The sequence below is a fragment of the Asaia krungthepensis NRIC 0535 genome (assembly GCF_025995175.1).
Lineage (GTDB): Bacteria > Pseudomonadota > Alphaproteobacteria > Acetobacterales > Acetobacteraceae > Asaia > Asaia krungthepensis.
The window spans coordinates 55,682-113,352 of the sequence record NZ_BAPV01000009.1 but is presented as its reverse complement, the minus strand read 5'-3'; the positions used below and the strand labels follow the sequence as shown (position 1 = coordinate 113,352).

The window sequence follows — 57,671 nt, the reverse complement described above, 5'->3', positions numbered from 1 at the left end:
GCCGGAAAGCGACCTGGTGATCGTGATCGGGTCCCCCAACTCCTCGAATTCGCAGCGTCTGCGTGAAGTGGCCGAACGTTCCGGCGCCAAGCGGGCCCTGCTCGTGCCGAAGCTTGCGGCACTGGACTGGAGCGTGCTCGAGGGCGTTTCCACAGTCGGGATCACGGCTGGTGCCTCGGCGCCGGAATCGCTGGTTCAGGAAATGGTCGATGCGCTTTCGACGCGGTACAAGCTCGCGATTGAGGAGCGTATCGTGAAGAAGGAAAACGTGGCCTTCCGCCTGCCGAGCCCGCTCGGCGAGCCGGTCTGAGGGCTGGCGGCATTTCCATGAACGCTTCGTCCGCCGCCTGACTCCATGGCGGTCTATACAAACATCCCGCCGGAAGAGCTCGAAGCCTTTCTGGCGGAATACGATCTTGGCCCCCTCAAACGGGTGGACGGGATTGCCGAGGGTGTCGAGAACACCAATTATCTGATCGAGACCGAGGCCGGTCGCGCCATTCTCACGCTTTATGAGAAGCGGGTGCGTGAGGAAGAGCTCCCCTGGTTCCTTGGTCTCATGCAGCATCTCGCGCGCCGAGGGCTGAAATGCCCGACACCGGTGATCGCGCGCGACGGTGTCGCCTTGCGCCGTCTGATGGACAGACCAGCTGCGATCACGACGTTCCTTACCGGTCGTCCAATCGAGACAATCACGGCTTCGGCCTGCTTCAGCCTGGGGCAGTCGCTCGCGCGCATGCATCTTCTGGGTGACGGATTCAGGGCGCATCGCCCGAACAGTCTCGGTCCGGATGCCTGGCGCCCTCTGCTGAACTCCTGCCACGGTGCCGCAGACACGGTGCAGCCCGGTCTGACCGCAGAACTCGAGAACGCTATCAGCGAGGTTCTGGCCGCCTGGCCCGCGTCGGGTAGCCTGCCCGTGGGGCAGATTCATGCCGACCTTTTTCCCGATAATGCGTTTTTCGAGCGGGGAAATGTCTCAGGCCTGATCGATTTCTACTTCGCCTGTACCGATCTTCTGGCCTATGACCTCGCCATCTGCCTCAATGCCTGGTGTTTTCCCGATGAGCGTACACCCGATGCAGCTCTGATGGCGGGGCTGATGGGCGGATACCAGTCCATTCGCCCGCTGGCGGCGGAAGAGAAAGCTGCACTCCCCGCGCTGGTACAGGGAGCGTCTATACGCTTTCTCCTGACCCGTCTCTATGACTGGGTGAACACACCGGTCGATGCCATCGTCACGCGCAAGGACCCGCTGGCCTATCACCATCGTCTGGTCGCATGGCGAGCGGATGCAAGAGGGTTGCTCCATGTCTGAGGAAGCAAAGGCGGAACTGCCCGAGGATGCGCCCGTCGTGGAAATCTGGACCGATGGAGGGTGCAAACCCAATCCGGGACCGGGTGGCTGGGGCGCGCTTTTATGTTCCAAGGGGCATGAGCGCGAACTCTCGGGTGGTGAGAGCGAGACCACCAATAACCGTATGGAACTGACCGCTGCCGCCGAGGCTCTGGAAGCGCTCAAGCGTCCCTGCAAGGTGACCCTGCACACCGACAGCGAATATCTGCGCAATGGCATCACGCGCTGGCATACAGGCTGGGTGAGACGCAACTGGCGCAATGCTGCGGGAGATCCGGTAAAGAATCTCGACCTGTGGCAGCGCATCCTGGCTGCGGAAAAACAGCATCAGGTGACCTGGCTCTGGGTGCGCGGTCACAGTGGCGACGTGAATAACGAACGCGTCGACCAGCTTGCCACTGCGGCACGCCAGGCCCGCGAGAACGGCTGATCGAGATTCCTGCGGACAGGCTGCCTGGCCGCAGGGAAAACGGGTTCAGACCGACAGGCAGATACGATGCGCAATGTCGGTTGCGTTATCTGCATCCTGCATCAGACCCAGAAGCTTCAGCTCATCCACATATTGTTCCACCTGGATGCGCAGTGGGTGACCGGTCACGGGATGGCTGGCGATCTCGCGCTCGAGCATGCCCCTTGCATCTTCAGGCGCGTCCTTGTCCTTCAGCCATAGCTGCGCGAGTTCATCCTTGTGGACGGGGAACTCATGCTGCGCATCGCTGAGAGCGGCGGTCAATGCGGCGGCAAGTCCCGGATCCTGTGTCAGGGCCTTGGTGGCGATGCCAAGCGTCAGGTCAATGCGCTCACGCTCCGCGCCCGTCATGCTGTCGAGCATGTTCCAGCTCACCCCGCGTGTTTCCTGCAGGATTCGCCATCCCATGGGGTCATGGACGGCGACGGCATCGAGTTCCCCCGCTCGCAGGGAATCCGCCATATCATCTGCGGCAATGGCGACCCAATGTACCGAATCGGTAGGATGCAGACCGCGCCGCCGAAGCTGGATACTGACGAATCGTCGATCGGCGCCTTCGAGACTCACGACACCAATTTTCCGGCCTGCCAGATCGGCCACCTTGTGCAGATGCAGATCGCGCCTCACCAGCAAGCGATAACTGCCCCCCCGGATTCCACAAGCCAGACGAGTGGGAAGTTCGTCGGCATCGTCCTGATAGAGAACCGGAAGCCAGTCCAGCAGGGGGCTTAGGGCGGCATCGGCGCGGCCATTCACCACGGCATCGATGGCGCTGTTGCCTCCGCTCGTCTCGACGATATCCACGGTCAGATCATAGCGCCCGAAGAGGCCCTGCTGGCAGAGCCAGAGCAGCGGATCGTAGTCCGGGTCAGGCCAGGCCAGCCGGATATGGCGCTTCTTCCCGTCTGTCGCGATCTGCTTGCGATGATGAAAAACATGGCGCGATTGCAAGGCGGTAGCGAGAATGATGCCGCCTGCACCCATGAGGAGAAGACGACGGGAAGGCGCTGCCATCAGAAGAAAAACTCCATATGCAAAAAAAATGACAAAGGGGGGTTTACCCCAGGAAAAGCTTTCGCTAGATAGTGCCTCGCCGGTCCCGAATAGCTCAGTTGGTAGAGCAAGCGACTGTTAATCGCTGGGTCGTAGGTTCGAGTCCTACTTCGGGAGCCAGGCATTTTCCCTTCACATTACTGTTCATCAGGCCTGATCGTATCGAGGCGATCCAGCGTCCATAGACGCGGGAACATCCTGATCCAGAGCCCGGCCACGATCAGCGTGCCGATACCGCCCGCGACAACGGCCGCCTCTGTGCCGATCGCTGTCGCGAGCATACCGCTCTCGAATTCCCCAAGCTGATTGCTCGACCCGATAAACAGCATGTTCACGGCCGAAACACGCCCGCGCATGCCGTCGGGCGTGGCGAGTTGGGTGAGCGCACCGCGTACAACCACGCTCACCACATCGGCCGCACCCAGCACAGCAAGGGAGAGCACAGACAGCGCCAAAGAGTGCGAAACCCCAAACACGATCGTTGCAATGCCGAAAATCCCGACCGAGGCAAACATGATCGGGCCTGCATGCGACTTCAGCGGATAACGTGCCAGAACAAGCGACCCCAGGAGCGCTCCGACGGCAGGTGAGGCCCTGAGAATGCCCAGACCGATAGGGCCGAGATGCAGGATATCATCGGCGTATACGGGAAGCATGGCCGTTGCCCCTCCGAGCAGCACCGCGAAGAGATCGAGTGAGATGGCCCCCAGCAGGTCACGGCGCCGACGCAGAAACGCGATGCCGCCAAAAAGCGATTCGAGGCTCATGGGGGAGCGGTTGCCTGCGTAGGGCTTGAGCTTGAGCAGTGAGGTCGAAATGAGCGCGATGCTGAAGCCGCAGGCGCAGGTCAGGTAGCAGAAATCCGCGCCAAGGCCGTAAAGAAGGCCGCCAAGAGACGGCCCGATGATGGAGGCTGTCTGGAACAACGATGCCGAAAGCGCCGCCGCTCGTGGGAACTGGGCGGGTGTGGCAATGGAGGGCAGGAAGGTCTGCTGGCAGGGGCCTTCAAACGAGCGCAGGGCACCAAAACATGCGACCAGCACATACAGCGCCCAGGGGGCGAGCTGACCCAACATTGTCGCAATGGCCATGACCAGCGCCCCGAAGATCTCGATGGCCTGGCAGATCTGCACGATGCGCTTGCGATTATACCGGTCGGCCACATGCCCCGAGATGAAAACCAGAGCCAACATGGGCAGAAATTGTGCAAGGCCAATCAGGCCGAGTGCGGTGACGCTGTGGGTGAGGGCGTAGGTCTGCCATGCGACGGCAACCGCCAGAACCTGCGCTGAAAGTGCGGAGAGTGTCCGTCCGGCGAGGAAAGGACGTAACCCGATGATGGCATTCAGCGCATCGGATTGTTGGGCGGAAGAGGAGGGGGGAGATGAAGGCTCGGGCATCGTCTCTACTATAAGCAGAGCGCCTTCCCCTGCGCCACGGGCTGATCGGATAACAATGAGCAGGACGATACGCCCGTTGAGCGAAATCCCGCCTGCGTGTTGCCTCCGGAATGGGACGGGATGCGTCATTCTTCCGGCGCGAGGAAAACAATGGACCTTCGGACTAAGGTTGCGAGGTCCGACCAAGCTCCAGCCAGTTGGATGATTGCATTTCACAAGGCGCGCAGGCAGGGTCCGCGGGATGAATGCAGATCCTGACCTGTCCACCGAATCGCCCGTTTTGTCGGGCGTGGCGGAGCCGACCCAGCCCGATATCCGCGTCGGAACGATCGCCTCAGCGATCGAGGAAGGGGAGAAAACGCTCCTCTGGATCGATTTCGGGGCGCATCTGGGTGTCCGTCGGGCCATAATGACCCTGGCGAAACGCTATCGTGCCCCCCAACTGGTTGGCAGGCAGGTTTGTGCTGTGGTTAATCCGCAGCTGAATAACACTACCGTGAATCAAGTGCTGGCCCTCGGCATGCCGGATCGCTCCGGTGATATGGTCCTGATCTGTCCGGACCACCGTGTGCCAGATGGAGGAAAACTGTTCTGATGGCTACCAACTACGCAACCGTCACCTGGGACCAGCTGCATCGCGACGCACGCACCCTCGCTTCGGCCCTGATGGCGCGTGGCGCTTTCAAGGGAATTGTGGCCGTGACGCGTGGGGGGCTCATTCCCGCTGCCATCATCGCGCGCGAGCTCGATTGTCGTCTGGTCGAGTCTATCTCGGTTATCTCCTACTCAGGCGAGAGCGCTCAGGACCAGAAGGAACCCCGCGTGGTCAAGGCGCCGATCGCTGCAGGCGATGGTGAGGGTTTCCTGGTGATCGACGATCTGGTCGATTCCGGCGAGACGGCCAAGGTCGTGCGCGACGTGCTCCCCAAGGCGCATTTCGCATGTCTTTACGCCAAGCCCAACGGCAAGCCGCATACGGACCAGTATGTGATGGAAGTGGCGCAGGACACCTGGGTTCTGTTCCCCTGGGATACGGCTCCGCTCTTCGTGCCGCCGCTTGCACGTAACCTCGGATAATTCTTCAGTTTTTTTGTTGCGCTGCCCTTTCACCCTGCCGCGAGTTGCGGTAGGGTCCGCGCGTTCGGGGCGTGGCGCAGCCTGGTAGCGCGCTTGTTTTGGGTACAAGAGGCCCCCGGTTCGAGTCCGGGCGCCCCGACCACCACCAGGGGTATCGCGATACGCGCCCTTAGCTCAGTTGGATAGAGCAACAGCCTTCTAAGCTGTGGGTCGCTGGTTCGAATCCAGCAGGGCGCGCCATTTTCCCAGGTTTTTCGCCCCTCACGGTTTGCAGGACTTCCAGATAATTCGTCCGCCCTATCGGTAGGTACGCGTAAGGCTGGCACGAAATTCCCAAGAGCGGCTACAGCCGGGACGATGATAAGCTCATCTCATGGAATATAGTCTCCCCGCATCTTTATGCCGAAGGTCAGGATCTGAACATTCGGCAGCGCGAGAGGAGAGACGAAGGCTTCGACCCGCGGTCTCTCAAGCCTGTTTCTAACTGCACCCCAACGTCGCCTCTCGAACTTTCGGATCACCTCCGTCTGCCTCGCGCATCCTTCCGGGCTATGTGCTTTTTAGCTCGGTCAGGGCGCTCAACGACGTAACACGGCGTCAGCGACATCGATCAGGCGTGGCGACCCGGTACATGGTTGGCGCGTGTCCCCGTTACACGCCTCGTCACGAAAAGACGGTGGGTATCGGTCAGGATGCTTCCATGAGGTATGTCGTGGCGATATAAAAATCTCAGCTCTGCCCGCATGATGAATTTGCCCAATGGAAATGCCTGCTGACGGAACAATGAATAGCTTCGCGGCGCCCTGTGCAGGGCTCCTTCTGTTGTCTGGGACAGGGGGGTATCGTGCCTGACACGTGCGCTCGGCCCGGCGCGAGCGCCATGAAAACCTCGCGTCATCGATTGCGCACGGGTCTGGCCGGTCTTTGCGGGGTGGCGTCTCTATGGTCGGCCGATGTCAGTCAGGCGGCCCTTGCGCAGGACCCTCTTGTGCAGGACACGCTGCCTTCGCTGGGCAATTACGCCATCAAGCACTGGACCACACAGGACGGACTGCCGCAGAATTCGATACGCGATATCTCGCAGGGGCCTGACGGGCGTATGTGGTTCGCCACATGGGAGGGCCTTGTTTCCTATGACGGACTGAATTTTCATATCCAGAACCGTGGCAGCGATCCGCCTCTTCCGGATAACGGCATCGGCGCGCTTGTGACCGATGCGGCTGGTGATATGTGGTTCAGCGATGCGCGAGGCGATATCGGCCGCCACGATATCGACGGGTCATGGCATTTCTGGCCCCATGAATCGAGCGCTCCGGCAACGTTGATCCAGTCGATGAAGATCGACCGCAAGGGCGATGTCTGGCTGCTTTATGAGAATCACGGCCTGGGGACCATGTCTCATTCCGGTGTGTTTCACTACAACGCGCCGGGACCGAACCAGCCTCTCTCAACCGTGTATCGCAACATGGCGTTCGATTCTTCTGACGCGCTATGGGTAGGGACCTATAGCGGTATCGTCATTCGCGAGGCCAATGGGCATGTGCATCAGCCTCCGGCATCCTGGAACCTGCCTCACGGCCTTTCGTGGCCGTATCATGCCCCGGATGGAACATTCTGGGTTGTTTCCGACAGCCGTATCTTCTCGATTGTCGATAACAGACCGGAGCTCGCCTATGACCTGCGCAACCATGGTCGTGTCACGGCACTGCTGCAGGACCGACACAAGGCACTCTGGGTCGGCACCGAGGACCATGGGCTGATACGCCTGAGCGGCGACCGCATCGAAACCATGCCCGATACGCTCGATCCGGCGGCGGGGCGTATTCTCTCGCTCGCGGAAGACCGTGAAGGATCGATCTGGGTCGGGACGAGCGCAGGACTGTTCCGTCTTCAGGAGACGCCCTTCAGCGCCATACGTCGCCATAACGGTCTGGCAGGCGATTTTGTCCGTACGGTCATGGAAGACCATGCGAATAATCTCTGGGTCGGCACCGATGGAGGATTGTCAGAGATCATCGGTGACGGGCCGCCCCAGACCTGGCCTCTCCCTACGCGTTCCGGTCATCAGCCGGAAGTACTTGCAAGTGTCGAGGCCCGTGACGGCACGGTCTGGCTGGGAACTTACGCCGATGGCCTGTTCGGGATTCTCGCCGATGGAACGATACGGCATCTCGATGCAGGCAATGGTCTGCCACCGGGGAATATACGGGCGCTCGCTTTCGATGCTGCAGGTCAATTGCTGATCGGAACACAGCATGGGCTCTATACCCTCGATGATACGGGGCAGGTGCACCACGTCGCAGTACGGAATCCGCCGTCCGGTCTGATCACTGCTTTATATGTTGAAGGAGACAGGATCTGGGTCGGGACACTGGACGGCGTCAGGATCATCCATGAGGGGAATACGCAGGCGCTCAAATTCCATGGTCTCGATGGTGCCCATACGATATTCGGCTTTCTGCCGATCGGGACAGATCTCTGGTTTACCTCGGATCGTGGCCTGTATCGCTACCGTCATGGCAAAACAGCTCATGTGGGGCGTGCTGCGGGGCTGCCGGTGGATTCCGTGTTTGCCCTTGCGCAAGATCATGATGGCTATGTCTGGGCGACAAGCAATCGGGGTATCTTTCGCATTCTCCTGACCGATCTTGAGAAGGCTGCAGACGGCGCTCAGCACCATCTGTCCCTTATCCAGCTCGATGAGAGCAATGGTCTGAGCAGCAGCCAGGCCAGTGGCAGCGCCCAGCCGAGCATTGCCTTGCGTCGTGACGGTTCGCTCTGGATCGCCACGGCGATCGGTATCGCCAGAACCGAGCCCGCACGGTTCAATGACTTCCTCATCAAGCCGCCGCCGCCGCCCGTGGCGCTCGATGGAATCGCAGTGGATGGGCGTGACATACGCTATGTGCGCCGTGGCGGCGTCCTGCATGTGCCGTCACGGCACAATCTGACGATACGCTATACCGCACCGAGCTATATTGCCCCGGCCGAGATCATCTTCCGGACGACGATCAAAGGCTCTGGCGCAAGCTGGACGACAACAGGTAAGGCGAGAACGCTTGAGCTCACCTCTCTTCCGCCCGGCCGATATACTTTGAGTACCGCGGCGGCGCATCCCGGACAGGCCTGGCCGCAGCCCGTCACCCTGGTGGATTTCGTCATCGACCCGAAATGGTGGCAGAGAAGGCGCTTCTGGGTGTTCTGTACCCTGATGCTCGGGGGGCTGATCGGTCTCTCATACGGCGCCATTGTATGGCGGTACCGTGTCGAGGCGCGAAAACTCTCCAGAATCATCGAGCGACGTACCCGGGATCTCCAAGCGCAAACGACGAGGCTGGAGCAGGCCGATATGGAGAAAGACGCCCTTTTGGCGCGTCTGAACATACAGATGGAGCTGACGGCGAAACAGGCGCGAGAGGATGCTCTCACCGGGGTCTATAATCGCCGCGCTTTCGATGAAGCTGTAGAAACCATGCTCAGCGGGGTCCGGGATGGTGGGCCGGAATTCTGCCTGGCGATCATCGATATCGACCATTTCAAGGCAATCAACGACAATCACTCCCATCAGAGCGGCGATCAGGTGCTGCGTGAGGTGGCCTCGCTGCTCAAGGCAGGGACCCATGCCGCCGACATGGTTGCGCGTATCGGAGGCGAAGAATTCGGCGTGCTCCTGCCTGCACAGAGTCTTCAGGCAGCACAGGCGCGGCTTGAGAGCCTGCGCGAGGATTTCCATGGAAAATCGGAGTGGGAAATTCCGGCCCTGGAAGGTGGCGTGACCTTCAGCGCAGGGCTGACCCGCTTCGAGCCGGGCGATACGGTGAAGTCGCTCCTCAAACGCGCAGACAAGCTCCTTTATGGCGCGAAACATGCAGGTCGGGATCGTATTCACGTAGCATGATTGGACGGTAACATTTCGATCCCGCATCGACCAGCCGCAGCCGAGATGCCCTTTCGCGGCGGGAGCGGGATAACTCTGGTGCGCGGATGACGAAACTCCCCGAGAGGCATGACGGAGGACGATCGGACATCCCATCGACCCGATCGGGACGAAAAGGGAGGGTTTGCCCGGAAGGCGCGTCATTATTTTTTAACCCATTGCGGGCGCGTCAGGCATGTTTGGACTTTTGTAACGAATCATAAAATCGTAGGAACAAAAGGAGGTGCCCGGACGCGTGATCTGGCGTTGTGGTCCATATGGAGCAAGCTTCCGGCAATGGTCGATAAGATGGCGGCGTGGAACGGCCTGGAGGCCTACGACATACTCGATACGCCGCCGGAGCGCGGCTATGACGATCTCGTTGCGCTTGCGAGCCAGATCTGCGCCACGCAATCTGGCGTGGTCAGTCTGATCGACAGCGATCGCCAGTGGTTCAAGGCCCGCATCGGCACGACGCTTTGCCAGACAGCACTCGATGACGCCATTTGCATGATGGTTGTCAGGCAGAACAGGGTCATCGAGATCGAGGATCTGAGTCTGGACGACCGCACGGCTGCAAACGCGCTGGTGGTGGGCGAACCCCGACTGCGCTTTTATGCGGGTGTCCCGCTTCGTACCCCTTTCGGCACGATCGGGGCGCTTGCCGTGTTCGACCCTGTGCCCCGACCCGGGGGGCTTACACCGATGCAGCGTGCCTCTCTTGAGAAGCTCGCGGGCCTCGCAGTGGATCTGCTCGAACTCCGGCGTCAGAGCATGGCGCAGGAGAAAGCCCGGACACGCTGGCGCAGTCTGTTTCAGACCATGCAGGACGGCTTCATCATAGCGCGGGTGGAACGCGACGAGACGGGCCGCGTCATCGACTGGTGCTATAACGAGATCAATCCCGCCGCCGAAGCGCAGACAGGGATTCTGGCGTCTGAGGCCATCGGTCGCACGACGTGCGATGTGTTCAAGGCGCTCGAACCGTACTGGATCGAGTTTGCAGGTCGTGCGGTCGATGAGAGCCGGCCCATTCCTTTTCTCAAGGAAGCACGGGATCTCGGGCGGATCTACGAGGGAATGTTCTATCCGCTCGAGCAGGATTTCTTTTCCATCACCTTTCGAGATGTGACCGAGAGAATGGCGGCTGAGAAGCGCCAGAGCGGCCTTGTGGCGCTGGCGGATGTGCTTCGTGACGGGCGCGATATTGCGGCCATGATCACACAGGCCATGGCCGTCATCGGCAAAGCGTTCGGGGCGGACCGGGCGACCTACGGTGAACTCGACCACGAGATCGAAACCCTGACCGTGGCGGAAGGGTGGTCTCTGCCCGGCATGCCTGCCATCATGGGAACGTATCGCTTCGATGATTATGGTAATCTGCGTCAGACGCTTCTGGCTGGCGAGGCGCTCGTCATTACCGATGTCGTCACCGATCCAAGAACTTGCGACGAGAGCGAGGGATGGCTCGCCCTGAAAGCGCGCGGCGTGATCAATATTCCCGTTCGGGAGGATGGGCGCAATGTCGCCCTCATGCTGGTGCATTTCTCCACGCCCCATGAATGGACGCGCGATGAAATCCACTGGCTGCATAATGCAGCGGACCGGCTCGAAGTCGCCATTGCCCGCCGGAGAGCGGATGAAATGCAGGCCGTCGTCAACGGGGAGATTGCGCATCGTCTGCGCAATACTCTGGCCATGGTGCAGGCTGTCGCACGCATGACCCTGCGTGACGCCCTGTCCAAGGAGGAAGCCAATCGTTTTTACGAGCGGCTTCAGTCATTGGGGCGTGCTCATGACCTGTTGCACGGAGATGATCAGCGTGCCGCGCATCTGGGCGATCTGGTGGCCAACATCCTGCGCGATGCCAGCATGCTCGAGCGTTGTCGGTTGAACGGGCCAGTCATCCGCCTTGGATCGCGCGCAGCGATGTCGACTGCCTTGCTTATTCACGAAATGACGACGAATGCCTGCAAGCATGGGGCTTTGCGCGTGCCGGAAGGCGAGATCGATATCCACTGGGAAATCATGTGCGCCAATGGCAATCAGGAACTCGTCCTGCACTGGGAGGAACGGAATGGACCGCCCGCTGTCACCCCCGTGCGTGGCGGGTTTGGCTCCCGTCTTATTTCATTTGGTCTCATTGGAACGGGAGGCGTTGTGCTGCGCTATGAGCCAGAAGGTCTGTCAGCCAGTTTCAGGGCTGATGCAGAAAAGATCATGAGGACATGATGGCGTACAGCACGGCGTGCTTCCAGTCCACGACACTCACCGTTCTGGTGGTGGAGGACGAGCCTTTGCAGCGCATGAGCCTGATGGATCTGGTCGAGGAGGCGGGATATGATGTCGCCGAGGCCTCGGACGCCGATCAGGCCCTGATTGTTCTGGAAAGCCGCCCCGATATCCGTATCATCCTCGCCGATGTCGACATGCCCGGAAGCATGGATGGACTGCGTCTTGCTGCAACAGTGCGCGACCGCTGGCCCCCTATCGAGATCATCGTGACAAGCGGCAGGGGAATTCCGCAATTATCGAGTATTCCGGCCCGCGCCATGTTCCTGCCCAAGCCCCTGAACGAGCAACGCGTCAAGGAAGCCCTGACCCTCTTTGCCTGAACCATGCTTGCGCGGTCTGGATAGATCGACGAGGACGGCGGTCCGGATGAGGCGAGGCGACAGGGGTCAGTCCGAGGGCAGCGAGACAGCGTCGACCGATGGCTTGCGGTGTGCGGCAACACAGCTCAACACGCTGAGCACGATGAAGCAGAACGCCCCGATTTCAAGCGGGTGTGGCAGTCGCCAGTCCCAGAGAAAACCATAGAGCAAGGCGAACAGCGTCTCGAACAGGATCATCTGACCTGTCAGGGTGAGAGGAAGCAACCGGCTCATGCGGTTCCACAGGGCGTTGCCGCAGAGTGATGCGATAACAGCAACACCCGCTGAGACGGACGCAAATTTCATCCATGCTGCGTGCGGATGCGCGGTGTCGTCCATCAGCAGAGCGACGACGAGCAGGATGACGGCCTGGGCGCCGGTCACGAGCCCGGTCAGCAGGTTCCATTCATGGGATGAGACACGGTGCAACCGTCCGAGCGCGCGGCTGTTGCCCACTGCAAAACCGGTCCATGAGACGAGCGCAGCGCAGGCACAGAGCAATCCAAGCACTGAAGAGTGGCCGGCCTCTGCACCTGAGCCACCCTGAAACACCGCCTGCCATCCGACGCAGAGAGCACCTGTCATACAGAAAAACAGGGAAGGAGCCAGCTTGATGAAAGCCGGGGCATCGTCATCGCGGCTGCCAATGATTGTGACAGCGACGGGCATGAAACCGATCACGAGTGAAGTGAGGGCGATTCCGCCTTGCTGTACCGCCATGGAGAGCATGACATAATAAAAACTATTGCCGAAAAACGAGAGCCAGAAGAGGGATTTCCAGTCGCGCTTTTCCAGAATGCGGCACAGGGCAGGTAATCTGGCCCCAAGAAGCAGTATTGAGATGAGCCCGTAAGCCAGATAGCGGCCCGCGGCGAGATCGAGCGGGCTGAAATCCCGAATAAGCTCGGGGGCCAGAAACACCAGCCCCCAAAGCGCGCCCGCCCCCGCCCCGCAGATCAGGCCGAGCGGAATATTACGATGGGGCTCTTGTGACGTCATGAATGCTTCTTATCCCCGGCCGGTGGTGTTGTCGCCTTGCGGTTATGGCGTGTTCCCGATGGCCCCCTGCGGCGTATCAGACGCCTCAACCCGATCACACCCCCGGCGAGTGAGACCAGCGTGACACTCAGGAGCACCGGAAAAACAAGGATGAGCCGCGTCAGGGGAAGACGAAGCCAGGGAAAGAAATCGAAGTCATGCGGACCATAGATGATCCAGCGTGATCCGCGCGCTGCACCGTCGACGACAAGCAGAGGCAAGCCTGACTGCCCGTCGAGATAAAGCTGTACGCCGTCGGATCCCGTCACGCGGTAAACCGGGAAAGAGCGGGTAACGTGGCGTGTGGAAAAATAGAAGCGATCATCTCGTTCGAGTTTCGTTACAACGCCCTGCAGCCCTGTTTCGCGAACGGCAGCCTCGACAGCATTCTGTGTCAAGGGAAACGGATCGAGGTGGCTATTCAGGCGCTGCGTCGTTCCGTCGGCATTCGTCCCTACAAGAAAAGGATGGCCACCCAGCGAAGCCGCCCGCAAATCCCGGAAATGCCGATCGGGATGGGCGCTCAGACTGGCCATCACGGTGTCAGGCATGTCGTCCGGGAGAGCTGTATAGAGTTTTGTGGTCCAGTCCGGTGCGTCGCGACGTGCGAGAAACCCGCCCGGATTCATGGTCAGAAAGCCGGTCACGATCCAGGAGAGCAATAACGGGCCAAACGCCAGACCCGCGATATGATGCAGGTAATGGATATGGCGGTAGGGTGAGATGTGTCGGCCGGTATTCAGACGGCGCCACCCGATCCACAATCCGAGCAATGTCAGAACAATTCCCGCACCGGAAAGAACGATCAGGACATTGGACCAGAGTTGGGCATGGCGTCGCAAGAGTGATGGGTAGAGCCAGTGCGGTATGGCACCGACCCATGCCCAGAAGCGCGATTGCCGTGTCGTTGCCTGCACGACATCGCCGGTAAGGGGGGAGAGATAAAGAATACTGCCAGAGGTGCTATCGCTGTCATAACGATAGAAACCTGTTTCACGCCCTTTCGTGTTCATGATCCACTGATCATCCCTTTTGATCCCGCGGAAAGTCAGCACGCCCTGATCCCCGGTTGCGAGGGCGTATCGACGGGCGTCGTCAAGAACATCATCGGGGGAAAGGAGGGACGACGAGCCCGTATCCCTGGCGTCAGAACCCGCCCCGGAAGACGCCATGACGATCCGCCCGTCACGCAGATCATGACTCGTTGTCAGGCCCTGAAGGGTCACGGTCTGCAGGAGCGGGACACGGCCGGCCATGGTCAGACGAAAACTGCGATAAGCCTCGTGCAATCGCGGGAAAACGGGAGCGATCCTTAAGTCGATAACCCCATGCGCCATGCGTGATGCAGCAGGATCCGGGACAGGCCATGCCTGCCACAGCATCACCATGCCCGAGAGGCACCACAGGATCATCATTGTTCCCACCGTGATACCGAGCCAGCGATGCATGAGGAAGGCCAGACGAACGATCCTCTTGCGTCGTTTTAACGAGGATGAGGGGGCGGCCATCAAGTACCGCCTTCTGCAGAGCCGCTGACTGGATCGGTCCTATCCGGTACGGTGACCAGGCCATCCGCGACCACGGTATCGAGGCGTGCGCTCTGACAGGGGGTGCTCAAAGGAGAAGTCTGACGCCGCGCTTTCTCTGCGAGGAGCGTTTGCGCCGTCTGATGGGCAATCACAGGTAACTGAAGAGATGCGACGTATGCCATGTCATCACTGTCGGAAGACCCCGGATCGAATGGCAATGTCCCGATCGATTTGTGGTGCGTACGGTGACGGGAAACAAGGAAATACGCGTGCAATGGGCGGAGCATTTCAGGTCAGGCTCTTTCCCGCGGTGTCGGTGCCTGAAGATCGGCGTCCCCTCTCTCGGGGCTGGAAGGGTAAAGCACGACCATTAAACCGGGGGGCAGATATCAGGGGGCGATGGTCACGCCACTGTCGCGCAGAGCGCTCAGGCAAGGTCCGTCATCCGGAGCAATGCCCCGGCAGGCGGAGCGGATGAGCGTCGTGGTAAAGCCCAGTTTCAGTGCGTCGCGGGCTGTGGCGTTGACGCAGAAATCGAGGGCCAGACCGCAGAGCACCACATGCTCGATACTCAGACCGCGCAATAACGCATTCAGTCCTGTCGAATGGCGGCGCTCATTGTCAAAAAAGCCGGAATAGGAGTCACAGGCGGGATCGAGGCCCTTATGGATGATGTGACTTATGCGGCTCCGATCAAGCTCGCTTGGAAAATCTGCCCCCGCGGTGCCCGCCACACAATGGACCGGCCATGGTCCCCCCTCAGAAATGAAAGAGACATGTGCGGCCGGATGCCAGTCCCGTGTCGCGATGATCGCGGCAAAGTCCTGTCGAACGAGCTGGTTTACCGGTGGCAGGATCAGATCCCCCTTCGGTACGGCCAAGGCGCCGCCCGGCAGGAAATCATTCTGAACATCAACGATGATCAGGGCCGTTCTGGCCGGGTTCTGCAAGGTGGGCACCATTCACAGGCTCCATGAGGTGCGTCACGCGGGCACCGGGACAATTCCCGACCATCAGTGACCGATAACGTGGCGCATGTCATCGCCGAAATGATGCAAAGCGTCCTTGGCCGACATGTGGCGCCTGTGCCCATTCTCGGTGACGATGGTCACGGTTGCCGTCATGCCAGCCGCCAGATGCAGGTCGGGTGGTAACTGGTCGATATGTACGCGCACCGGAATGCGTTGGGCGAGACGCACCCAGGTATAAACCGGATCGACGGAGGGCAGGCCCTGTGTGGCCGTGCTGGCGTTCATGCTGGAAATACCGCGCGTGATGCTCTCCACATGGCCGAATACCGGATGATGCGCTCCCATAAGATCCATGCGCACCGGATCGCCTATCTCGATGTTATGGACCTTGGTTTCCTCGAAATATCCGTCCACCCAATAGGAGGCGGAATCGATGATCTGGATATTCACATGGCCAGCCGTGGCAAAATCACCGGGGCGCATCAGGAGATTGGTGACGTAGCCGTCGATCGAACTATGAACGATGGTGCGCTCGAGATCGATGCGCGCCTGTCGTAACGCAGCTTGCGCTGCGTCATATTGCGCGTGGGCCTGCGCGGCCGCCGCGGCATATTGCTGCTTTTCCTCTCCCGATACGGCAACGCCCGGAATGATCCGCCGCCGCTGGAACTGCGATAGTCGGAAATCGAGATCGGCCTTGCGTTCGGCCAGATTGGCTTCTGCGGTTGCGACCCGCACCTTGAAGTCGAAAGGGTCGATGACATAGAGCACGTCCCCCTTGTGAACGAATTCGTTGTCCTGAACGCGTACCTCTAGGATCTCGCCCGAGACACGGGGGGCCATGTTCACCACCTGCGCGCGTACCTGCCCGTTCCGGGTCCAAGGGGCTGCGGTGTAATAGTCCCACAGGATCACGATGACGACCCCGGCAACGACGAGGATCGACAGGGTGATGAGCCATCTGATCAGGCGTGAGGCGCGAGCGAGCACGGGCAGGGTTCTTTCACAGGAGCCAGGTATAGAGGCCGAGCAGACAGACCAGCAGGCCGAACTGGGCGAGGGGCGGATTCCAGAAAAACCGCCAGAGATTGAGCCTGCCGAAACACCACCGTATGAGTGCGAGCGTCAGCAGGGCGAGAAAGAGATTGGCGATGAACGCCGAGACCAGCACGCCCTCGAGATCGACAACTTCACTCATCGACAGGCTCCCTCGAGGCAGGTCTTGACAGATCTCACCATCGGGCGCGTCCGAGGCCGAAATGGAGCAGGGTCGAACGGTTATCCTGCAAGGTGGACCGCACTGCCTCAAGGCTTCCTGCGCAGAGGATGGCGACTGCCCGCTCCCGCGGCGTGGCCTCCTGCGCAATCTGCAGGAACCGGGCGCTCAGTTTGGGCAGTGCATGGGCGAGGGTAGGAAAACTGGCCGAATTGACCAGGCAATGCGCCTCTGCCGAAAGCGCGCCGAGGCAGGGGGCCTGTCTCGCCTCGTCCAGATAGTGTCGCACACGGGCGAGTGTCGTTGCGAGATCCTCGAGCATGACCAGACGATTGAACACGTGGCGATTGATCGGGCGTCCGGCATCCATGCGTTTCGTCCAGGTGAGGAGCTGCGCCAGACGATCATATTTCAGGCTGAGCAATGCTGCGCCTGCGGGTCTTCCATTGCCCCGGAGTTGCGCCTCAAGATCCTGACCAATGGTCGCGGCAATACGAAAGCGGCGGCTCCTGGGTGTCGGGGGGAAAAGGAGCACCAGGATGACGAAGGCGATGACGCCCGAGACGAGATAGAAGATATTGCGCGAAATAAACGCCAGAGGATCGTAATCCTGATGATTGCTGAGCCCGAGAATAACCGGGAAGAACGCGCCGTAATTGAAGCCAATGGCGCTTGTCCGGCCATTCATGAGCATCAGGCAGGCAAATATCGTGTGAGGCAGGAACACCAGCGCCAGAGCGCCGAAGGCCGCGACATGCGGCAGAATGAAGTAATTCATGATGACGGCGACGAGCACGGCGAGAGACAGGCCAAGTATCGCCCCCATACCGAATTGCGACGTATCGGCCGCCGTTGAGGCAAGCGTCAGAATGAGCGCCGCCTGGGATAGCGCGGCCATGGAGGCGGGTTGATCGCTCGCTATGCACAGCCCCGCCATGATGGAAAAGCCAAGCAGCACACGCAGGGCGTTGACCAATGCGGCAACATAATCCGGGTGTTGCGCGATCTGCGCCAGTTTCAGCGCTTCTCCGGCTGGCGTTGCATGCTGCAGGGTGTCGATCCCGGTGCTGATATGCAGCCGATTGCTCAGCATCACGGCGCTGCGCTCGAGAAAATGGGCATCGCTGGCATCGGGATGGTAGTCGGGCTCCTCCTTGCGCATCGCCTCGATCAGGGAGCTGACGGTCTCGTAGCGGTCGCTGTGATCCTCCCGCAATTCATGCCAGGCCAGTACGTGGCGGCGAGCAAGGGGGGTGATGGTCTTGTGGCGCAGGATATGGGCGATGGCCCGGCCCGAGCCGAGCACGGTCAGCATGCCGATGATGGCAAGACGCGCGCCCGCGCTGCGTCGCGTCGAGCGATCGATTTCCGTTCTCGCATAGGTGATCTGGGCCGAAAGGGAGAGGATATCGCCCGCCAGAGCCGTTGTTTCCATGGCATCCGGCACGGTTTCACCCTGCATCGCCCGACGACCGAAATCGCGTATCTCGCGCGCTCTGGCTTCCAGACTATCGGCCAGTTTCTGCCAGGCTTTGGGTGAGCCTGTCAGCATATTGACGAAGGCGACCGAGGCGATGCCGATTGCAACACAGCTCGCTCGCGAAAGGGCAACATCGAAAACGTTCTGGGGCGTGTCGATGACGTTGATTGCGACCAGCGCAATCGTATAGCCAGCCAGCAGGGCGCCATAGGAGCGAAAGTTACGCTCAAGCGAGCCGATATAGGTGCAGCCAGCCAGCCAGAGCGCACAGCCGCCCAGCAACATGCCACGGTCCTGACTGAAGCAGGCAATCAGGAGAATGGAGGCCGCCACGCCGAGCGCGGTGCCGATCAGGCGATAGAGTGCCTTGGACAGGGCCTGCCCGCGCAAAGGCTGGGTAATGATCATGACCGTGACCGCAGCTCCGGCCGGTGCGTCCAGCTGCGCCCAGAAAGCTGTTGCGAGAGCGAGGCAGATAGCCGCCCAGCTGCGCAGAGAAAAACCGATCCAGCCAGGTGGAAAAGGCGGATTGGGCAGATCGCTTGGCAGAGGCCACCAGCGTATGCGCGTCTGCGCCCCGTCGCTCATCATGCTCCATCCGGAAAACTGACTCCGGGATGAAGAACGCCTCGTGGGCTGTGCAGGTCAAGCACGCATCGCCCGGAGACGGGCTTGGAAATCCTTTGTCAGATACGCTTCAGAAACCACCCGATTCAGGGGGCGCCATACGTGAGACCAGAAGCTGATTGATCCGGAACCCGTCGACATCGACGACCTCGAACCGATAGCCTGCGGCCTCGACACGGTCAGCCTTGCGCGCCATGCGACGCAACCGGTGCATGACGAAACCGCCAATGGTATGAAACAGGTCGCGTTCGGCATCGAGATCGATGTCCAGCTCGCGAAAGACATCGCCGATCGGGGCCGCACCGTCGATCAGCCACGAATTGGCATCGCGCCGAACGATTGCCTGTTCTTCGAAGGGGCTGGCCAGACCATCCATGAGCGCGCCCATGATGTCCTTGAAGGTAATCAGCCCGACAACAAGACCATACTCGTTGACGATAAGCGCAAACCCGGCGCCATGGGTGTCGAACTGGGCGAGCGTGTCCCACAGATTCAGCGTGTCCGGCAGAGAAAGCGTATCGCGCCTCATGCGGAATATCTGGCTGCTGATCGGCTGGCTCGGATCAGCATGGGGCGGCACCTCATCGACCACGGCGACGAGTACGTCCTCTGCGCGTATCGATCCGATGACGTGATCGAGGCCGCCATCGCAGAGCGGATAGCGCGAATAGGGACGGATGCGCACCTTGTCACGCTGAGATTCGAGTGATTCCTGAACGTCGAGGAACACGATCTCGTCGCGTGGCGTCATAGCGGAGGTGACGGAACGATCCTGGAGGGCCAGCACGTTCTGGATCAGCTGATGCTCTTTTTCCTGCAACACGCCCGATGCCGTGCCCGCTGCAAGCATGGCATTCAGATCTTCGGGGGTCACGGGCTCCACGGCGGAGGCGGCAGGAATGCGGAGCAGGCTCAGGAGCCAGTCCGAGATGATCGAGAAGATCCAGACCGCCGGGTAAAGCACCCGGAGTGCGCCGGTGAGAAACCAGCCTACGCGCAGCGCTACGCGGTCAGGATTATTGAGCGCGATCCGCTTGGGCAGCAGATCGGCAAAAAGCACGAACAGGCCGGTCACGATCACGAAGGCAAGGGTTGCAGCGGTCTTGGTCGCCACGCCCTGCGTCAAGCCAGCTTCAATCAGGGCCGTGCTGAAAGCAGGAGTCAGGAGTTCACTGGAAATCACGCCGCCCAGAACGCCTACCGCATTGAGGCAGATCTGCAATACCGTGATGACCTGGCCGCTGTTGCGGCGCAACTTCAGAAAGGCCGAGGCCCGTGCATCGCCCTGATCGGCCAGCGCGCGCAGCCGGATATCGCGCGCTGCAGCGAAGGAGATTTCAGAAAGGGAAATCAAGATGGAGACGGCAATAGCTGCCACCATGGCCGCAAGGCCCAGAAGCAGCAACGTCATGCGCGTGGCTCCTCATAAACAGGGACGAAGGATAGCGAGAGCCCGTATTTAGGCCTTTTCTGCCTCCCTTGCCAGTATTCGTCCGTCACGGAGCGGGGGGCAGCCCGGCAATTTCCCGCCAGCCCGCCTCATCGCAGGTTTCGAGACCCAGATCCGCCGCTTTTTTGGCTTTCGATCCTGCTTTTTCGCCCAGCACCACAAGCCCGGTTTTCTTGGAAACTGAGTCACTCACCTGTGCCCCGAGCCGCTCTGCAATGGCCTTTGCTTCCGGTCGAGTCATGCTGTGCAGCGTGCCGGTAAAGACGATGGTCTTGCCCGAGAGCGGTCCCGATTCCGGGCGGGCTTCTTGTTCGATGGTGAGTTGCCCGCGCAGGTCTGCCAATGTCTCGACATTATGCGGCTCGGCGAAAAACGCGAGGAGGTCAGCCACGATGCTCTCGCCGATCCCCATGATGCTGCCAAGCGCGAGTCGCTCGTCCGATCCGATCACGCGGGCAGCGTGCATGGCCTCAACCCAGGCTTCGTAGCTCTGATAATGGCGCGCCAGAAGCTGCGCGGTGCGCTCTCCGATCCGGCGAATTCCGAGCCCGAAGAGAAAGCGGCTGAAACTGATGCTGCGGCGCTGCTCGATGGCCTGCAGCAGATTACGTGTCGAGACCTCGCCCCAGCCCTCGCGGCTGCGTATCAGATCGGCTTTTTCATGGAGGCGGAAGATATCGCCCGGTTTGTCGATCAGGCCGATCTCATGAAACTCACGGATGGAACGCTCACCGAGCCCGTCGATATCGAAGGCAGGGCGGGAGACGAAATGAATGAGACGCTCGACCACCTGCGCCTCACAGGTCAGTCCGCCCGTGCAACGGCGCACGGCTTCGCCCTCAGGTCGCTCTGTCAGGGAGTTGCATACCGGGCAGCGTGTAGGGAAGACGAAAGCCGGGCTCCGGGGCGCGTCCTCGGGTACAGGGCCAAGTATTTGCGGAATGACGTCGCCAGCGCGCTGGACGCGTACGAGATCACCGGGGCGCACGTCCTTCCGGGCGATTTCGTCCTCGTTATGCAGCGTCGCTCTCGAGACGATCACCCCACCGACATTGACCGGTTGCAGATGAGCCGTCGGTGTCAGAGCGCCGGTACGCCCCACCTGTATCTCGATCTTCTCAAGGCGAGTGATGGCTTGTTCCGACGGGAATTTCCATGCGATGGCCCAGCGCGGTGCACGGCCCACGAAACCGAGACGAGTCTGCAGGGCGATCGCGTCGAGCTTGAAGACCACGCCATCTATATCATAGGGCAGGGCAGCACGATCGCGCGCCAACGTGTCGATATAAGCGGCGATATCGCTCGCATGGGCGATGCGGTGGGACAGTGGATTGACGGGGAAACCCCAGGCGCGCAACTGCTCGAGATAAGCCCAATGCGTATCGGCGCATGCGGCGCTGGCATAGCCCTGCGCGTAGGCGAAAAGCGAAAGCGGGCGGCGGGCGGTTACCGTAGGGTCGAGCTGACGCAACGAGCCCGCAGCCGCATTACGGGGATTGGCAAAGCTCTTTTGCCCCTGCGCCTGCATCGTCTCGTTCAGCGCCAGGAAGTCGGCCTTGGCCATGAAGATTTCGCCGCGTATCTCGATTTCATCCGGGAATTTTCCCGTGAGCTTGCGGGGGATATCGGCAATGGTCAGCAGATTGGCGGTCACATCTTCCCCGACCATGCCATCGCCGCGCGTGGTCCCACGTACGAGCGCACCCCCGACATAGGTGAGATTGATCGAAAGCCCGTCGATTTTGGGCTCTGCAACAAAAGCGAGCGCATCCGCTGCAGCCGCATCAAGCCCGAGGAAGCGCGCAGCCTTTGCCACGAAGGCGTCGAATTCCTCGGTGGTGAACACGTTATCAAGCGAGAGCATGGGCACGCGATGCGCCTGCTTGCCGAAGGCTGAATCGGGGGCAGCCCCGACGCTGTCCGTCACCCCATCTTTGGCCTTGAGCTCGGGATAGGTTTCCTCCAGCGTAACGAGGTTGCGCCGCGTGGAGTCATATTCCGCATCCGAGACTTCTGGCGCGTCGTTCTGATAATAGGCCGCATTCCAGCGCGCGATGAGCGCCGCGAGCCGGGCGTGTTCTCTGGCGTGGATGTCGTCCATTATTCTTGTTCCAGAAGGCTGTCTGCTGCCGTGCGGGCGGCATCCGTGATGGTTTCTCCGGCGAGCATGCGGGCAATTTCCTCGCGTCGCTCCTCCGCCGAGAGCTTCTCCGCCAGCGTCTCGGTGCGCTCCTTGCGGATGCGCTTGCTGATGCGCAGATGCTGATCGCCCCGTGCTGCAACCTGTGGGCTGTGGGTGACCACGAGCACCTGAACATCCTGCGCCACGCGATGCAGACGATCACCGATGGAGGAGGCCGTGGCGCCGCCCACGCCGGAATCCACCTCGTCGAATACGAGAGTGGGGATGGCGGAACGCTCGGCCAGAACCACCTTGAGCGCGAGCATGAGCCGCGAGAGTTCACCGCCCGAGGCGACCTTGGCCAGAGGGCCCGGAGGCTGGCCCGGGTTGGCGGCGATCAGGAAAGAGGCCTGCTCCTTGCCCCGCAGATTCCAGGCCTCCGGTTCAAGTGGGGTCAGCGCAACGATGAAACGCGCCCGTTCGAGGCGGACGGGTTTGAGTTCGGCCATGACAGCCGTTTCCAGACGGCGCGCGGCGCGCGTCCGGATCTGGCTCAGAGCTTCGGCCTCGGTCGCAAAAACCTCGCGTGCCGCCTTTGTCTCGGCCTGAAGCTGCTCGATGCGCGCATTGCCGGAATCAAGCGCCTCAAGCCGCGCTTGCAGGTTGGCCAGCAACGCCGCGAGCTCATTGACCGCCACACCATGCTTGCGTCCGGCGGCACGCAGGGCAAAGAGCCGCTCTTCGGTCTCCTCGAGCAGTTTGGGGTCCGTGTCCGCGTCGGCGGCAAGGCGCGAGAGCAGGGTCTCGGCTTCGGCCAGCGCCTCCTCCGCTTTTTCCAGCGCCCCCAGAGCTTCCTGCGCCTGATGCTGCTGGGCCGAACTGGGCGCGTTATCGTCTCCCGGCGCCGGAAGGAGACGCGCCAGCGTGCGGCTGGCATTGCGCAGGGCGGCAGCCGGGGTGGCGGAGCGACGATCGCGAGGGGTAAGTTCGGAGAGAGCGGCGGCTATGGCCTCGCCCCGGCGCTCATTCTGCTGCAAGCCGATACGGAGTGCCGCAAGCTGCTCTTCCTCATCTTCCTGCGGGGCGAGGGCGGCGAGGTCCTCAACCGATTGCCTCAGCCAGTCCTCCTCGCGGCGCGTGGCCTCCATTTCCGATTGGGCGGCGGCCAGGGCTGCGGTGGCTTCGATCCAACGCCGATAGCTGCGGGCGACAGCGTCCCGCGCGCGGCGGTCGACGCCGAACGCATCGAGCAAATCGAGATGGGTGCTTTGATCGGCAAGACCCATCTGATCGTGCTGACCCTGAATCTCGACCAGCAGCGCGGCAATGCGGCGCAGCAACCCGACCCCGATAGGCTGGTCGTTCACATAAGCCCTCGAGCGGGCATCCGCGGTGACGGTCCGACGCAGCACGAGAGGCTCGTGCGGGTCGTCGAGCGCGATCCCCTGCTCTGCGAGGAGTTGATGAACGGGATGGCTTTCGGAAATTTCGAAACAGGCGGAAACCGCAGCCTGATCCGCCCCTGCGCGAACGAGCCCTCCGCTGGCGCGGTCGCCCAGGGTCAGACCGAGTGAGTCGAGCAGGATGGATTTGCCAGCCCCCGTTTCACCCGTCAGCACTGTCAGCCCGGGGTGGAAGGGCAGATCGAGCCTCTCGATCAGGACAACGTCGCGTATCGAGAGGTGAGTCAGCATGACATGGAGCCCTGATTAGTCAGCGTGGAAACCGCACCGCCGGGTGAACGCCCCGGCGGGGTAAGTGTCTCGGCCGGATCAGAAAACCGAGTGCCACACGCGACCGAAAAAGCCGCGCTGTGTCGAGCCGGGAACCACGCTGTGTTCGGCCAGAAGGTTGCGGTTGCGCAGCAGGTTGTAGCTGTAACGATACCACTGGCTGTTGGGATAGTTATATCCGAGCACCGACGCGGCCTTGCGGGCATCGTCCACGAGGCCGAGCTCGAGATTGACTTCGACAATACGCTCAAGGGCTTCCGCGACATGGTTGGTCGTCTGGAAATCGGCCACGACGCGCTGGTAACGACCGAGAGCAGCCTCGTAATTATGCTGCTGCTGGTAGTAACGCCCGACGAGCATTTCCTTGCCTGCCAGATGGTCGCGGCAGAGGTCGATCTTGAGCTGGGCATCGCGTGCATAAGCCGTCTGGGGGAAGCGTGTGACAACCTCCTCCAGCGCACTCAGGGCTTCCACGGTTCCCTGCTGGTCGCGCTGCACTTCGGCAATCTGTTCATAATAGCAGAGCGCGCGCAGATAATAGGCGTAGGCAGCGTCGGGGCTCGTCGGGTGCAGCAGCAGATAACGTTCCAGCTGCTGGACCGAGAGCGCGTATTCTCCCTGCAGATAATACGCATAGCCTTCCATCAGCTCGGCATTACCGACATAGCCGGAATAAGGGTAGTTCTGCTGCAGGAGTTCGAACTCGCCGCTCGCCAGCGTGTATCGCTTCGAGTGCAGGGCATCGATGCCGTAATTGTACAGAGCCTCGGCACTGGCGACTTTGGGAGCCTTGACCTCTTCCTTGTTGGAAAAGAGGGAGCAGCCGCTCAGGAGCAGAAAACTGCTCGCCATCATTGCGACAGCGAGACGCTGACGCTTGCGCGCAGGAGGTACGTTACGTTCTGTGTTCTGATGCATGCCGACTCTTCCACTGACGAACGGTCTTATATCACGCCTGACCATTCGCGGAAGACCTGGGCGCACGAGATCGTTTCTCTTACGCAGTTGCGTGTATTGCCGCCTTGCTGTGGACTTCGTTGCCGACCAGACGCCAGTTTTCGCTCGAGGCAAAGACGGCGCGAAGCAACCTGTTGTTCAGACCGTGGCCGGATTTGTGCCCCATGAAGCCCGCCTTGAAGGCATGGCCTGCCAGATACAGATCGCCCACGGCATCCATCAACTTGTGGCGAACGAATTCTTTCGGGTGACGCAGGCCGCCAGGGTTCAGAACGTGATCATCCTCAACGACGATGGCATTATGCAGAGAGCCTCCGCGGGCTAGGCCCATGTTCTGAAGGGCCTCGATTTCCTTGCGCTCGACAAAAGTACGGCAGAAGCCGACTTCCTGACGGAAGCGCTGCAGGGTGAGCGGCATGGCATGACGCTGATGACCGATGGCAGGGGCCGTAAAATCGATCGATATGGCAAGTGCAAAGCCGGAGCGGGCAGGACGCAGTTCGGCGAAGGCGCCGTTCGGGTCTTCTACATGAACACGGCGCAAAATCTCGATCACGGTGCGAGGGGCTGCCTGCGTGGCGACGCCGGCGCACTGGATCAGGAAGTCGAACTCGGCCGCAGACCCATCGAGTACCGGAGTTTCGGGGCCGTCTATATCGATGCGCAGATTGCTGATGCCATTGGCATGAAGCGCTGCCATCAGATGTTCGATTGTTGCAACCCGGACCTCCGGAGCCAATTCATTGGCAATCACCGTGCTCAGGCGAGTGCAGATCACATTGTCATAACGCGCCTCGATCGGCGCGGAGCCGGGCAGGTCGATGCGATGAAAGACAATGCCGTGATCGGCCGGGGCGGGGGAGAGCGTCATGCGCATCTGTCGACCGGTATGGAGGCCGACGCCCACACAGGTAATCGGCTGCTTGATCGTGTGCTGCCAGGGCATGCGTGACGCGTTCTGGTTGAGAGCGGGGAGATCGGAAGGCGTCTTGAAGAGCGAGGGAGGCAGGATCGATGCTTTGAACGGTGTTTCAGCCGTGATCTGCATGATGAGTGAGCCTCTCCTTATTACTGGCACGTCATGTTCCAGGTTCTGAGATAGCTCTAGCCGCTCGGGGGGAGGGCAGACCAGTCAATGTTTATTGCCAAACATTACGGTCTAACATCCTGAAACTAATGAGTAATTCTTGTTTCAGGATGCTACAAAGGATGTCGCTCTCAGCGACCCTGATCACGGCGTAGGAAGGCTGGGATATCGAGCCCGCTCTCTTCGCCTGAGTCATGGCTCGATACCGAGCGAGGCGATTCGGCACGTTCGACAACCGTCGGCTCATTGCGCGGAATGTCATCATGCGCCGGGGCATTGCTCGAGGCGGGGCGACCCCGAAGCGCACCGGTCACGATACCGAACAGGCTGCGTGGCTGGGCCTGCGGCTCGGGGGCCGGGCGGTGGCCCTGATCCGAGAACAGGCCCGAACGGGGGGACGGGGCAGGCTGGGGCGCAACCTTGGCGGCCTGAGGCGGGACGGAATGGGGTGACGGTGCCGATGCGGCTCCCTGAGGGGGGGTGTCGAGCGCATAATGGGGCTGCTGACGCGGCACCGATGCATAGGTCGAGGCGGGCTGGAAAGGCTGTTGCGCACCATTGGGCCCGAGTTCGGCACCATCGGTGACAACAGGGGCTTCAGCCTGCACCTCGACTGGAGGCTCGACATGCTCGGGTTCCGGCGGACGGCTGCCATCAATGCCCGTGGCGACGACCGAGACGCGTATGCGGCCATTGAGCGTTGAATCGATCGCCGATCCCCAGATGATCGTTGCATCATCGGCGACTTCCTGGCGGATGCGCTCGGCGGCCTGATCGACTTCATAGAGCGTCAGGTCATCGCCACCCGTGATGTTGATCAGCAGGCCACGAGCGCCCGACATCGAGGAATCGTCGAGGAGCGGGTTGGAGATGGCACGGTTGGCTGCCTCCAGCGCACGATCCTCACCCTCGGCCTCACCCGTGCCCATCATCGCCTTGCCCATCTCGGCCATGACGGTGCGGATATCGGCGAAGTCGAGATTGATCAGGCCGGGAGCCAGCATCAGATCGGTCACGCCGCGCACGCCCATGTAAAGGACTTCGTCGGCCATCTTAAAGGCTTCACGCAGCGTGGTGTGCATAGTGGCCATACGGAACAGGTTCTGGTTCGGAATGACGATCAGCGTATCGACATATTGCTGAAGCTCGGCAATTCCGGCCTCTGCCACTTTCTTGCGTCGCGCCCCTTCGAACCCGAACGGGGTGCTGACCACGCCAACCGTCAGGATCTTGCGGTCGCGTGCCATCTTGGCGATGACCGGTGCCGCACCCGTGCCCGTACCGCCACCCATGCCTGCGGTCACGAACACCATGTGGGCACCGTCGATATGACGGCTGATCTCGTCCGCCGCTTCCTCGGCTGCTGCCTTGCCGATCTCGGGTTTGGCACCGGCGCCGAGGCCCTGCGTCAGATGCGGACCGAGCTGCACGCGGCGTTCGGCGCGGGAGCCTGCCAATGCCTGGGCATCGGTATTGGCCACAACGAACTCGACACCCTGCAACTGCATTTCGATCATGTTATTAACGGCATTCATGCCGCCACCGCCGACACCGATAACGGTGATACGCGGTGAGAAATCGGAATAGTTGTATTGCGGGGCAGTGAGGTTGAGCGTCATGGCGTAATCCGGATAGGGCTGGAATCAGTCCTGAAATCAAGGAGAATGACTGAAAAGCATAACCTACATAGGTTAGTTTTCCGTCATGCGCGACCCCTAATAAGGTGAACAAGTCGCTTTAGCATCCCACTCGGGCGGGGCTCGGGACTATCCGCATCGTGAAAGCCGCGATCTGCTCCCGCCACCCAGGCCAGAAGGCCGGATGCCGTTGAAAAACCGGCAGAATTAGCGCCGATCTCTGGCAGACCCACGATGCCGAGCGGACGCCCCAGCCGGACGGGACGGTCCAGAATGCGGGCCGCCATGGGCCCGACGCCATCGAGCAGGGAGGCTCCGCCCGTCAGGACAACGCGTTCGCGCCCGGTACGACCGAACCCGGCATCATCGAGACGATCGCGCACAAGTTCGAGCGTCTCCTCGATACGTGGCCGTATGGCCGAGACGAGCCTCGCGCGTGAAACCTGTGTCAGGGAGCCCGCAGCCTCGCCGATCTTCTGCATGGTAATCAGTTCGCCGCTGTCTTCTGCCGAGAGTTCGGCGGCACCGTATTTGGTTTTCAACCGCTCGGCCTCATCGAGCGACGTCGAGAGCATGCCGGCGAGGTCGCGTGTCACATGCAGCCCGCCCACGGGCAGGAAAGCCGTATGACGCAGCATGCCATCGCCGAAAACGGCGATGGATGTCGTACCGCCACCCATATCCACAACCGTTGCGCCAAGCTCGCGCTCATCGGCATCCAGAACGGACAGACCCGAGGCGAGTGAGGCTGAGACGAGACCGGTCATCTTCAGCTCTGCGCGCATCAGAACGGAGTCGAGCGTGCGCACCGCCGTGGTTGCTGCATCGACGACATGCAGCCGGGCGGTCAGCTGCTCGCAGACCTGCCCGCGCGGATCGACAATCCCGTAGGTGTCATCCACGGCGTAGCCAATGGGGAGGGTGTGGACCACGCTGCGTCCTTCGGTATAGGCGCGGGCCTGGCCTTCTGTGACGACACGGGCCATGTCACTGTCGCTGACCTCATGACCGCCAATGGGCATGCGGGCATTGAACAGACGACTTTCGGGATGACCGCAGGAAAGATTGACCGCGATATTGTCCAGGCGACGATCGGCGGCGTCTTCTGCCTGACCGACTGTCGCCCGTATGGCTTGCTCGGCTTCCTTGAGGTCGACGATATTGCCGTTGCGGATGCCACGGGACCTCCGCCATCCGTATCCCAGAACGCGCAGGGTTCCGTCAGCTTCCCCCCTGCCGATCAGGCAGGTCATCTTGGTCGAGCCGATATCGAGCACCCCGAACACGCCCACGCGCCAGTGGCGGGGCATAGCTGGCTCATCGGCGGGGGGCAGAGAAAGAATATGTTCCTCAGAACGCTCATGCTGGCGGCGCCCGGTGCTGACCGGAAGCAGCGCACGGCTGCGCACGGTGCGACGTCGCTTTTTGCGGGGCGAGTCCGGATCTGTGGCCACGAGATCGTTCATTCTTCTGTCGGGGCTCCATCTGCGGGTATCGTATTGGGGGCGGTGGATCCCCCGTTGCGCGTGGCGGGGGCCGGACTGGATCTGTGCCGCGATTGCGGCGGATTTCCGGCTTCGCCGTGTCGCTGGGGTGCAGCGTTTGCAGGTGTCCCCTGAGGCGTAGCTTGAGACGCGCCATCCGGGACAGCCGACGCGCCATCCGTTTGCGCACCTGTCTGACCCGGGGTCGCCACCGATGCCTTGCCCTGATCCTGGCCGGGAGGTGTCTCTGGTGCCGGAGGCTGATGAATGACCATTCTGTCCGGCAGGCGCATGTCGATCGAGACGACCGGACGTTCAAGGAGGCGGAACTGGGTCTGATACTGGGTGAGACGGTTCAGCGCCGCCTGCTCCTGCCCCTCGGGCAGAAGGACAGTGGCACCATCACGCAGTGTGAGATTCCAGCGCCTCTGACCGATACGCACCGCGGCCACCACGAAATCCTTGACCGTGGGGTTTGCCGTCAGCGCGTCGACAAGTGAAGAGGCAGCCACATTCGCCCCTTCGCCCACGACGAGGGGGAGGCGGATGAAGGCCTGACCGTTCTTGCCTTCGAGCCCCTGATCGGGAACCTTCTCTCCCGCGCGATTGATCAGGATGAAATGGCCATGATCCTGCCAGACCGCGATCGGGCTCCGCTCGACGATGTTCACGACCACCGTGTCGGGCATGTGCCGCGATACCATGGCATGGTCGACAAAAGGCAGCGCATCGATACGGTCACGGGCTGCAGAAACCGAAAAGCCGAAGATGGGCTGCCCGACGGAAGTGCCCAGCGCTTTCATCAGATCGTCTTCGGGCGTGAGGTTGCGGCCCTCCACACGAATGGTCTTGATCTGGAACGGCAGATACTGGACGAGCTTTGCCCGATAGGGAGCAAAGCGGGATTCCGAACCGGACAGATGCAGCGCCGATATCCCGAACCCGGCCAGTCCAAGCAGAACGAGGAAAGCGACGAACAGACGCAACCCGCGCTTGTGCCGGCGCATGAACAGCACGAGACGGGCAGGCCTGTCCTGCTGCACCGGGCCGCGATAAGGCGCGTCTGGCCGTCTGTTTTTCATGCAGGGCGTTTACCGCGTGTCGTCAGGGCGTCACGCACCAGCCAGTCACAGAGCTCGGGGTAGGAGATGCCGCAATAGGCTGCCTGCTCTGGCAAAAGCGAGGTTGCGGTCATGCCGGGCTGGGTATTGACCTCAAGCAGGATCAGTCGGGCATTATCCTCGTCATAGCGGAAGTCGGAGCGCGAGGCACCGGAACACCCCAGCGCCTTGTGCGCCGCCTCTGCACAGCGCAGGGCCTGCTCGAATATCGGCTCGGGGACCTGAGCGGGAACATGATGCACCGAGCCGCCAGGAGCGTATTTGGCATCAAAATCGTAGAAATCACCGGTCGGCGACGCGGCCACGATATCGGTCACGGTCAGGGCGCGATCACCCAGCACGGCGACGGTGAGCTCGCGACCGGGGATGTATTCCTCGACCAGCGCCTCGTTGCCATAAGCCCAGCCTGCGGCGATGGTCTGACGGCGATTACTGCCGGTGCGTACGATCTCGACCCCGAAGGACGAGCCTTCAGCGATGGGTTTGACCACATAGGGTGTGGGGAGCGGATCGGCTGCCGCCAGCTCATCCATGGTCACGACGCGACCTTCTGCCACGGGCAGCCCGGCAGCGGCGAAAACCCGCCGCGAGGCGTCCTTGTCCATGGCGAGTGCAGACGCACGGATGGAGGAATGGGTGTAAGGCAGGCCCATCCATTCCAGCACGCCCTGAATGGCGCCATCTTCACCCAGCGGGCCATGAAGCGCGTTGAACACCACATCGGGGCACGCAGCGCGCAATGCCCTGATCGTCTCCACCAGATCAGGACCGGCATCGACACGCAAGACGTCATGACCGGCCTCGACAAGAGCCTGCGCCACGCCTGCGCCGCTACGCAGGCTGACGGGACGCTCGCTGGAAATTCCTCCCTGCAGGACGGCAATTTTCAGGCTCATGGCGTTTCCTCCCGGCGTAATTCGTCGACTGATGGTGCGTCTTTTTCCTCGGCGTTGGAGCGCAAGACTTCGCCAGCTTTCCTGCCCAGTCGCTTGATCTCCCAGTGCAGCGTGATGCCGCTATGGTCGAGCACGCGCTGGCGCACGAGGTCGCCAAGCATCTCCAGATCCGCGCTTGTGGCCTCACCCAGATTGAGCAGGAAATTACAGTGTTTTTCGCTCACCTGAGCGCCGCCCTGGATGAGCCCCCGACATCCGGCTTCGTCAATCAGCTGCCACGCCTTGTGCCCGTCCGGATTGCGAAAGGTCGAGCCGCCCGTACGGGATTTGATGGGCTGTGAGGCCTCGCGTGCCTCCTTGATGCCGGCAATATGGGCGCGTATCTGCGCCTTGTTGCCCGGCTGGGCTCGCAGGCGTGCGCGCAGCACGATGGCCCCTTGTGGGAGCACGGCATGACGATAGGTGAAGGCCAGGGCGGCATTGTCGAGTGTCGTGATCGTTCCGTCAGGCAGCAGGATCTCTGCCCAGTCGAGCACGGCGTTCATATCGGAGCCATAGGCGCCCGCGTTCATGACCACCGCCCCACCGATCGAGCCCGGAATACCGGCGAGGAATTCCAGCCCTGCCAACCCGGCCCCAGCGGCCTGTTCTGCAACAATCATATCGAGTGCAGCGGCCCCGGCGATCAGTCCGTCCGGCTCGATCGTGATTTCTGCGAAGCCGCCCGCCAGACGCACAACGAGTCCATCCAGCCCGCCATCGCGTATGATGACATTCGAACATGCCCCTAAGACCGTGACCGGGGTGTGCGGGGGCAGGGCGGCCAGGGTTTCGGCGAGATCCCGCACATCCTTGGGGACAAACAGGGCCTCGGCATTGCCTCCGGTGCGAAACCACGCGCGCGGGCCAAGCGGCGCGTTGAAGCTCAGCCTCCCCCTTGGGGCGAGATCACGAAGCGCGTTGCTCATGATGCCTTGCCGTTCAGGGCGGCGAGCTGACCGGGCAGAGCCTGCGCCCAGTTTGTGATGGTCCCGGCGCCGAGGCAGACCACGAAATCGCCCGGTTTGGCGATGGCGTTGATCATCTCGGCCAGGTGTTCCGGGCCGGGCAGTGGGACGACCGAGCGATGACCGCTCGCACGCAGTCCCTCGATCAGGGAGTCGCGGCTGATGCCCTCGATCGGGGCCTCACCCGCAGCATAGACGTCGGTCACGATCACCGTCCCGGCATCGTTCATGCAGGTGCAGAAATCGCTAAACAGGGCTTCAAGACGCGAGTACCGATGAGGCTGCACCACGGCAATCACGTCGCGGGCACCCGCCTGACGGGCAGCGCGCAGAACGGCGGCGATTTCGACCGGATGATGGCCGTAATCATCGATCACCGTGATGCCATTGAAGTCGCCACAGCGCGTGAAACGACGTTTGACGCCACGGAACCCGGCCAGCGCCAGACGTATCGTCTCGTCATTGATGTCCATCTCGCTCGCGACGGCGATGGCGGCCAGAGCGTTGAGCACGTTATGCTGGCCGAGCATGGGCAGCCGGAACGGACCGGCCCGGCGCGTGGTCTTGCGGGTGCGGTTGGTGATGACCACCTCGAAGGTCGCGCCCAGCCGATCGGTGATCAGCTTGTCGGCGCGCACATCGGCCTGGGGGCTGAACCCATAGGTCACTACGCGATGATCGGACAGGCGCGGGATCATCTGCTGAACGGCGGGATGATCAATGCACAGCACCGCGAAACCATAGAAGGGGATGTTCGACACGAACTGGTCATAGGCGGCCTGCATCGCTTCCGCCGTGCCCCAGTGGTCCAGATGCTCGGGGTCCATGTTGGTCACGACCGCAATCACAGCGGGCAGACGCAGGAAGGAGCCGTCGCTTTCATCGGCCTCCACAACCATCCAGTCGCCCGAGCCCATACGCGTATTAGTGCCATAGGCCTCGATGATGCCACCATTGATCACTGTGGGGTCCAGCCGGGCCTGTTCGAGCACGCAGGCGACGAGGCTGGTTGTGGTGGTCTTTCCATGAGTGCCGCCAATAGCCACCGCCCAGCGAAGCCGCATAAGCTCCGCCAGCATTTCAGCGCGACGCACGACAGGAATGAGTCGGGCTCGTGCAGCAAGCACCTCGGGATTATCTTTCTTCACCGCGGTGGAGGTCACGACAACCTGCGCTGTGCCCAGATTGGCCTCGTCATGACCGATCGCCACGACGATACCGAGCTTGCGCAGACGCAGGACATTGGCGCTTTCGCTGATATCGGAGCCCTGCACCTTGTAGCCCAGCATATGCAGCACTTCGGCAATTCCGGACATGCCAATACCGCCGATACCGACGAAATGGATGGTGCCGATGGACAGGGGAAGTGCGCGCATGAACCAGGCTTTCAGAGAAACAGCAAATAGAATGGGGTAGAGAGTTGCGGGTCAGGAAACGGGGGAGCGGTAATCCGAAATCCGGGCTTCCACAAGGTCCGCCAGCAGGCGGGCGCTCTGCGGATGAGCAAAGCGTCTGGCTGCGGCGGCTGCGCCTGCGAGACGCTCGGGGTCGTTCAGCAGCGGGGCCAGGAACGATGCAAGGGCATCGGGGGTGCAATCCTTCTGACGAAACATCCAGGCCCCGCCTTCATCGACCAGCTGGGTCGCATTCGCGCCTTGTTCATCCGAGGCAGCAATCGGCAGGGGAACGAGGATCGAAGGTCTACCTGCAATGGTCAGTTCAGCCACCGAGGATCCGCCAGCGCGCCCGATCACGAGATGAGCCTTGCGCAGAAGCGAGGCGACGTCGGAGAAGAAGGGGGCCAGAACGCAGTGGATACCCGCCTCGTCATAAGCGGCCTGAACTGCTGGAATATCCTTGTTATGGACTTGCTGGGTCACATGCAGTCTTGCCCGGAAGCCCGGCGGCAACTGGGCGAGCGCCGCTGGCACGGTGGTGGAGAACACGCGGGCACCCAGAGAGCCGCCCCAGACCAGAAGATGCAGCGCGTCGCCCGGCGGCGTATAGGGCGCGTCCAGCAGGGCTTCGATCTCGGGGCGTACCGGCATGCCGGTTAGCGCCGCGCGCAGCCCGAGCGGCAGGCGTGCCACGGTCGGAAAGGAGGTGGCGATGGAGGTCGCGAAACGCGCCAGAAGCGCATTGGCCTGACCCAGAACGGCATTGCCCTCGTGCAGGATTACAAGCGGACGTTTGGACGCGGGCAGGAAACGACTACCGAGAATGGGCGGCACCGAAGGATATCCGCCGAAACCGATCACGGCGATCGGGTTGATTTGGCGATGCAGCGCCCGTGCTGCCCAGGCGCCCCGCAAAAGCGCGGTCATGCCTCGCAGTTTGGTCGTGATGCCTTTGCCTGCCACACCCGTGCCGTCGAGCACATATTGCGGCTTGTCCCTGAAGATGCCGCTGGTGCGTTTGCCGGCACGCTTGTCCGTCATGAGCACAAGTTCATGACCACGCGCGGCGAGTTCGGTCGCAAGGGCTTCTGCCGGGAAGAAATGGCCGCCCGTGCCCCCCGCAGCGATCACGATTGGACGGGTCATGAATGCGATCCTTCCCGGAGTGAAGTCCAGTGGCCCTGGCTGGCATAAGTGGAACTGATGGGGCTCGCCGAGACCTGATGCCGTGTCAGCGCCAGCACCATGCCCAGTGTCAGCGCGATGGAAATCGCGGAAGAGCCACCATAGGATATGAGTGGCAGGGTCATGCCCTTGGTCGGGATCAGATGCAAGGTCGAGCCCATGTTGATGAAAGCCTGAAGACCGAAACCTGCCACCAGTCCGGAGGCGGCCGTGATCACGAAAGGATCGCTCTCGCGCATCAGCTTCAGCAATGTCCGCACGACGATCACCGCAAAGATCAGGATGATGAACAGGCAGATAAACAGCCCGTATTCCTCACCCGCCACGGCAAATACGAAATCGGCATGGGCGTCGGGCAGCAGATCCTTCACACGGCCTTCGCCAGGGCCACGCCCCATCATCCCGCCATTGCCGAAGGCGCGCAGGGCGGTATCGATCTGGTAGTGGTCACCCACATTGGGATGAAGGAAGCGCTCGACGCGCGAGCGCACATGCGGGAAGGCGACATAGGCGCCTGCAAAGGCGGCGATCATCGCTCCCACCCCCGCCCCCACGAAAACGATCGGCAAACCGTTAACGAAAAGCTGGATGAAGAACACCATGGTGATGACCGACAACATGCCGATATCGGGCTGGGATTTCAGAAGAAGGAGGATGAGCCCGAAACAGCCGAAAGCGATCAGCATGCCGGGGAAGCGCATCGAGCCGAAGATAACGCGTCGGCGCTGCTCTGCCAGCAACCAGCCCGTGACCACGGCGAAGAAGGGCTTGAGAAACTCCGAGGGCTGAACCGACATCATGGGGAGCGCAATCCATCGGCGCGCCCCCTTGATCTCCACGCCATGGACAAGGGTCATGAACGTGGCAGCGAGCGCAATGACCCCGCCGATCAGGGCAAGGCGCTTGACCGCAGGACGGGACAGTCCCGACACCCCAAGCACCACGGCGCCGGCCAGAAGCAGGAAGATGACTTGCTTGAGAATGAACATCTCACGCGAGGCGCCGATACGAACCGCCACGGCAGGGCTTGCCGCAAGCATCAGGATGTAGCCGAACGCGATCAGGACGCCGACGCAGCAGAGCGTGACGCGATCGACATTGCGCCACCAGCGCCCGATTCTCGATGTATCGACCCGTGAAAGCCCCGCCATTCTATCTCAATCCCTCAAGGCCCCGTGGATCAGGGCGATCCCGTTTGCTGCCCGTCCGTGGCCAGACTCAGCTTCGACAGAATATCGACAAAATGCGTGCCACGCGCCTCAAAACTCGCAAACTGATCGAAGCTTGCGCAGGCAGGAGAGAGAAGCACGACCGGTGCATCCAGCGCCTTTGCCGCAGCAAGGCTCGCGAGGGTCGCCGCCTCGAGCGTATCGACGCATTCATTGGCAACGCCATGCGCATCGAGCGTCTCGCGCAGCACGGGGGCGTCGCGGCCGATCAGATAGGCCCTCGCAACTCGGCTGAAAAGCGGGGCCAGGGCCTCGATCCCCCCGGATTTGGCAATACCGCCCGCAATCCAGATGATCCTGTCATAGCAGAGCAGGGCCTTTTCTGCGGCCTCGGCATTGGTGGCTTTGCTGTCATTGATGAATCGTATGCCATCGATGGTGGCGGCCAGAGCCTGACGATGGGGCAGGCCGGGATAGCTGCGCAGCCCATCAGCGATGACCTCATCCGAAAGCCCGAGATGACGCGCCATGGCCTGGGCAATCAGGGCATTTTGCAGGTTGTGGGTGCCCGGGAGCGTCGGCGCGTCTTTGAGCGCGTCGGAAATCCCGGCGATACAATCGGGGTTCTCGACCGAGATCAGGGTAACCGTCAGGCCCTTGCCGATCAGTTCCTGCGCCTGGATGCGGCAATAAGGGTCATCGACGCCAATCACTGCCAGATCGCGCGGGGTCATGTTGTCGAAGACATGGCGCTTCGCCGCGGCATAGCCCGCCATTGTTCCATGGCGGTCAAGGTGATCCGGTGTCAGATTGAGCAGGCAGGCTGTTGCGGCGTGGAAGCTCTCCAGTCGCTCGAGCATGTAGGATGACATCTCGATCACATACACGCCCTCATCGGGCAGGAGGGGCAGGGCGAGCGAGGCTGTGCCCAGATTGCCTCCGGCCGCGACCAGCACACGGGCTTGTTCGAGCATATGAGCCAGCAGCGCGGTGGTGGTGGACTTGCCGTTCGTGCCGGTCACCGAAGCGAAACGCGCCAGCGACCCGGCTTTGCGTACGGCACGATAAAGAAGTTCTGCATCCGACAGGATAGGCACCCCGGCCTGCTGGGCAAGCAGGGCCACCGGATGCGGAGCAGGCAGATGATGTGGGATACCTGGCGAGAGGATCAGCGCCTCGAAGCCCGTCAGGTCCTCGAGCGGTGACGCGATAAAGCGGGCAGCATCTCCCCCACAAGCGAAATCATCGGGTCCGGGTGGGGATTTGTCGTCCCAGGCCTGCACTTCCGCCCCCATGGCAAGGAGTGCCGACACGACGGCCGCGCCGTTTCGGCCGAGGCCCAGCACGGCGAAGCGCGAGCCAGCGAAGAGATCGGAGGGGAAGGCGCGTATCGTCATTTCAGCGCAGTTTCAGCGTGGCAAGTCCTGCCAGCCCCAGCAGAATAGAGACGATCCAGAAGCGAATGACGATCTTGGGCTCCTGCCAGCCCTTCTTTTCGAAGTGGTGATGCAGCGGTGCCATCAGAAAGACGCGGCGCTTGGTGCGTTTGTACCAGAAGACCTGGATCACGACGGAGAGCGTCTCGACCACGAAGAGACCGCCCACGATGCACAGGACAAGCTCATGCTTAACTGCAACGGCGATGGCGCCAAGTGCCCCGCCCAGTGACAGGGAGCCCGTATCGCCCATGAAGACATCGGCGGGTGTGGCGTTGAACCATAGAAAACCGAGCCCAGCCCCGATGAGGGCCGCGCAGAACACGCCGAGTTCCCCCGTGCCCGGAACCAGATGAAGCTGCAGGTAATCGGCGAAGACCCTATTGCCCACCAGATAGGCGATCAGCGCGAAAACGAGGGCCGCGATCACCACCGGCACAATGGCCAGACCATCCAGACCATCCGTAAAGTTCACGGCATTGCCGAAGCCGGTCATGGTCACCATGGCAAAGAGCGGGAAGGCGAAGCCCAGAGGCAGAAGGAAGTCCTTGACGAACGGGAAGGCCACCATGTTTCGCAGTTCGGGCGGCATGAGGCTCTCCATCCAGTATCCCGCGATCAGGGAGGCGGCAAACTCGCTACCCAGTCGGGCGCGCTTGGAAACGCCTTTCGTGTTGCGCTTGGAGAGCTTGAGATAATCATCTGCAAATCCCACCGCGCCGAATGCCGCCGTGACGAACATGACGGCCCAGACAAAGCCATTTGTGAGGTCTGCCCAGAGCAGAGTCGACGCGAAAAGGGCAATCAGGATGAGCATACCGCCCATGGTGGGCGTGCCGGCCTTCTCGAGAATATGACGCTCCGGCCCCAATGTCCGTATGGGCTGACCCTCGCGCTGGATGCGCTTGAGCTGGGCGATGAACGGACGCCCGAACACCAGCGAGATGACGAACGCTGTCAGGCAGGCGCCACCTGAGCGGAAGGTCAGGTAATGGAAGAGATTGAAGAAGCCGCCATGGGTCGTATCGTGAATAGCGATCAGATTATACAGCATCAGGCTGACACGCCCCCTGCAAGAAGAGGGGTGACAATGTCGCGCATGCGACTGCCAAGACTGCCTTTTACGAGAACCACGTCACCGGCTTTCAGATTGGATTGGACGAAGGGGGCGAGAGATGCCGCGTCTGGTTGCCAGACGCCACGCTTTTCTTCGGCAAGCGCGTCAAAAACATGGCGCATATGGGGGCAACAGCAAAAAACCAGATCCGCATGGGCCATCAGATTGGGCAGGAGGGCCAGATGCTCGCGCTCGGCGAACTCACCCAGTTCGCGGATATCGCCCAGCACGGCGATACGACGCTTGGCTGGCATGAGCGCAAGGGTCTCCAGCGCTGCCCTTATCGACAGGACAGAGGCGTTGTAGCTCTCATCCAGGAGTGCAGCCTGACCGCCCAGAATGGGTTGCACCTGTCCGCGCCCGGCACCGGGGCGCCAGAGGGCGAGCGCTGCTGCCGCCTTGTCCAGGGATAATCCGAGCGCATCGATCGTGGCCAGAACGAGCCCCGCATTGCGGATGAGGTGGCTCCCCGGAGCGGAGAGCACGATGTCATGGTTCGTGAACCTGAACTGCGAGCCCTCTGCGCCGGTTTCGAGCGCTGTCAGGCGATAGCTGGCTTCCGCACTCAGCCCGACCCGGGCAATCCGGCAGCCCGACCGCGCGGCGGCGGCGGCGAGGATGGACTCCATGCCGGTATCGTCCGGGACAATGGCAACGCCCTGCGCCGAGAGCGCGCCGATGAGATCGGATTTCTCCTCGGCAATGGCTTCTACACTGCCCATATGGCCCAGATGGGCACTGCCTATGGTGGTGATGACAGCGATATCGGGTTGCACCATGGCAGCGAGGGGCGCGATCTCGCCGCGGTGGTTCATGCCGATCTCGGCCACACAGAAGGCGGTATCGCGCGGCATTCTTGCCAGGGTGAGGGGCACACCCCAGTGATTATTATAGGAAGCGATGGCGGCGTGGGTGGGCCCGATGGAAGCCAGCGCGCAATGCAGCATGTTCTTCGTGGTGGTCTTGCCGACCGAGCCGGTCACCCCGACCATTTTCCCGGTAAAGCGCGCCCGTGCGGCATGGCCGAGGGCGCGCAGCCCCTCCATCGTATCGGCTACACGCAACAGGCGCGGATCGGAGACATCACCGGCTTCATGCACCATCACACAGGAAGCGCCCTTTGCCAGGGCTGCCTGCACATGGGCATGACCATTGCTGTTCTCTCCCTGCAAGGCGATGAACAGGTCCCCGGGCTCGAGACTGCGCGTATCGATGGAAATGCCGGTCACCACGACCTCGGCGTCGAGCATGCCATGCGTTGCCGCGCGCAGTTGAGCGCTTGTCCAGAGGGTGTTCATGGGGCTACCCCGGCCAGCTCGCGAATGACGGCACGATCGTCGAAGGGGGTGGTGATACCGGCCACTGTCTGACCGCTTTCATGCCCTTTGCCAGCCACAACGACCACATCGCCCGCGCGCGCTTGCTCAAGGGCTGCGGCAATGGCAGCGCGACGATCGCCGATTTCGAGGGCGTCGGGGCAGGCGGTCCTGATGGCGGCTCGTATGCTGGCGGGGTCTTCGCTGCGTGGATTATCGTCGGTGACAATGGCCAGATCGGCCAGCCTTGCCGCAATCTCTCCCATGAGGGGACGCTTGCCCCTGTCACGATCTCCGCCCGCGCCGAAGACGACGATCAGGCGGTTGGAGGCGTGGGGGCGCAAGCTGTGCAGCAGGTGCTCGAGCGCGTCCGGCGTATGGGCATAATCCACGTAAAGACCGGCCCCATTATCAAGCGTCGTCGCAAGTTCGGCGCGCCCACGCACACCGGCGAGCCGAGGGAGAAGATCCAGCACGGCGCGCGCGTCTTCATCCTGCTCATAGGCCATGGCGGTCGCCAGAAGCACGTTATCGACCTGGAAACGTCCGGTGAGTCCCAGTTCGATTTCAGGCAGGGCTTCGCCGAAGAGCGAGAGAGAAATAATCTGCCCATGGGGCAGGGGTGTTGCGCGCAGCAGGCGAAGGGTTTCGCCCTGCTCGCCGACGGACCGCAGCTTGAGCCCGCGGGACTGCGCCAGCTCGCGGAGGGCGGATACCGTTATCGCATCCATGTCCGCATTGAGTGCGGCGAGTGCGCCCCGAGGCAGGAGGCTGGAAAAAAGGCGCAGCTTGGCAGCTCGATAGGCTTCCATCGTGCCATGATAATCGAGGTGGTCGCGCGTCAGATTGCTGAACCCGCCTGCGTGCAGCGCGACACCATCGAGACGATTCTGCTCGAGCCCGTGCGATGACGCCTCGAGTGCAACATGCTCGACTCCGGCCGATTTGAGCCGGGCAAGCGTCTGGACCATGGAGACGGCATCGGGCGTGGTGAGCGGGGGCGGAGCCTCGACCGGGATATCGCTGATGAGCCCCAGCGTTCCGATGCTGGCGGACGGTGCGCCGGAAAGAGACCAGAGCTGGCGCAGGAAATCAACCGTGCTGCTCTTGCCATTCGTACCGGTGACAGCAGCAATGCGCGCCGGCTGCGGCCCCGCCAGAGCTGCGGCAAGCACAGCAAGATTATGGCGCGGCATCTGTGAGGCGATAAGCGGCACGTCTGCTGCGATGGTCGTCGTTTCCGGCAGCAGCAGCGCGGCTGCCCCCTGGGTCAGGGCCTGCGGAATGAAACGTGCGCCATCTGTCGCGACGCCGGGCAAGGCGGCGAAAATCATGCCGGGCCCTACGGCACGGCTGTCAGCGGTGATCCCCGTGATTTCGGGGTCGGCCATCGCTGAATCGACGGCGAGAGGCGGGACCGGGAGTCCGACCCGCTTCAGGAGTTCGGAAAGGCGCATGGCTCAGCCTCGTTCAGATGAGTGACGTGCGGCGCGCTCGGTGGCCTTCGCGGCGAGCTTGGCGGCTTTCTCTGCAGCCTTGGCGGCGTCTTTTTCCGCTTTTTCCTTTTGCGCCGCAATGCGTGGATCACCCGGATCGTTTCCGGGGCCAAGGGCGCGTTTACCCGGCGGGATGCCGGGTTCGAGCGGTATGGCCATTTCGGCATCGATCTTTGCGGCGTTCTTCGTGTCGGGAAACAGCCCGAGCATCGGACCGATACGCGCAATCAGCTTTCCCGTTGTCGGGGCGGCGTTCCAGCCAGACGTCACGAAGCCATGGGTCTTGGGGGTGGGGTGCGGCGAATCAAGCATGACATAGACGGCATAGCGCGGCGCATTCATCGGGAAAATCGAGGTGAAGGCCGAGATATTGACGTGTTTCAGATACCGGCCATTCGGTCCGACCTTTTCGGCCGTACCGGTTTTGCCGCCCACGAAATAGCCGGGCACCTCCGCGCTGCGCGCCGTACCCTGTGTCACGTCAAGACGCAGCATCTTGCGGATGAGCCTTGAATTTTCTTCCGATACCACCCGGTCCCCCTGAGGCTGCGGCGGCGGGGCAGGGGCATCGCCCGAGGCATCGCTATCGGGCCTGAAGGCAGCGGGTATAACAGGCGCGCCCGCAGGTGAGGCCGCACCCGTCGTGCCAGATTGCGTTCCGCCGGGTGCATTCAGGGGGGCAGCGCCGGGCGCGGTCGCACCGGGGGGAAGGGCCTCCTCATCCGGTTTTGCACCGTCATCCTGTTCGCGTGCCACGAGCGTAGGCTTGATCAGAATGCCGCCATTCACCGTGGCAGCGGTGCCGCGCACGATAGAGAGCGGCGGCTCAGCCACGCCGTGACCGAAGCCGACCGTCATGACGGTCGAAACGCCCCAGTTCTTCGAAGACGGCACGATGGGACGTCCAGCCTCGGGCAGTTCGATCGGTACGCGATTGAAAAATCCCATATTGCGCAGCCAGTCCTGCTGCCTTTTCGCGCCCACGTCGAGCGCGATATGCGCGGCAGCCGGGTTCGACGACTTGGCCAGAACGTCGGGCAGGGCAAGCCAGGGCGCGAAGTGATCGGTCTTGATATCCGAGATGGTGAAGCGACCGATACGGATGGGGATGGTCGAGAACCGGTCCCAGATATGGGCCACGCCATATTCGATCGCCATGGCCGCTGTCTGGAGCTTGAAGGTCGAGCCCGGTTCGTACATGCCCGTGACGGCACGATTGAACCGTGCATCGGCAGGCGCATGGCCGAAATCATTGGCATCATAGTCGGGCAGGCTGACCATGGAGATGATCTCGCCCGTATTCACATCCATCACGATGGCCGCAGCCCCGATGGCCTGAAACTCGTCCATGGCGGCCTGGGTCACTTCCCGGGCCACGGCCTGGATACGCACGTCCAGAGACAGACGCAGCGGGGTGCGATCCTTGTTGAGACGCTCGTTGAAATAACGCTCGACCCCGGCCACGCCGTGATCGTCAATATCCACCCCACCCAGAATCTGCGCGGCGGTACGGCCCAACGGGTAATGACGTCGCTCGCTCGCTTCGAAATAGATGCCTGGAATGCCCAGATTATTGATCGCGATTTCCTGCACGGGTGAGATATCGCGGGCGATATAGACGAATTGCTTCTTCAGCGACAGGCGGCGGGTGGTCTCCGCTTCATCCAGTTGCGGCAGCACGGATTTGAGCTTCTTCGCCGCATCCGGGGCGTCGATCAGCTCCATCGGATTGGCATAGACCTGAGCCACGGGCAGAGAAAGCGCGAGGGTCTGCCCATTGCGGTCGACGATGCTTGCGCGATGCACATCCGGCAGCGAGAAATCGCCTGCGATCTGTCCTTTCGGGTCGCTTTTCGGAATTTCGGGCACCTGTGAAGCGATCTGTCGCTTCTCGGGGGCCATAGGCATGAAAACCGTGGCGAGGCTCAGTTTGCCCGCTACGAGGCCGAAAAGGACCAGAAACCCGAGCCCGACCCCGATCAGTCTTGTGTGCATCTGGTCGAGCGACGCCCTGACCCGCTTGGTGCTCTTGCCTTCAGGACGCGAGGACGCGCCACCGGAATGGCCCGACCTGTTGGGGGGAGGTGTCCTGCCAGCCATGCTCAGCCGCTTTCATATCCGCTCAATTGGCAAGAGGCGTAGGCGGTGGCAGAGCATCACCATAGCCGGCGAGGGATGAAGAAGATCCGGAATCGCTTTGCACATGATGGGGCTTGGGTGCCTGCATGGCAATCTCCGCGTTGCCATGCGCTGCATGGCCAGACGCGCTGGCGTGAGCGGTACGCCACGAGGTGGCTGGCGTTGCCTGAGGGCGATTGCCCCGGAAGCTTGCAAGACGAACGGCCAGATCGGAATCCCCTGTGCTGGCGGCACCGGGGCGGGTGGTGGCATGAACAACCGCATCGTAACGATGGCCGTGATGGGCTGCCTGACCCAGCTCGTCAGAGACCATATGAGGCCGGCTGCTCTGCTGGGCGAGCTCGACCACGGGGCGCTGGGCCGGAACATGCTGGGCATGGGGTGCGGTTGCGGCGGCGTGGGCAGAAGGCTGGATGCGCGGGGCAGCAGCGGCAAGGGCGATCCGTGCCGGTGCGGTCGAAGCAGGGGCGATGACAGGCGCGACAGGCAGGGCGGGTGCGGAGCGGTGATGCGCAGGCTCGGCGCTTGCCACGAGGGCTGGCGTATCACGCGCTGCCGGAGCGGATGGGGTTGGGGCCACAGTTTTCGGCTCTGCGGGCTTGACCGCGGGGGCGACGACACTCGGAGCGGCGGGGGCGTTCGACACGGCGATGCTCAGGCTCTCGCGCGGATCGCGGAAGGCAGGCTTCGAACTGGGCGCAGGCAGGGCCTCGATCATGCTTGCCAGACGGACATATTGCGTGGGGGCCATGGGATGAAGCTGCCCCAGAAAACGCCCGGAGAGCGCACTGAGGCGATCCGGCTGGTTGAGCAGCGCCCACTGGGTGCGTAGCATCGCCGTTTGCTGTCTGACACGCTCGGTCTTTTGCACCACGTTTGTGATGTTCTGATCGAGCACCGTCGTTTCATGCTTCTTCGTATAGAGAAACAGTCCCGAACCACCAGCAAGAAGCGCGCAGAGAAGAGTGAACGGCCGGATCATGAGAGAGACCCCCTAACAGAGGCTGATGGTGCGGTACGAAGAAGGCTACGCAGTTTGGCGCTGCGCGAACGGGGATTGCGGCTGATCTCGTCATCGGAGGCGAGAACAGGGCGGGTATGGGGCAAAACGTAGTCCGGCGTGACGAAGCGCTCGGCCATGGGCTCATGGCGTGACGGGCGGCTCACCCGTCCTGCGGCCTGGGCAAAGGCGCGTTTCACAAGACGGTCTTCCAGGGAATGGAAGGTCACCACGACAAGGCGGCCATGTTCGGCCAGCAGGGACGGCGCCTCATCCAGAGCGCGCTGTAATTCGCCGAGTTCGTCATTCACCGCAATACGCAGCGCCTGAAAGGTGCGCGTGGCAGGATGAATGCCCGATTTGTCGGGACGCACGACGCTGCGCACGACATCGGCCAGGCGCGCGGTGGTGAGGATCGGTTCTTCCTGACGCGCTCGCACGATGGCACCGGCGATCCGACGCGAGAGACGATCCTCACCGTAATGGTAGATGATATCGGCCAGCTCGGCCTCTTCGGCCTCGTTCACCAGATCGGCAGCGGAGCGACCCGACTGCGCCATGCGCATGTCGAGCGGGCCATCATGCCTGAACGAAAAACCACGCTCGGCTTCGTCGAGCTGATAGGAAGACACGCCAATATCGAGCACGATGCCGTCGAAAGGGGCAGCGTCACCGAGGAGTTCCGCCATGGCACCGAACGTGCCCTCCACGGGGATCAGGCGATGCGCGGGGGCGTCGGTAGAAAGGGCCGCGGCAAGGGCTTCGGCACGCGCAATGGCGGTCGGATCGCGGTCGATCCCCCAGACGCTGCATGCCGCGCGGGCCAGAATGCCCCGCGTATAGCCACCTCCGCCAAAGGTGCCATCCACATAACGACCATTCTCATGCGGTGCGAGGGCGTCGAGGACTTCCGGCAGCATCACGGGGACATGGCCGGGGTCGTGGCCGGTCAGCAGGGCGAGGGGAGAGAGCGCATTCATGACGCCACCTCGGTCGGGGCGGCGGCGCGGCTGGTCATGCGGCGTGCACGGGCGCGCGCCTCTTCCCGACGCCTGGCGCCGGCCTCGGGTTCCCAGATCTGGAAAACGCGTCCCAGACCCATGAAGGAAATCTCGTCCGTCAGATTGGCGTGACGCTTGAGTACATCCGGCAGAATGATGCGGCCTTCCTTATCGGCGTCGATCGGATAAGCATCGGCATAGAGACTGGCGGCGAGGTCGTCATGGTCATCGGAGAAGATATCAAGTGACTCGACAGGACCCGCCAGCGTGGCAAAGGCGGCACTCGGCCATGCCTCGATGCAGGGATGCAGATGGGAGGGACGCAAGATCACGAGGCTCTCATCGGGCTGGGCCTGCGCCCTGAGGGCGGCGCGGAAGGAAGCCGGAATGGACACGCGGCCCTTGGCGTCGAAACGGTTCTGATGCGTGCCGAGAAACACACTCACGCCGTTCGATGCCTCCTCTTTCCGCTGGAGTGATTGCCGCTGATGTTTCGCTCCCGACACGGGACAAGGCGCTTGGCTTCATGTCAGAAGGACCGTCCGGGATAGATTTGGGATATCATGGGATTTCATGGGACGTCAAACAATTCGCGCCTGAAATCCGCAGAATATCGACGTTTTTTTGAATATGGCAATTTCGATGTTCTTATTATGTTCTTGTTGAGAATAAAGAGAGACTGTTCTCTCTCTAGGATACACGGTTTTTGTTATGTTCTTATTAAGGCATCGCCCTGCAGCATTACGGCATGATTGTGGCGCCTGGCGCAGCGGGTATGGCGGTTCTGGCGCCATATTGGACGCTGTCATGCACGAGGAGGTGCGCCGCACCAAGGGCTGGTATCCTCGGTAGGCGCGATGGGAGAAGCTGATGTCAGACGGTCTGTAAGCCGGGTTCTGTCCGCCAAAAGGCGGGGCGATCATTCCTCTGGGACCGGTCTTGCAACCGGCCTCACGCAACCAACCCGAATGACAAGGCGGGAGAGCCTCTGATCCCATCCCGGAGGACGGATCCGCCATTCCTATTCGGTCTTGCTCCCGATGGGGTTTGCCCTGCCTCCCGCGTTACCGAAGGAGCGGTGCGCTCTTACCGCACCGTTTCACCCTTGCCTGCAGCCCGAGGGCCGGGCAGGCGGTTTGTTTTCTGTGGCACTTTCCCTAGGGTCGCCCCCGCCGGCCGTTAGCCGGCATCGTTCTCCCGTGGAGCCCGGACTTTCCTCCATCACGACGGTTCTCACCGGCGCAGCAGCGATCGCCCGACCGTCTGACGGGCGCAACCTGACCGAAGCGTGCCACCGGGTCAAGGCGCTTGCGCCGATTTCGCCCTCCCGTGATAGGCTCACCCCCATGACAGACTTCCCCGCCAAGCGTCCCGGCTGGCTCTACCGGCTCTTTCTACTCTGGCTGAAGCGCGCGGCAGGCGGTCGAGACGGCTTGCCTCTGCCTGAGAGCCTGACCCCGGAATCGCTGGCGGCCTTGCGTCGCATGACCGGCATGCCAAGTTTTCCGCAAGCTCTGTCCTCGTTACAGATCAGGTCATGGCGTGAGATTTCCCTCCCATGCGGCGAGGGGATCCGCCCCGCGCGGCTTTATCGTCCCCGTGGTCCGGTGAGGGGATTGATCCTGTTTCTGCACGGGGGCGGTTTTGTACATTGCGATCTGGTGTCGCATCACGGCATCTGCTGCCGTCTTGCCTGTCATTCGGGAGCGATGGTGCTCTCCCTCGATTATCGGCTGGCGCCTGAACATCCCTTTCCGGCGGCGGTCGACGATGGATGGGACGCGTTACTCTGGCTCCATGAGCAGGCTGAGGTACGCGATTTGCCGATTGCCGTGTGCGGTGACAGCGCCGGGGGTAATCTCGCCGCGGTTCTGGCGCGCCGCGCAGGAGCCGCCGGGCTCGAACGCGTCGTCGCGCAGCTTCTGTACTACCCGACGGTCAGCGGGCTCCTGTCGCCCGTCACACGTGAGACCTACGCCCAGGGCTATATGCTGACGGCGCGCCTGCTCGACTGGTATGGGCGCCAATATATCCGCAGTGACTGCGACATGCTGGACCCGAATTTCGCTCCCGTCTTCGCCAGCGATCTGGCTCAGGCGCCGCCTGCCATGATCGTCACGGCCGGGTTCGATCCGCTGCGCGGTGAGGGGGAGCTTTATGCCCGCTTGCTTCGGGAGGCAGGGGTGGAGGCGCGGCTTGTCTGCTACCGGCGGGCCATCCACGGTTTCCTCAATTTCTATGCGGCCGTGGTGGAGGGGCGTCAGGCTCTGCGTGTGGGAGGGCGCTATCTTCGGGAGCGTTTTGCCGCCTGGCAGGAAGACAGGATCTCGTAATGGATGTTTTCGCTGGGCAGGTCAGCAGAAAAAAGGCCGGGGGTGTCCCCGGCCTTTCTCCTTACTGCTGCGCCATGGCATGGAAACGGCCGGGCGTGCCCTGGTCCGTTGCCAGAAGGCGATCAGCCCGGTTGACCTTGATGGTGAACAACCTGTCGAAACTGCCCGGCTTGCCTGGGCAGCCATTATTGCTGCGTTCCATGAAGTCGATACGCGTTGCCTCCGGCGGATCATTTCCATTGACGATGGGTACCAGACATTTGGCCGGGACATCGGTCATGCCATTATGGGTGACCAGAACGCGCAGATGCTCGACCAGCTTGGTATTGTCGAACCAGGCGAGGCGATCGAACTGGATCTTGTCCGCTGCCTGATCCAGCCAGCCCATTTTCATGACGAGAATGGCCAGAAGCGAGGCAGGCACCAGCACGACAAGCCGACGCAGGAGATGCTGCTTGAGCGTGCGCGGCTTGCGACGCCCCGCACGGCCCGAGCCGAGGCGGGGTGTGGCGCCGTTCTCTGACCCGGAGGTCGGTGTGCGGGGAGGGGTTTTGGGATCGGAGGCCAAGTCTGCGCCTTATTCCATGTCTTCGTGCCAGACCTGCCCATCGCGGGCGAGCATCTGACGTGCTTCTTCCGGACCCCAGCTTCCGGCAGCGTAATGCGCCATCGGGACCTCGTTCTTGGACCAGGCTTCCATCACCGGTGCCACCCATTTCCATGCGGCCTCGACTTCGTCGCGGCGGATGAACAAAACGGGGTAGCCACGGACTGCGTCGAGCAGCAGGCGCTCATAGGCATCGGGATAGCGCACCGAGAATTCGCGCTCGAAATGCACGTCCAGCGTGGTTTCCCACAGGCCGAATTCGTCATCCATCGGGTTCTTGACGTTGAACTGCCAGGAAATGCCTTCATCCGGCTGGATGCGGATCACGAGCACGTTCTTCTCGGGCTGGGACGGGAAGAGCTTGGTGGCAGAGGGCTTGAAGGTGACGACGATCTCGCTGACCTTGGCCTTCAGGCGCTTGGCCGAGCGGATATAAAACGGCACATTCTTCCAGCGCGGGGTGTCGATTTCGGCGCGCAGGGCAACATAGGTTTCGGTGTTGCTCTCATGGCCGAGCTCGTCCAGATAGCCATCGACCGTCGAGCCCTTGCTGTGGCCCTTGGTATATTGCGCGCGCACCGTGCTGGTGGGCAGGCTGGCAGCATCGAGAGGGACCAGGGATTTCAGCACGGCCACCTTGGCGTCGCGTACGTCATCGGCCTGGAGCGTGTCGGGCTTTTCCATAGCAACAAGACACAGCACCTGCAGAAGGTGATTTTGCACCATGTCGCGCAGCGCGCCCGAATTATCGTAATAGGCCGCGCGCCCTTCGACACCGACGAGTTCACCCGCTGTGATCTGCACGGACTCGATATGCTCACCTGACCACACCGCCTCGAAAAGCGGGTTGGCAAAGCGCAGGGCGATCACGTTCTGGACGGTTTCCTTGCCCAGATAGTGATCGATGCGGAAAACATAGCTTTCCTTGAAATACTGGCCCACAGCCTCGTTGATCTCGTCGGCAGACTTCAGATCGATACCGATCGGCTTTTCCAGCACCACGCGGCTGTCGTCGGTGATCAGCCCTTCATGATGCAGGTTCTTCGAGATCGCGCCGTAAAGGTCAGGGGCGGTCGCGTAATAAAACACGCGCACATGGTCTTCCGCCTTGTGGCTCAGGACCTCACGCAGACCGTCCCAGTTGCTGTCGGGCTTGGAACCATCGAGGCTCACATAATGGACCATGTCGAGGAAGCGATCGACCACGTCCTCGTCGAAATCGTCCGACTTGACGAAGCGCTTGAGCGCGTCACGCGCGCGGCTCTGATACTCGCTGCGCTTGAGCGGTGAGCGTGCCGTTCCGATGATGCGGGCTGTATCGGGCACCTGCCCCATGGTCAGACGATAATAGAGGGCCGGCAGCAATTTGCGCATCGTCAAATCGCCGGTGGCGCCGAAAATGACGTAGTCGAATGGGGCGACCTGGTGGCACTGGGTCATCTTCCTGGCTCTCCGGTTCCGAAATGGGCAGTGCGGTCTTATGACATGCACCGCTCGTTAGCGACAAGGGTGCAAGGCAATGCACGAGGGCAGCACAAGGTTCCCATGCGATAGGCGTTGACCCGGACAGTCCCGGCGCGATAAGCCGCCCCTTCTTCCCCCAATGCAGGCGGGCGCTGCCTTCATGCATCTGGTGCGGTTTCGGTCCGCCAGGGCCAAGCGCAACCCCCGTTTTTCGAGGTCATCATGTCCGACATGCCTTTTGATATCGACGAAGCCGCCGCCAGCCGCGCGCGTCAGGCTGCCGATCCTGACTCGAATGTGGGCGGCATTGCCGTCGATCGCCTGCGCAGCGTGATCGAGCGCGTCGAGCGCCTTGAGGAAGAGCGCAAGGCCCTTGCCGGCGATATCAAGGATATCTTCAGCGAGGCCAAGTCGGCCGGGTTCGACGTGGCCACGATCAAGAACATCATCAAGCTGCGCAAGAAAGAGCCCAACGAGATTGAGGAGCAGGAGACGCTTCTCGACATCTATCGTCGCGCCCTCGGCATGTGATGCCTTCGCGGGGCGGGCTTGATATGGCATTGCCCCGCAGGTTTCGTGAAGATTTGAAGACACGGGCCAATCCCGACTGACAGGGCGTTTCGCCATTGTTATGAACCGCCGCAATTCCGGCTTTTCATAACTGGCAGGGTGGCGATGTCAGCGGCTCAATGGTGCCTCAAGCAATCCGTCTGGGTATCCCTGCACGAACGCGTGCGGCGTCAGAGCCGACGCAGCGATACTGATGATCTGCTTCAGACGGCATTGCTCCATCTGTTCGAGCGCGGTCTGGACGGGCTCGATCATCCCGAGGCCTATGTGCTGCGCGCCACGCGCAACCTGGCGATCGACCGTGCAAGGCGCGAGAAGCGTATCCAGTTTTCCTCACTCGACGATGAAGCAGGGCTGGACCCGGTCTGCGCGGCACCCGGCGCCGAGCGTATCGTGCTGGGGCGTCAGCAACTGGCCCGTATCCGCGCGGCATTTTCCGAGCTCGATACGCGCACTGCCCGCATCTTCCTCCTGCACAGGCTCGACGGGCTGAGCTACGGCACCATTGCCGGGCGGCTGGCTGTGAGTGTCAGCACGGTCGAGAAATCGATCGCCAGGGCACTCGCCCATCTGGCGCTCGCCCTCATGGATGAGGGAAAATCGTGACACCGGATCACGTCGAACAGGCGGCAGACTGGCAGGCGCGTCTTTTCTCCGAAAACTGCTCCGATCAGGACAGGGCGCGTTTCGATATCTGGTTGCGAGAAAATGCGGCCCATCACAGGGCCTATGATCTGGTTTCCCAGATATGGCAGTCCGGCAGTTTTGCGCCTGCACGGCGTTCGGCTCCCCTTTCCCGTCGGGCGGTACTGGGCGCATTCGCCCTATGCGCTGCCGGTGCCGTTGCGGCGCCCCGGACCGCCGATGCGCAAAGCGTCAGGACGGGGCGGAACCAGACGCGGCGTCTCGTCATAGGCGCCGTGACCGTGCAGATGGACGCCTGCAGCGCGCTCATCTGCGGGCCGGAGCGTTACAAACTCGATTTCGGTCAGGGACGGTTCGCGTTCTCCCTTCGGCCGGAACAGGAGGCCGTTCGTCTCGGATGTTGCGCGTGGCGCATCTCGGGAGAGCAGGGCGATTATGCGCTTGATGTCACGCCGGATCGCATGACGCTTGCCGTGATTTCCGGTGGGCTGAGGCTGCACCATGGAAATGCCGCGGCAGCGCGGCTCGGCCCCGGACAGTTCATGGTGTTCGACCGCCGCACGCTGCAGGCGCGGGTCACCGAGGGACGGGTGGGCGATCTGCTGGCCTGGCGCGAAGGACGGGCAATCTTCCACGAAACCCCGCTCGATCAGGCCGTGGCGGAAATGGCGCGCTATAGCGACAGACCTGTGGCTCTGCTTTCGCCCTCTCTCGCGCATCTACGGCTGAGTGGGGTGTTTCATACGCATGACCCGGAGCGTTTTTTCAATGCGCTCACCCATCTGCTGCCGCTGCGTGTGCTGGTCGAGCGGGATCGTATCGCAATTGTTAAGCTTTGATGAAACGACGCGCGGGACGATGAGGGAGACTGGGGCTGGGTCGTCCAGCAGGAAAGAGACCATTTCCGGTCCCATCCTGAAAGACAGCCGCGCCTATGATCCGTGTTCCCTGCCACGTGTCCGCCAGACGAAAGAAGCTTGCCCTGGTTCTTCTCTCCCTCACCGCATGGCCGCATCCGGGTCTTGCCCAGGGATCGGGTGGGACGGGAGCGGCAGGGCTGAATACTGGCGACACACATAAGACGCTAAGCCTGAGCCAGCCTGCAGGCGCGCTGGAGGACGCCCTGACCGGCCTGGCCCGTCAATCGGGGCGCGATATCCTGTTCTCCAGCGATCAGGTTCGCGGCAAGAAGGCACCTGCCCTGAAGGGCAGATTGACGTTGGACAAGGCGCTGGAGCGACTTCTGGGTGGGTCTGGCCTGAGCGCCCATATCCAGCCCGATGGGGTGGTGGTCATTGCCAATGCCGCGCGTGGCAGCAATTTTGCCCATGACAAGCATGATGAGAAAACAGGGCAGGAGCATATCACGGTCATAGGCCGCGCAGAGCGTCTGGCGCCTTCTACCGTGCCGCTGACCATCACCGAGCCCACCTCCGTCATCCAGAAGCGTTTTATCACCAACAACATCGTGCCGCTGGCGAGTGTGGATGACATTATCAAGTTCCAGCCCAGCATCTGGACCCAGAACCCGAACGGCCCCGGCATGGGCAAGGCCGAGACGATGAGCCTGCGCGGCTTTCAGGATGGGCAGTACAACATGCTGTTCGATGGCATCCCTTTCGGGAATGCCAGCGACCTGCACCACACCACCTCGTCGCTCTTCATCTCGCATTTCCTGGGGCAGGTGCAGGTCAATCGCGGTCCCGGCACGGCCTCGACCATCGGCAACGCAACCTTTGGCGGCACGATCGGCTTTGAATCCCGCACACCCGCCAATCGCTTCGGTGTGACGCCTTATGGCACCTATGGCAGTTTCAATACGCGTGCAGGGGGTGTTGAGGTCGATTCAGGCAAGACGCGCTTCGGCTCCATGGTGCTCGATCTGCAGCACGAGGAAACGGATGGATATCTGACCGGCTCGGGCGAGAGACGGAACAATCTGCTCTTCAAGGACGTGGCAAGACTGGGGGAGAACACGACCCTGACGGTGCTGACCACCTATAACTGGGAAAATCAGAATACCACCCAGGGGGCGACGCTGGCGCAGTATCGCCAGTATGGCAAGAATTACGGGCTGTGCTCTAACCCGACATTGCAGTGCTATGCCGGGTATCAGCCGAGCACCTATACCTCCGACTTCGATTATATCGACATCAAGAGCAAGGTTCTGCCCTGGCTCACCGTCGAGAACCGGCTCTACACGAACGGCTTCGAGCATGATTACACGGAATCGACCGATGCCAGCTCAAATGATCCAACCGCCAACGGCGTGACGTTCTATTCTGCCAGCGGCAAGAAGCTCGCGACCTACAAGAACGACGTGCCCGGTAAATATGCCGATGCCAAGTTCCGCGATTACGGCGATACCCTGACCTTCAAGGCGCATACCTCTCAGGGCGATGTGCTGCTCGGCGCCTGGGCTGATCTGCAGGATGACCGGCGCTATACCTATGCACTCGACCTGACGAAGGGCGGGATCATGGTGCCCGGCAAGAACGGCTCGGCGTACAGCTACGACATCTCGGATTTCAATACGACGGTGCAGCCCTATCTTGAATTCGACTGGAAGCCGTTCAGAAACACCATCATCAAGCCCGGCATCAAATATTCCTACTTTCGGCGAGACTATGATGCTGCGGTCAATAAATCGACCAAAGTGCCGCTGAACGCGACTCAGCAATTCACCTCATGGCAGCCGTCGATTTCTGCCAATCAGATCATTCTGCCGGGATGGAGCGCCTACGCCCAGATTGCGCGCGGCTTTCTGGCCCCACCCATGAGCGTGTTCCAGACCCAGAATGTCGGCAATGTCAGCCCCGAAACGACGCTGAACTACCAGATCGGCACGGTGGTGCAGCAGAAGCGCTGGACGATGTCGTTTGACGCCTATTACATTAATTTCTCGAATTTCATTGCTTCGGCCCAGATTAAGGTGCCGGGCTTCGGTACCCAAAGCACTTCGGTCAATAGCGGCGGCGCGATCTACAAGGGGCTTGAAGTCGAGGGGCAATATGCGATCGGCCATGGCGTATCGCTCTATGGAAATTACAGCGTGAATGACGCTCAGTACAAGCACAGCTCGGTTCGCGTTGCGGCGACGCCCAACGTGCTTGCGTCTTTTGGCGTGCTCTACGACGATAACAAAGGTCCCTATGCCTCGCTTATCGGCAAATTCGTGGGGAATCATTATGGGCTCGACAGCACGACTGACAGCAACGGCAACACGGTTTTCGCCAATCAGTATCGTATCGGCAGCACCACCACGGCCGACCTAGCGCTCGGGTGGCATTTCAAGAAGCTGGGCGGGTACATGCGCGACGTCACACCAAGCCTCAAGATTTCCAACCTGTTCAATAATCGCGCCATCAGCGATTTCGCAGGCAACCAGTCCGCGGCCAGCGCGGGCTACCCTGACGGTGCGCCATTGTACTGGCGTCTGGCGGGCCGCTCCGTGTTCTTCAATCTGACCGTGACCCTCCCATGAGACGGTCCCGTCTTGCCGCCTCTGCTGCCGCGCTTTCGCTGACAGCCTTCATATGTGGGGCTCTGGCACCCCCAGCGTCACGATTTTCAGCGCGCCCTGCCGCCTCGAAAGAAGTCCTTGAACGGGTGGCGCTGGTGGCGCGTCACGGGATACGAAGCCCCACCCGGTCGCCTGAAATGCTGCAACAGGAAACTGGCGTTCAATGGCCGGTCTGGCCTGTGGCACCGGGGCAACTGACTGCACATGGGAGGGAAACCCTGCATGCCATGATGCGGGATATCGCTGACTATTACGACCTTTCCTGCCATGAAGCGGGGAAGACGTGCCTGTCCCGACCGTCCCCCCTGGTCTGGGCAGATTCCGCCGATGACCGAACACGCGAGAGTGGGCAGATCATGGCCCGTGCTTTCGCCCCGCTTGGGAAAGCACGATCCTTGCCTGCGGGGGAGCACGACCCCCTGTTCGATGGCGTACCCGAAGGATACGTGTCAGCCCATAAGCGCGTTTTATATGACGATGCCGCGTCGGCAGGCGCTTTCGACGCGTCGCATCGTCCCGATACGGTCCAGTCGGGGCTGAGAGCACTGCAGGCTCTTATCGTGCCGCAGGGATGCGATAGCGAAAAAGGACCGTGCTTTATCCGTCCCCTGACGATCGGGGAGAAGAAGGGACGCCCCGTCATTGACGGAGGGCCGGCCGGTGCGGCGTCGCTTGCCGAGAATTTGCTTCTGATTCACGTCGAGGGGTTGGATCGCGATGCGACGCGCTGGGTCGGGCGCATTGATGAAAAGATCCTGTCCGCAGTCCTGCCTGTCCATGGATACATGGCGCAACTGACGCGGCGCCGGGGCGCGCTGGTCGAGCAAAAAGCGCATCAGCTTGTGGGGGTTCTGGAGGACTTCCTCGACGGAAACGAAGTAACGTTGCCTGACGAGACGACTGTCGGACGCGATATTCGGTTCCTGGCTTTCGCCGGACATGACACCACGCTCGATGCGCTGGCGGCGCATTATGGTCTCGATTGGCACTTTGACGATCAGCCGGATGAGACGGCACCCGATACCACTCTGGCCTTCGAGCGCTGGCGCAGCCCTGAGGGGCGTATCACAATCAGGGTGCGTCTCTTTCACCAATCACTGGCGGCTCTGCGTCAGGGTAAGGGGCTGGACCTGGATCACGGGGGGCAAATTCTGCTCGAACCTCGTCATCAGTAGGGGGCAAGCGCTCTCGCAGTTCATGTTTTGATCCCGGTGCGCCTAATGACCGATAATCTCTCTTGGCGGAGTCGATAAAAATCGCATAGATCGCAGATTATGACGACAGCGCTTCTTACCTTGCCGCTCTGGATGCAGTTCCTGGCTGGTTTCATCCTGCTGGGGCTGGGGCTCATGTTCATCCTCATGCCGTTCTCGATCTTCGGGGTGAAGCCGAGGCTGGAGGAGGTTGAGTTGCAGCTCAACGAGGTGCGTGCCGAATTACGCATTATCGCCATGCGTCTTGGGCAGAACATTCCCGAGACCGGCCCGTCGGGGGAGCCGGTTTATGCCCCGCCGCGGCGCAGTACCGCAGCTGTCACCAACCCGGTCGCCGAACCTGCGCGCCCCCCTGAGATCATGCCGTGGTCCAGCGAGGCAAGCCGGCAGGCAGCGCAACGGCCCGCCCAGACCCGGGACATAGGGCATCGGGATAACGCGGTACGAGACTACCCGGTACAGGGAGAGGGGGGGATGCGTGAGACGCAGCCTCTGCGCGACGGGGCAGGGGAGGATCGTCGCGAGCAGGCCCCTGAGCGTGGGCGGGAGAAACCACCGGAGAGGAGCTCCGATCGCAGTGCCGACTGGCCTGTCGAGCGGGCGTCCGAGCGTCCCGTGTCCCTGCCTGAGGCACGCGATGACTACAGCTATGCGGAATCCGGTGCGCAGGAAAATATCGAGCGCATTCTCCGCCCTACTCATTTCGACCCGCCCCCGCCGCGTGAGGCCCCCCGTCCGCCGCGCCCGACAATGGGGCAGGAGGTGCGAAACCAGTCTCCTCCTCCGAATGAGCATGACGATGCGTGGCGTCTGCGCGCGACAAGGCCCGAACCGAACCGTGGCGAGGGGCAACGCCAGGAGATGGCCCCCCGCAGCGCCGCAGCCGAGGCGGAGAGACTTCGTCAGGCTGAGGAGGCCGGGGCACGGCGTGTGCGCTCAGAACCCACGTTGCGCTGGCCACCGCGTCCCTGAGTTCAGGGGCTTCAGAGGCTGGGCAAGGTGGCCTTCGATCTTATCATCTCGCCTGGGTCTGAGCCCATTTCACGTCAGAATCGGGGTCAGGCGAGGTAATGCCTCCCCGGTGAATGACGCAGCCGGTTCGAAGGGCGAGACAGCACGCGCAGGGCCGCTCATCATGGTCGACATCGATGAAGGCAGGGAGCGCCGATTTGAGGGCGCAGGGTAGGATTCTTGCGTCGCCTGACGAGGCAGGCTCAGACTGCGTGACATTGCCCGGATGTCTCCCTCTCGTGAACGGGGGCCGCGGGTGATCATATGATCGGAATCGTATGCCGGGGATCGTCACCTTGGGCGCCTGCTGCCCGGTCGGTGAGATCGCGCGGCCTTGAGCCTGTATCGTCCGGCAAGATGACCGTAATGTGTAAATCAAAAAAAATTATTTAATATCGAGAAATCAGGAAATATAATTTCCACACTCGTTGTCGTATGAAATATAGAAATTTATATACTGGGATTCTCCTTGCATACAAGAAATAAATAGCAGCTGCGTCCATATCTCGCGGTCGTGACTTCTCGTGTAACGACACATGATCACTGCAAGGACGAGGAGACATGACGCGATGACCCGAGGACATGATGAGGCAACGGGAAGCAGGAACGCGGAGGGGATGAACGATCGGAAGCGCCGATCTGTCCTGGCCGGGGGCGCTGCGCTGCTTACCGCGCTTCCTCTGGGTGCAGCCGCAGCGGGAAAGAACAGGGATCCCTTGCCTGCCCCGGCCTTCAGTGCAGGCGCGATCCAGCCTGGACGCGGTTCG

Annotated in this window: 47 protein-coding genes, 3 tRNA genes and 1 other RNA gene (2 of these 51 running past the window's edge); 19 read left to right on the top strand and 32 right to left on the bottom strand. The window is 61.6% G+C overall.

Annotated elements, in window-relative coordinates; all coding sequences use genetic code 11:
• The 3 genes in view from ispH to rnhA are tightly spaced (at most 45 nt apart) and all read left to right on the top strand, a layout consistent with a single transcriptional unit that may run on beyond the window.
• A protein-coding gene (ispH, locus tag AA0535_RS06555; protein WP_127103564.1) for a 4-hydroxy-3-methylbut-2-enyl diphosphate reductase crosses the window boundary here: on the top strand, nt 1-310 show its 3' portion. 704 nt of this gene lie to the left of the window's left edge; 310 of the gene's 1,014 nt are visible here — the last part of the coding sequence; the start codon falls outside the window, past its left edge; its stop codon occupies nt 308-310.
• Between the two features lie 45 nt (nt 311-355).
• Nucleotides 356-1,318 carry a homoserine kinase gene (gene thrB, locus AA0535_RS06550; RefSeq protein WP_264815133.1) on the top strand — a complete coding sequence of 321 codons (963 nt, stop codon included), beginning with the start codon at nt 356-358 and terminating at the stop codon, nt 1,316-1,318.
• The gene (gene rnhA, locus AA0535_RS06545; RefSeq protein WP_264815132.1) at nt 1,311-1,787 is read left to right on the top strand and encodes a ribonuclease HI; all 477 of its coding nucleotides are present in this window, start codon (nt 1,311-1,313) and stop codon (nt 1,785-1,787) included. Before thrB ends, rnhA begins: the two co-directional genes overlap by 8 nt.
• A 45-nt stretch (nt 1,788-1,832) precedes the next feature.
• On the opposite strand, the gene AA0535_RS06540 is transcribed toward rnhA, so the two are convergent.
• The gene (locus AA0535_RS06540) at nt 1,833-2,840 is read right to left on the bottom strand and encodes an ABC transporter substrate-binding protein (protein ID WP_264815130.1); all 1,008 of its coding nucleotides are present in this window, start codon (nt 2,838-2,840) and stop codon (nt 1,833-1,835) included.
• Nucleotides 2,841-2,923: 83 nt separating this feature from the next.
• Between AA0535_RS06540 and AA0535_RS06535 the strand changes: the two genes are divergently transcribed.
• Nucleotides 2,924-2,999: transfer RNA gene (locus AA0535_RS06535), tRNA-Asn, on the top strand.
• 17 nt (nt 3,000-3,016) lie between these two features.
• Here AA0535_RS06535 and AA0535_RS06530 read toward each other — a convergent pair.
• Nucleotides 3,017-4,279: an MFS transporter gene (locus AA0535_RS06530; protein WP_264815175.1), complete on the bottom strand. Its 1,263-nt coding sequence runs from the start codon at nt 4,277-4,279 to the stop codon at nt 3,017-3,019.
• Between the two features lie 241 nt (nt 4,280-4,520).
• Between AA0535_RS06530 and AA0535_RS06525 the strand changes: the two genes are divergently transcribed.
• The 7 genes from AA0535_RS06525 to AA0535_RS06495 all read left to right on the top strand — a co-directional run bounded on the left by AA0535_RS06525 (nt 4,521) and on the right by AA0535_RS06495 (nt 11,887).
• Nucleotides 4,521-4,874 (top strand): tRNA-binding protein, encoded by a 354-nt coding sequence (locus AA0535_RS06525; RefSeq protein ID WP_264815129.1) that lies wholly within the window; start codon nt 4,521-4,523, stop codon nt 4,872-4,874.
• Complete coding sequence (gpt, locus tag AA0535_RS06520; RefSeq protein ID WP_264815128.1) at nt 4,874-5,356, top strand: xanthine phosphoribosyltransferase; 483 nt, start codon at nt 4,874-4,876, stop codon at nt 5,354-5,356. Before AA0535_RS06525 ends, gpt begins: the two co-directional genes overlap by 1 nt.
• 65 nt (nt 5,357-5,421) lie before the next feature.
• Nucleotides 5,422-5,498 (top strand) — tRNA-Pro (locus tag AA0535_RS06515).
• 21 nt (nt 5,499-5,519) lie between these two features.
• A tRNA-Arg gene (locus tag AA0535_RS06510) sits at nt 5,520-5,596 on the top strand.
• A 640-nt stretch (nt 5,597-6,236) separates the two neighbouring features.
• Nucleotides 6,237-9,254: a ligand-binding sensor domain-containing diguanylate cyclase gene (locus tag AA0535_RS06505; protein ID WP_264815127.1), complete on the top strand. Its 3,018-nt coding sequence runs from the start codon at nt 6,237-6,239 to the stop codon at nt 9,252-9,254.
• Between the two features lie 315 nt (nt 9,255-9,569).
• A complete protein-coding gene (locus tag AA0535_RS06500; protein WP_264815126.1) occupies nt 9,570-11,504 on the top strand; it encodes a GAF domain-containing protein in 1,935 nt (644 codons plus the stop codon).
• Nucleotides 11,501-11,887, top strand: a complete 387-nt coding sequence (locus AA0535_RS06495) for a response regulator (RefSeq protein WP_264815123.1) — start codon at nt 11,501-11,503, stop codon at nt 11,885-11,887. Before AA0535_RS06500 ends, AA0535_RS06495 begins: the two co-directional genes overlap by 4 nt.
• Before the next feature lie 66 nt (nt 11,888-11,953).
• Here AA0535_RS06495 and AA0535_RS06490 read toward each other — a convergent pair whose 3' ends face one another.
• From AA0535_RS06490 to rnpB, 28 genes are all read right to left on the bottom strand, one after another.
• Entirely contained in the window at nt 11,954-12,925 is a 972-nt protein-coding gene (locus AA0535_RS06490; RefSeq protein ID WP_264815121.1) for a DMT family transporter, read from the bottom strand.
• The gene (locus tag AA0535_RS06485) at nt 12,922-14,472 is read right to left on the bottom strand and encodes a PepSY domain-containing protein (RefSeq protein WP_264815120.1); all 1,551 of its coding nucleotides are present in this window, start codon (nt 14,470-14,472) and stop codon (nt 12,922-12,924) included. The genes AA0535_RS06490 and AA0535_RS06485 overlap by 4 nt, the downstream gene beginning before the upstream one ends.
• 410 nt (nt 14,473-14,882) lie before the next feature.
• The gene (locus AA0535_RS06480; RefSeq protein WP_264815119.1) at nt 14,883-15,455 is read right to left on the bottom strand and encodes a nicotinamidase; all 573 of its coding nucleotides are present in this window, start codon (nt 15,453-15,455) and stop codon (nt 14,883-14,885) included.
• A gap of 51 nt (nt 15,456-15,506) precedes the next feature.
• Nucleotides 15,507-16,454 (bottom strand): HlyD family efflux transporter periplasmic adaptor subunit, encoded by a 948-nt coding sequence (locus AA0535_RS06475; protein ID WP_264815118.1) that lies wholly within the window; start codon nt 16,452-16,454, stop codon nt 15,507-15,509.
• A gap of 13 nt (nt 16,455-16,467) precedes the next feature.
• Entirely contained in the window at nt 16,468-16,662 is a 195-nt protein-coding gene (locus tag AA0535_RS06470; RefSeq protein WP_127103535.1) for a DUF1656 domain-containing protein, read from the bottom strand.
• A gap of 34 nt (nt 16,663-16,696) precedes the next feature.
• Nucleotides 16,697-18,751, bottom strand: a complete 2,055-nt coding sequence (locus tag AA0535_RS06465) for an FUSC family protein (RefSeq protein WP_264815117.1) — start codon at nt 18,749-18,751, stop codon at nt 16,697-16,699.
• A 106-nt stretch (nt 18,752-18,857) separates the two neighbouring features.
• Nucleotides 18,858-20,198, bottom strand: a complete 1,341-nt coding sequence (locus AA0535_RS06460; protein ID WP_264815116.1) for a hemolysin family protein — start codon at nt 20,196-20,198, stop codon at nt 18,858-18,860.
• 85 nt (nt 20,199-20,283) lie between these two features.
• Nucleotides 20,284-22,338: an NAD-dependent DNA ligase LigA gene (gene ligA, locus AA0535_RS06455; RefSeq protein WP_264815115.1), complete on the bottom strand. Its 2,055-nt coding sequence runs from the start codon at nt 22,336-22,338 to the stop codon at nt 20,284-20,286.
• On the bottom strand, nt 22,338-24,053 hold the full coding sequence (gene recN, locus AA0535_RS06450) for a DNA repair protein RecN (protein WP_264815113.1): 1,716 nt from the start codon (nt 24,051-24,053) through the stop codon (nt 22,338-22,340). The genes ligA and recN overlap by 1 nt, the downstream gene beginning before the upstream one ends.
• Before the next feature lie 78 nt (nt 24,054-24,131).
• Nucleotides 24,132-25,010, bottom strand: a complete 879-nt coding sequence (locus AA0535_RS06445; protein WP_264815111.1) for an outer membrane protein assembly factor BamD — start codon at nt 25,008-25,010, stop codon at nt 24,132-24,134.
• A gap of 79 nt (nt 25,011-25,089) precedes the next feature.
• Nucleotides 25,090-26,097 carry a UDP-3-O-acyl-N-acetylglucosamine deacetylase gene (gene lpxC / locus AA0535_RS06440; protein ID WP_264815110.1) on the bottom strand — a complete coding sequence of 336 codons (1,008 nt, stop codon included), beginning with the start codon at nt 26,095-26,097 and terminating at the stop codon, nt 25,090-25,092.
• Between the two features lie 170 nt (nt 26,098-26,267).
• The gene (ftsZ, locus tag AA0535_RS06435; protein WP_264815108.1) at nt 26,268-27,755 is read right to left on the bottom strand and encodes a cell division protein FtsZ; all 1,488 of its coding nucleotides are present in this window, start codon (nt 27,753-27,755) and stop codon (nt 26,268-26,270) included.
• Nucleotides 27,756-27,838: 83 nt separating this feature from the next.
• Nucleotides 27,839-29,239 carry a cell division protein FtsA gene (gene ftsA, locus AA0535_RS06430; protein ID WP_264815107.1) on the bottom strand — a complete coding sequence of 467 codons (1,401 nt, stop codon included), beginning with the start codon at nt 29,237-29,239 and terminating at the stop codon, nt 27,839-27,841.
• Nucleotides 29,236-30,339 carry a cell division protein FtsQ/DivIB gene (locus AA0535_RS06425; RefSeq protein WP_264815106.1) on the bottom strand — a complete coding sequence of 368 codons (1,104 nt, stop codon included), beginning with the start codon at nt 30,337-30,339 and terminating at the stop codon, nt 29,236-29,238. Before AA0535_RS06425 ends, ftsA begins: the two co-directional genes overlap by 4 nt.
• Entirely contained in the window at nt 30,336-31,274 is a 939-nt protein-coding gene (locus tag AA0535_RS06420; RefSeq protein WP_264815105.1) for a D-alanine--D-alanine ligase, read from the bottom strand. The genes AA0535_RS06425 and AA0535_RS06420 overlap by 4 nt, the downstream gene beginning before the upstream one ends.
• Nucleotides 31,271-32,242, bottom strand: coding sequence for a UDP-N-acetylmuramate dehydrogenase (murB, locus tag AA0535_RS06415; protein WP_264815103.1), 972 nt, complete (start codon nt 32,240-32,242; stop codon nt 31,271-31,273). Before murB ends, AA0535_RS06420 begins: the two co-directional genes overlap by 4 nt.
• The gene (gene murC / locus AA0535_RS06410; RefSeq protein ID WP_264815102.1) at nt 32,239-33,657 is read right to left on the bottom strand and encodes a UDP-N-acetylmuramate--L-alanine ligase; all 1,419 of its coding nucleotides are present in this window, start codon (nt 33,655-33,657) and stop codon (nt 32,239-32,241) included. The genes murB and murC overlap by 4 nt, the downstream gene beginning before the upstream one ends.
• Nucleotides 33,658-33,708: 51 nt before the next feature.
• Nucleotides 33,709-34,824 carry an undecaprenyldiphospho-muramoylpentapeptide beta-N-acetylglucosaminyltransferase gene (murG, locus tag AA0535_RS06405; protein ID WP_264815101.1) on the bottom strand — a complete coding sequence of 372 codons (1,116 nt, stop codon included), beginning with the start codon at nt 34,822-34,824 and terminating at the stop codon, nt 33,709-33,711.
• Nucleotides 34,821-36,014, bottom strand: a complete 1,194-nt coding sequence (locus tag AA0535_RS06400; protein ID WP_264815100.1) for an FtsW/RodA/SpoVE family cell cycle protein — start codon at nt 36,012-36,014, stop codon at nt 34,821-34,823. The genes murG and AA0535_RS06400 overlap by 4 nt, the downstream gene beginning before the upstream one ends.
• Before the next feature lie 29 nt (nt 36,015-36,043).
• Complete coding sequence (gene murD, locus AA0535_RS06395) at nt 36,044-37,423, bottom strand: UDP-N-acetylmuramoyl-L-alanine--D-glutamate ligase (RefSeq protein WP_264815174.1); 1,380 nt, start codon at nt 37,421-37,423, stop codon at nt 36,044-36,046.
• Between the two features lie 7 nt (nt 37,424-37,430).
• Nucleotides 37,431-38,522: a phospho-N-acetylmuramoyl-pentapeptide-transferase gene (mraY, locus tag AA0535_RS06390; RefSeq protein WP_264815099.1), complete on the bottom strand. Its 1,092-nt coding sequence runs from the start codon at nt 38,520-38,522 to the stop codon at nt 37,431-37,433.
• Nucleotides 38,522-39,883, bottom strand: a complete 1,362-nt coding sequence (locus AA0535_RS06385) for a UDP-N-acetylmuramoyl-tripeptide--D-alanyl-D-alanine ligase (RefSeq protein ID WP_264815098.1) — start codon at nt 39,881-39,883, stop codon at nt 38,522-38,524. The genes mraY and AA0535_RS06385 overlap by 1 nt, the downstream gene beginning before the upstream one ends.
• On the bottom strand, nt 39,880-41,358 hold the full coding sequence (locus AA0535_RS06380; RefSeq protein ID WP_264815097.1) for a UDP-N-acetylmuramoyl-L-alanyl-D-glutamate--2,6-diaminopimelate ligase: 1,479 nt from the start codon (nt 41,356-41,358) through the stop codon (nt 39,880-39,882). Before AA0535_RS06380 ends, AA0535_RS06385 begins: the two co-directional genes overlap by 4 nt.
• A gap of 3 nt (nt 41,359-41,361) precedes the next feature.
• Complete coding sequence (locus AA0535_RS06375) at nt 41,362-43,392, bottom strand: peptidoglycan D,D-transpeptidase FtsI family protein (RefSeq protein ID WP_264815173.1); 2,031 nt, start codon at nt 43,390-43,392, stop codon at nt 41,362-41,364.
• Between the two features lie 127 nt (nt 43,393-43,519).
• Nucleotides 43,520-44,518 carry a cell division protein FtsL gene (gene ftsL / locus AA0535_RS06370; RefSeq protein ID WP_264815096.1) on the bottom strand — a complete coding sequence of 333 codons (999 nt, stop codon included), beginning with the start codon at nt 44,516-44,518 and terminating at the stop codon, nt 43,520-43,522.
• Entirely contained in the window at nt 44,515-45,516 is a 1,002-nt protein-coding gene (gene rsmH / locus AA0535_RS06365) for a 16S rRNA (cytosine(1402)-N(4))-methyltransferase RsmH (RefSeq protein WP_264815095.1), read from the bottom strand. Before rsmH ends, ftsL begins: the two co-directional genes overlap by 4 nt.
• Nucleotides 45,513-45,983, bottom strand: a complete 471-nt coding sequence (gene mraZ, locus AA0535_RS06360; protein ID WP_264815094.1) for a division/cell wall cluster transcriptional repressor MraZ — start codon at nt 45,981-45,983, stop codon at nt 45,513-45,515. The genes rsmH and mraZ overlap by 4 nt, the downstream gene beginning before the upstream one ends.
• Before the next feature lie 423 nt (nt 45,984-46,406).
• Nucleotides 46,407-46,804, bottom strand: an RNA gene (gene rnpB, locus AA0535_RS06355) — RNase P RNA component class A.
• A 79-nt stretch (nt 46,805-46,883) separates the two neighbouring features.
• Here rnpB and AA0535_RS06350 point away from each other — a divergent pair.
• Nucleotides 46,884-47,870 (top strand): alpha/beta hydrolase, encoded by a 987-nt coding sequence (locus AA0535_RS06350; protein WP_264815092.1) that lies wholly within the window; start codon nt 46,884-46,886, stop codon nt 47,868-47,870.
• 61 nt (nt 47,871-47,931) lie between these two features.
• On the opposite strand, the gene AA0535_RS06345 is transcribed toward AA0535_RS06350, so the two are convergent.
• A complete protein-coding gene (locus tag AA0535_RS06345) occupies nt 47,932-48,438 on the bottom strand; it encodes a hypothetical protein (RefSeq protein ID WP_264815091.1) in 507 nt (168 codons plus the stop codon).
• A gap of 9 nt (nt 48,439-48,447) precedes the next feature.
• The gene (zwf, locus tag AA0535_RS06340) at nt 48,448-49,917 is read right to left on the bottom strand and encodes a glucose-6-phosphate dehydrogenase (RefSeq protein ID WP_264815090.1); all 1,470 of its coding nucleotides are present in this window, start codon (nt 49,915-49,917) and stop codon (nt 48,448-48,450) included.
• A 255-nt stretch (nt 49,918-50,172) separates the two neighbouring features.
• On the opposite strand from zwf, the gene AA0535_RS06335 reads away from it, so the two are divergent.
• The 7 genes from AA0535_RS06335 to AA0535_RS06305 all read left to right on the top strand — a co-directional run.
• Complete coding sequence (locus tag AA0535_RS06335; RefSeq protein ID WP_051395789.1) at nt 50,173-50,472, top strand: DUF2312 domain-containing protein; 300 nt, start codon at nt 50,173-50,175, stop codon at nt 50,470-50,472.
• 144 nt (nt 50,473-50,616) lie between these two features.
• Nucleotides 50,617-51,117, top strand: coding sequence for an RNA polymerase sigma factor (locus AA0535_RS06330; RefSeq protein ID WP_264815089.1), 501 nt, complete (start codon nt 50,617-50,619; stop codon nt 51,115-51,117).
• Entirely contained in the window at nt 51,114-51,995 is an 882-nt protein-coding gene (locus AA0535_RS06325) for a FecR family protein (protein ID WP_264815088.1), read from the top strand. Before AA0535_RS06330 ends, AA0535_RS06325 begins: the two co-directional genes overlap by 4 nt.
• A 95-nt stretch (nt 51,996-52,090) precedes the next feature.
• Entirely contained in the window at nt 52,091-54,640 is a 2,550-nt protein-coding gene (locus tag AA0535_RS06320) for a TonB-dependent receptor domain-containing protein (protein WP_264815087.1), read from the top strand.
• Nucleotides 54,637-55,854, top strand: coding sequence for a histidine-type phosphatase (locus AA0535_RS06315; protein WP_264815086.1), 1,218 nt, complete (start codon nt 54,637-54,639; stop codon nt 55,852-55,854). Before AA0535_RS06320 ends, AA0535_RS06315 begins: the two co-directional genes overlap by 4 nt.
• 99 nt (nt 55,855-55,953) lie before the next feature.
• A complete protein-coding gene (locus tag AA0535_RS06310; RefSeq protein ID WP_264815085.1) occupies nt 55,954-56,865 on the top strand; it encodes a hypothetical protein in 912 nt (303 codons plus the stop codon).
• Nucleotides 56,866-57,521: 656 nt separating this feature from the next.
• A protein-coding gene (locus AA0535_RS06305; protein WP_264815084.1) for an SDR family oxidoreductase crosses the window boundary here: on the top strand, nt 57,522-57,671 show its 5' end (the start). 846 nt of this gene lie beyond the right edge of the window; 150 of the gene's 996 nt are visible here — the first part of the coding sequence; its start codon is at nt 57,522-57,524; the stop codon falls past the right edge of the window.

Coding starts and splice junctions, on each gene's coding strand:
- AA0535_RS06320 (WP_264815087.1), top strand. CDS start 52,091: ATGATCCGTGTTCCCTGCCACGTGTCCGCCAGACGAAAGAAGCTTGCC.
- rnhA (WP_264815132.1), top strand. CDS start 1,311: ATGTCTGAGGAAGCAAAGGCGGAACTGCCCGAGGATGCGCCCGTCGTG.
- AA0535_RS06485 (WP_264815120.1), bottom strand. CDS start 14,472: ATGGCCGCCCCCTCATCCTCGTTAAAACGACGCAAGAGGATCGTTCGT.
- AA0535_RS06315 (WP_264815086.1), top strand. CDS start 54,637: ATGAGACGGTCCCGTCTTGCCGCCTCTGCTGCCGCGCTTTCGCTGACA.
- ftsA (WP_264815107.1), bottom strand. CDS start 29,239: ATGAACGATCTCGTGGCCACAGATCCGGACTCGCCCCGCAAAAAGCGA.
- ftsL (WP_264815096.1), bottom strand. CDS start 44,518: ATGATCCGGCCGTTCACTCTTCTCTGCGCGCTTCTTGCTGGTGGTTCG.
- AA0535_RS06505 (WP_264815127.1), top strand. CDS start 6,237: ATGAAAACCTCGCGTCATCGATTGCGCACGGGTCTGGCCGGTCTTTGC.
- AA0535_RS06495 (WP_264815123.1), top strand. CDS start 11,501: ATGATGGCGTACAGCACGGCGTGCTTCCAGTCCACGACACTCACCGTT.
- AA0535_RS06540 (WP_264815130.1), bottom strand. CDS start 2,840: ATGGCAGCGCCTTCCCGTCGTCTTCTCCTCATGGGTGCAGGCGGCATC.
- AA0535_RS06445 (WP_264815111.1), bottom strand. CDS start 25,010: ATGCATCAGAACACAGAACGTAACGTACCTCCTGCGCGCAAGCGTCAG.
- zwf (WP_264815090.1), bottom strand. CDS start 49,917: ATGACCCAGTGCCACCAGGTCGCCCCATTCGACTACGTCATTTTCGGC.
- AA0535_RS06530 (WP_264815175.1), bottom strand. CDS start 4,279: ATGCCCGAGCCTTCATCTCCCCCCTCCTCTTCCGCCCAACAATCCGAT.
- AA0535_RS06500 (WP_264815126.1), top strand. CDS start 9,570: ATGGTCGATAAGATGGCGGCGTGGAACGGCCTGGAGGCCTACGACATA.
- AA0535_RS06350 (WP_264815092.1), top strand. CDS start 46,884: ATGACAGACTTCCCCGCCAAGCGTCCCGGCTGGCTCTACCGGCTCTTT.
- AA0535_RS06525 (WP_264815129.1), top strand. CDS start 4,521: ATGAATGCAGATCCTGACCTGTCCACCGAATCGCCCGTTTTGTCGGGC.
- AA0535_RS06400 (WP_264815100.1), bottom strand. CDS start 36,014: ATGGCGGGGCTTTCACGGGTCGATACATCGAGAATCGGGCGCTGGTGG.
- AA0535_RS06470 (WP_127103535.1), bottom strand. CDS start 16,662: ATGAGTGAAGTTGTCGATCTCGAGGGCGTGCTGGTCTCGGCGTTCATC.
- AA0535_RS06310 (WP_264815085.1), top strand. CDS start 55,954: ATGACGACAGCGCTTCTTACCTTGCCGCTCTGGATGCAGTTCCTGGCT.
- murG (WP_264815101.1), bottom strand. CDS start 34,824: ATGACCCGTCCAATCGTGATCGCTGCGGGGGGCACGGGCGGCCATTTC.
- AA0535_RS06330 (WP_264815089.1), top strand. CDS start 50,617: ATGTCAGCGGCTCAATGGTGCCTCAAGCAATCCGTCTGGGTATCCCTG.
- rsmH (WP_264815095.1), bottom strand. CDS start 45,516: ATGAATGCGCTCTCTCCCCTCGCCCTGCTGACCGGCCACGACCCCGGC.
- AA0535_RS06380 (WP_264815097.1), bottom strand. CDS start 41,358: ATGCGCCTTTCCGAACTCCTGAAGCGGGTCGGACTCCCGGTCCCGCCT.
- AA0535_RS06420 (WP_264815105.1), bottom strand. CDS start 31,274: ATGAGCCTGAAAATTGCCGTCCTGCAGGGAGGAATTTCCAGCGAGCGT.
- AA0535_RS06335 (WP_051395789.1), top strand. CDS start 50,173: ATGCCTTTTGATATCGACGAAGCCGCCGCCAGCCGCGCGCGTCAGGCT.
- AA0535_RS06465 (WP_264815117.1), bottom strand. CDS start 18,751: ATGATGAGCGACGGGGCGCAGACGCGCATACGCTGGTGGCCTCTGCCA.
- AA0535_RS06460 (WP_264815116.1), bottom strand. CDS start 20,198: ATGACGTTGCTGCTTCTGGGCCTTGCGGCCATGGTGGCAGCTATTGCC.
- AA0535_RS06480 (WP_264815119.1), bottom strand. CDS start 15,455: ATGGTGCCCACCTTGCAGAACCCGGCCAGAACGGCCCTGATCATCGTT.
- ligA (WP_264815115.1), bottom strand. CDS start 22,338: ATGGACGACATCCACGCCAGAGAACACGCCCGGCTCGCGGCGCTCATC.
- thrB (WP_264815133.1), top strand. CDS start 356: ATGGCGGTCTATACAAACATCCCGCCGGAAGAGCTCGAAGCCTTTCTG.
- AA0535_RS06425 (WP_264815106.1), bottom strand. CDS start 30,339: ATGAAAAACAGACGGCCAGACGCGCCTTATCGCGGCCCGGTGCAGCAG.
- gpt (WP_264815128.1), top strand. CDS start 4,874: ATGGCTACCAACTACGCAACCGTCACCTGGGACCAGCTGCATCGCGAC.
- recN (WP_264815113.1), bottom strand. CDS start 24,053: ATGCTGACTCACCTCTCGATACGCGACGTTGTCCTGATCGAGAGGCTC.
- AA0535_RS06385 (WP_264815098.1), bottom strand. CDS start 39,883: ATGAACACCCTCTGGACAAGCGCTCAACTGCGCGCGGCAACGCATGGC.
- lpxC (WP_264815110.1), bottom strand. CDS start 26,097: ATGCAGATCACGGCTGAAACACCGTTCAAAGCATCGATCCTGCCTCCC.
- murC (WP_264815102.1), bottom strand. CDS start 33,657: ATGCGCGCACTTCCCCTGTCCATCGGCACCATCCATTTCGTCGGTATC.
- murB (WP_264815103.1), bottom strand. CDS start 32,242: ATGAGCAACGCGCTTCGTGATCTCGCCCCAAGGGGGAGGCTGAGCTTC.
- ftsZ (WP_264815108.1), bottom strand. CDS start 27,755: ATGACGCTCAACCTCACTGCCCCGCAATACAACTATTCCGATTTCTCA.
- AA0535_RS06375 (WP_264815173.1), bottom strand. CDS start 43,392: ATGCACACAAGACTGATCGGGGTCGGGCTCGGGTTTCTGGTCCTTTTC.
- mraY (WP_264815099.1), bottom strand. CDS start 38,522: ATGCTGTATAATCTGATCGCTATTCACGATACGACCCATGGCGGCTTC.
- AA0535_RS06490 (WP_264815121.1), bottom strand. CDS start 12,925: ATGACGTCACAAGAGCCCCATCGTAATATTCCGCTCGGCCTGATCTGC.